This window comes from Polaribacter gangjinensis (assembly GCF_038024125.1).
Lineage (GTDB): Bacteria > Bacteroidota > Bacteroidia > Flavobacteriales > Flavobacteriaceae > Polaribacter > Polaribacter gangjinensis.
The window spans coordinates 2,883,186-2,937,607 of sequence record NZ_CP150662.1 but is presented as its reverse complement, the minus strand read 5'-3'; the positions used below and the strand labels follow the sequence as shown (position 1 = coordinate 2,937,607).

The window sequence follows — 54,422 nt, the reverse complement described above, 5'->3', positions numbered from 1 at the left end:
TAATAGTGTTAGTAAAATTTGGTTATTAATTCGAAAAAACGAACTTTTTTCTGTTTTTCATAAGCTTTACAAAAGTGTGAATAATTTTTATTATAAAAAAATGTATTTGGGGTTGATTATTATTTTTTTTTTATGTAAAATGGCACAAATTATATTGTTTAAACCTATTGAAAAAATCATTAACAAAAACCAGAGTTCGATACTCAGAAACCGATCAAATGGGCGTAGTTTATCACGGAAATTACGCACAGTTTTTTGAATTGGGTAGAACTGAATGGTTACGAAAACTTGGTGTTACTTACAAAGATATGGAAATCAGTGGGATAATGCTTCCTGTTATTTCTTTAAATTGTCGTTTTATCAAATCCGCAAAATATGACGATATTTTAACGATAGAAACGATTTTAATTAAAAAACCATTAGTGAAAATTGAGTTTGATTACACTATTACTAATCAAAATCAAGAATTAATTTGCACAGGTAATTCTGTTTTGGCATTTATGGATATGAAAACTAACAAACCAACAAAATGTCCTGAATACTTGTTAACAAGTTTAGGATTCTAATTTTTCGATAGTAATTGGATACATTTCACTGAAAATTTCAAATACTTTTAAAGTATCTTTTTTTCTGACTGAAATTATATATTCACAAGAAACTTCTAATTTTTGATGAGTCACATAAACATCAAATTGTTTTAAAATGCGTGAAACTTTGTTCATAACCTCATAAGTAAAGTAAATTCTGAATTGTTCATTAACCGTTTTTTCAACAATTTCGGAGGTTTCTAAAGTAAGTTGTGCTGAAGTTTTATAAGCACTCATCAAACCACCAACACCTAGTTTTGTACCACCAAAATAACGAACAGAAACTACTAAAATATTGGTAACATCAAAAGCTTGAATTTGCCCATAAATTGGCATTCCAGCTGAATTACTAGGTTCACCATCATCCGAAACTCGAAATCTTTTTTCCGGAAATCCTAGTTGATATGCAAAGCAAAAATGATTTGCTGTGTGGTGTTGCTTTTTTAAATTTTCAAGAATATTTTTCACATCTTCCTCTGAAGAAATGGGAAAAGCATACCCAAAAAACTTACTGCTTTTTTCTTTAAAAAGAGTTTCCTGAGATGGTTTTTCGATCGTTTTATATACGTCTTCTATCATGACATTGCAACCATTATTATTCCGAAAACAGCGAGAACAATTCCAATTTTATTTTTCAAAGAAAAATGTTCTTTAAATAAAATGACACCAAAAATTGTTGATAAAACCACAATAACTACATTATTGATGGTGAATAACATAGAACTTTCAAAACCTTTTGTTTGTAAAGATTTTATCAAAAAAATGATTGAAAAATAATTTGGAATTCCTAATAATATTCCTGCAATTAAATTTTTAATTCCGAATGAAGTTGGTTGTTTTAGCTGTTGTATCAACAAAAATAAAGATCCAACAATAGCCGCAATTCCAAACAAACTTCCTGAAAAAATGGACACATCGTCTTTTGGAACGAAATTTATTTCTAAATACTTCAGAAAAGTATCAATAGTTCCAGAACCAAGAAAAAGTAACACAGGAAAAAACAACGTACTTTTTTGTAAAGTTGATTTTTGTTCCCTAAAAGAAGTCAAATACACTGCAATTAAAGCGATGAATATCCCAATAATTTTTAAAAATGAAAAAGATTCATTGTATAAGAAAATTCCAAAAAAAACGGGAATTACAACCGACATTTTTCCAGCAACTGAAGCTACTGAAACACCATTTTTTTGAGATGTCATTGCCATCACAAAAAAAATTGCAATAAATAAAATTCCTAAAAAAATGGAACCTAAAAACCAAGGTTGTTTGGGAACTTCTAAAATGGAAAAATTACTTTCTGAAAACAGAAAACCAAGAATAAAAGCAATTACGTAATTGACAACAATCGCTTTTAAAACATCAATTTTATAAATCTCAAAAAACTTAAAAATGACAAATAATCCCGATGAAAATAGGATACTTAGCAATAAATAAATCAAAATAAATGGCTTTGTTTTTCAAACAATTCTGTAACATTTTCTGTTGTTGGATTCAAATTCCAAACATGAATTCCTAACATTTTTGCTGCATCAGTATTTTCTTTTAAATCATCCACAAACAAGGTTTCTTCAGGTTTTAGTTGATTTGAATCCAATACAAACTCGTAAATCTCTTTATCTGGTTTTCTTAAATTGATTTCGTGCGAAAGGTAAAATTGCTCAAAACAATTTTTAAAATCTGTAAAAAAAGGAATTCCAACTGAATTTTTCACGGATGTAATGTGCAAATCATTAGTATTACTCAATAAAAACAATCGATATTTTTCTGAAAAAGCAATTTCTTGTAAAAATCGCAATCGATTTTCTGGAAAATCCAATAAAACAGCATTCCAAGCAAATAACAAATCATTTTTAGAAATTGAAAAACTCGACGAAAAATAACTGATAAAATCAGCAGTTTCCATCAATCCTTTTTCATATTCTTGATACACTTGAATCATTTGAGGAGTAATTTTAGAGACTCCTAACTTTGTCATTTTTCTGTAAGTTGCTTCTTTATCTAAGTTGATAAAAATGTCTCCAAAATCGAAAATTATATTTTTAATCATTGGTATATATTTTCAAAGTATCATTTTTCACATCAATTGCTGATATCATTTTTCCATTTAAAATTGGCGCTTTTATACCATTTTCATAAGTAAAATCACTTTCAAAAACACGCGCTTCATCCCATAAATTTTCATCAATAAAAGTTTGAATTGTTTTTGTGCCTCCTTCAATAATTACAGATTGAATGTGGTGTTTTTGTAAAATAGCACAAATTTGAATAGCTATGTTTTGATCAAAATCTATTCCTTCAAAAAAAATGTTTCCTGATGAATTATAAACATTTTTAACATCAGTTATAAAAATTGTTTTGACAGATTTGTCATACACAGCAAGATTTTGAGGGATTTTTAAATCCTTGTCAAGTACAATTCTTACAGGATGATTTCCAAACCAATCTCGTAAATTCAATGTTGGATTATCATCTAAAACTGTTTTAGTACCTACTAAAATAGCCTGTTCTTGTGCTCGAAATTTATGAACCAATTGCCTAGAATATTGGTTAGAAATCCAAACTGGTTTTTGAAAATTTTTGATTTTTGGGGCAATAAAACCATTTTGAGTTTGTGCCCATTTTAAAATGATGTATGGACACTTTTTTTCTTGAACTGTAAAAAATCGTTTGTGATGTTCTCTGCATTCCTTTTCTAAAACACCAACAATAACTTCTATTCCTGCATTTTTTAGACGTTCAATTCCTTTTCCTGAAACCAAGCTATTAGAATCTATGCAGCCAATTACCACTTTTTTGAATTGATGTTTTACAATTAAATCTGCGCAAGGTGGCGTTTTTCCGAAATGAGAACAAGGTTCTAAAGTCACATAAATAGTTGCTTCTTTTAATACAGCAACATTTTTTACCGAATTTATAGCATTAACCTCAGCATGACTTTCGCCATAAACTGAAGTAAAACCTTCACCAATAATGATATCATTATGAACAATTACAGCACCAACAGCAGGATTTGGTCGGGAAATTCCGATGGCATTTTGAGCGATTTGCAAACAACGTTGCATGTAAAATTCGTGATTTTTCACTTACAATTTGATATTAATATCCTCAGTTTTATCGATAATAAATTCCTTTTTAAATCCTAAAAATGAATAATTTAACGTTCCTTTTAATTGTACTTTTACAGACTTATTGAGCAGTGAATTTAGCAAACTTCCCAAAATTCCGTTTTTATTTGTATCAAAAACACGTTTTGTAGGAATGGAAACTTTCAATGGAATTGCAAAATCGGTATTGGAAGGAATTTTAAAAATATCCGAAGAAACTTGCGCAACTTCTTCTCCATTTATAATTACTTTAATGTCATCTGTAAAAATTTTCCCACCAACATTATTCGGATTATTAAAATAAGCTTTTGCTCCCAAACGAATAGTATCAGAAGCAATAGTTACAATTTTAATATCATCAACCTTTAAAAAAACAGGTGCTTTTTTTACTGAACAACTAAAAAAAGCAATTAAAAAACCTAGTAAAATGAGTCCTTTTTTCATAAAAAAATATGAATTAAAATGGGTAAATTGCCCTCGCAAAAATACAGTATTAAATGTCAAATAACGAGTTTATTATTAGAGAAATACAGCAAAAAGACAATGCTGCACTTGCAAAAGTTGTTCGCAATGTAATTTTAGAAATGGGCGCTCCAACTGTTGGAACTGCTTATGAAGACAAAGCAACAGATCAACTTTTTGAAACCTATCAAAAAGAAAGAGCCATTTATTTTGTATTGGAACACGATCAAAAAGTTGTGGGTGGTGCAGGAATTGCACAACTAGATAATTTTGACGGAAATGTATGCGAATTGCAAAAAATGTATTTTTTACCTGAAGCAAGAGGCAAAGGTTTGGGTTCTAAAATGATTACTATTTGTTTAGAAAAAGCCAAAGAATTTGGATTTGAAAGTTGTTACTTAGAAACATTGCCCTATATGAAAGATGCAGTAAAATTGTACAAAAAAAATGGCTTCCAAAATCTAGATAAAGCTATGGGAAACACTTGTCATTACTCTTGTGATGTTTGGATGATTAAAGAATTATAAACGCAATCAAACCGAATTTTGATAACAGTAAAAGAATGTAAAAAAGTATTTTCTGAAGTCTTAAAAGATATTTTTCCTAGCACTGAAATTGATACTTTTTTCTTGTTTCTTGTAGAAGAATATTTGGGTTTTACAAGAGTTGATTTGGTTTTAAAATCTGATTTTATTATTGATGAAAACACCAAAAATCTTTTTAACAAAGCTCTTAAGAGATTAAAAAATCAAGAACCTATACAATATATTTTAGGAAAAACAGAATTCTTTGGATTGCCCTTTCTGGTTGATAAAAACACTTTGATTCCTAGACCAGAAACAGAAGAATTGGTTGCTTGGATTATTGATGAAGTTAAAATTCTAAATAAAAAATCATCGACTAAAATCACTCTTTTAGATATAGGAACTGGCTCAGGTTGTATTCCAATTTCGCTCGCAAAAAATATAAATTTCGCTACTATTTCTGGAATTGATATTTCAGAAAAAGCGTTGAAAGTTGCTCTTAAGAATGCTGAACTCAATCAAGTTTCAATTTCATTTTTTGAAATGGATATTTTAAAAATTGCTGATTTATGTTTTCTTTTTGAATATAATTCTAAATCAAATTTTGATATCATCGTTTCTAATCCTCCTTATGTAAGGGAATTAGAAAAAAAAGCCATGAATAAAAATGTTTTGGAAAATGAACCACATCAAGCGTTATTTGTATCTGACGAAAACCCATTGGTTTTTTATGAAAAAATTGCTGATTTAGCACTATTACATTTATCAAAAGATGGTGTATTATTTTTTGAAATCAACCAATATCTAGGAAATCAAACAGTTGACATTTTACTAAACAAAGGTTTTAAAAATGTTGAACTACGAAAAGATATTTTTGGAAATGATAGAATGATAAAAGCAACTTTTTGATATTTTTTTTAAAATAAAAAATTGTAGAAATAAAAAATGATTTTATATTTGCATTGCTTTACTGCGAGAGTAGCTCAGTTGGTAGAGCTTTAGCCTTCCAAGCTAAATGTCGCCGGTTCGAGCCCGGTCTCTCGCTCAATAACGTTGCAATTTTGCAACGTTTTTTTTTCTATAAACTTTTCAGTTTATTTCCAAAAATCAATAATAGAATAATTGGAATTGCTAATAAAAAAACAAAAATTGTATTCACTAAAAACAATTCAGGAACCAACAAAAGTGTAATTGCAAAACCACCAATTGTACCTCCTAAATGTGCAGCATGCCCAATATTTCCTAGCTGTCTTTTCATTCCATAAATTGAGTATAATAAGTACCCAACTCCAAAAACATATCCTGGCATTGGAATCGCAAAAAACAATAATAATTGCATATCTGGAAACAACAAAATAGAAGCATAAACAATACCCGAAACTGCTCCTGATGCGCCTATTGCACTGTAATAAGGTTCGCTTTTATGATAATATAATGTATACAAACTACCCGCAAGTAAGCTTCCAAAATAAATTATTAAGAAGTTTGGAGCGCCTAAAATTTTAGAAACAATATCCCCAAAAAGATACAAAGCATACATATTGAAACCCAAATGAACCCAATCTGCATGCAAAAATCCAGAGCTAATCATCCGAATTTTTTCACCACTTAAAATTTTATTTATTTGAAATTTATACATTTCAAAAAAATAATAATTGTCAAATCCTTTCATCGAGAACAATACATTTGCAATGATAATAAGGATAACTACTAAATTTTGATTTTCTAACATGTTACAAACTTACTAAAATTGCAAAGCTTCTAACGAGAAAATTTCATTTTAAATGTAGATATTTGCACCTTAATTAAAATTTATGCAACTCTTACTTTTCGGAATTGTTTATCCTTTTGCTTGGCTTTTTTCGAGATTGCCAATGAGAATTTTATATATGATTTCTGATGTATTATTTTTTCTGATATATCATGTTTTTGGCTACAGAAAAGAGGTCGTTTTAAAAAATATTTCTTATGCTTTTCCTAATAAAAGTCTTGAAGAAAAAAAACAATTATCCAAAGAATTTTTCAAGCATTTTACGGATATTTTGATGGAGAGTGTAAAGGGGTTTACAATGGGTAAAGATGAAATTTTAAAAAGATATAAATATAAAAATCCTGAACTGCTGAATTCGTTTGTTAAAGAAGGTAAAAGTATCGCTTTGGTTGGAGCACATTTAGCAAATTGGGAATGGTGTGTGAATTTACCTTTACTTACCAAAATTCCTGTTAATGGTTCTTATAACCAATTAAGAAATCCATATTTTGAAAAAGCATTGAAAAAATCAAGAGAACGTTTTGGTATTATTGGCATTAAAACATTTGAAACTGTAAAAGTTATGATGTCAAATTATCAAAATAACACTCAAGGAATCTATATTTTACTAAGTGATCAGTCTCCTTTGGTTGAAAAAACATTTTATTGGACAGAATTTTTCGGAGTTAAAGTTCCTGTACATACAGGATTAGAAATGTTGTCAAAAAAGTTTGATTTAGTAGTTATAAATCAACATACAAGAAAGATTAAAAGAGGTTATTATGAAACTGAATTTGAGTTAATTACTCAAGATCCAAAAAGTTTTGAAAACTACGAATTGACTGAAAAATACATACGAATTACTGAAAAAAATATCAAAAAGAATCCTGAAAATTATCTTTGGTCACACAACAGATTTAAACACAAAGACAGGTTTGATGAGTGGCTAAACAACTATTCTGCTAAGAAAACCAAGAAGTAACCAGTTCTTTTTCAATAGATTGAGTTTCTTTGTGCGAAAAATCATTTTTAGAACTGTCGTACACGTACTCTTTTGACCAACTCTCAATATGATCAGCCAATTCTTTTAAAGCATTGCAAATAAATTGAAGCTCATCATTGGTTATTGTTGGATGTAAAGACAAACGAACCCAGCCCGGTTTTTCGGTATTACAACCTTGCAAAATTTGATTTTTTATTTTGGTAGATGTTTCTTGATCAACATTTAATAAATAATGTCCATAAGTTCCTGCACAAGAACAACCACCTCTCGTTTGAATTCCAAAACGGTCATTTAATAATTTTACTACCAAATTGAAATGATATTTTTCAAAATAAAAAGAAAAAATACTCAGCCTTTTTTTCTGATTTGGAGCTAAAATCTGAACACCTTTCAAACTTTCAAGGGTTTGAAATAAAACCTTATTGATTTCATTTTCTCTTTCTTCAATATTTGAAACACCCATTTTTTCTTTCAATTGAATAGCAAAAGCAACTTTAATTGTTTGCAAAAAAGCGGGAGTTCCACCATCTTCTCTAGTTTCAACATCATCAAAATAATCGTGTTGACCCCAAGGATTTGTATAAGATACTGTTCCTCCTCCAGGATTATCAGGAACGATATTTTTGTATAATTTTTTATTAAAAATAAGTACGCCTGCACTTCCAGGACCACCTAAAAATTTATGTGGCGAAAAGAAAATCGCATCTAAATATTCTTCTTCAACTTCTGGATGCATATTGATATCAACATAGGGCGCACAACAAGCAAAATCGACAAAACACAAACCATTGTATTGATGAATCAATTTTGCGATTTTATGATAAGGAGTTTTAATTCCTGTTACATTTGAGCAAGACGTTATTGCAACAATTTTAATTTCTCTATGTTGATGCTTTTTGATACAATTTTCAAAATTTTCAATAGAAACCAAGCCATTTTCATCAGCAGGAACCACTTCAACATCCGCAATTGTTTCTAACCAAGAAGTTTGATTTGAATGATGTTCCATGTGCGAAATAAAGATGATGGGTTTTACTTCATCAGGAATGGTGGTATGATTTTTTAAACTTTCAGATACTTTAAGTCCTAAAATTCGCTGAAATTTATTTACAACTCCAGTCATTCCTGACTCAGCTGTGATTAAAACATCATTCTCATTGGCATTTACATGACGTTTGATTATTTTCCTTGCTTCGTGATAAGCAAGCGTCATGGCTGCACCTGTTGTAGAAGTTTCTGTGTGTGTATTTGCCACGAACGGACCTAATTCATTACAAATTTTTTCTTCAATTGGTCTGTACAAACGACCACTTGCAGTCCAATCAGCATATATCACTTTTTGCTCTCCATAAGGAGTTTTAAAAGTTTGATTGATGCCAATAATGTGCTCTCTAAATTGAGAAAAAAATTGTTCTAAATTCATAAAAAATTACTTGATAATTTCTTTGATTTCATTTATAAAACGAACTGCCAAATCATCTGCAGCTTTTTGAGAAGTTGCTTCTGTATAAATTCTGATGATAGGTTCTGTATTGGATTTTCTGAGGTGAATCCATTCATTTTCAAAGTCAATCTTAACGCCATCAATCGTGTTTACTTCTTCATTTCTGTAAGTTGAAGCCATGATATCCAGTATTTTATCAACATTTATCTCAGGTGTTAGTTCAATTTTATTTTTACTCATAAAATAACTTGGATACGAATCCCTCAATTGTTTACAAGATATTTTTTTATGTGCTAAATGTGATAAAAACAACGCAACTCCCACCAAAGAATCTCGTCCATAATGAGACGCAGGATAAATAATTCCGCCATTTCCTTCACCACCAATTACGGTATTAGTTTCCTTCATTTTTGCCACCACATTCACTTCACCAACAGCACTTGCAGTGTAAGTTCCTCCATGTTGATTTGTAATATCTCTCAAAGCTCTTGAAGAGGATAAATTAGACACTGTATTTCCACCTCCTAAACGTCCTAGAACATAATCAGCACAAGCAACCAATGTATATTCCTCACCAAACATAGAACCATCTTCGCAAATCAAAGCCAATCTATCTACATCTGGATCAACTACAATTCCTACATCTGCTTTTTCTTTAACAACTAGCTCAGAAATATCTCCTAAATGCTCTTTTAAAGGTTCTGGATTGTGTGGAAAATGACCATTTGGAGTGCAATATAATTCTATAGTTTCTACGTTTAATTCTTTTAACAATGCAGGAATAAAAATACCTCCTGTTGAATTTACAGCATCAACAACTACTTTAAAATTCGCTTTTCTGATAGCATCTGCATCAACCAATTTTAAATTCAACACTTCTTGAATATGTTTTTCTAAATATGAAGAATCTTTTGAATAAGTTCCTAAATTATCTACTTCTGCAAATTCGAAAGATTCGTTTTCTGCCAATTCTAGTATTCTTTCTCCAGCAATTGCATTCAAAAACTCCCCTTTTTCATTCAATAATTTTAAAGCATTCCATTGTTTTGGATTGTGAGAAGCCGTTAAAATAATACCACCATCCGCTTTTTCTAAAGGCACAGCAACCTCAACAGTTGGCGTTGTTGATAAGCCTAAATCAACCACATTAATTCCCAAACCTACCAACGTATTTGCTACTAAACTTGAAATCATTTTACCAGAAATTCGTGCATCTCTACCTAAAACAACCGTTAATTTATTTTTAGAAGGATTTCGTTCTTTTAAAAAAGCGCCATAAGCAGCTGCAAATTTTACAGCATCAATAGGTGTTAAATTATCTGAAGTTTTTCCACCAATTGTTCCTCTAATTCCTGAAATTGATTTGATTAATGTCATTGTTTAAATTTTGAAACAAAGATACTTTTTTTCAATAAGAAAAACTTTCAAAAGCAAAATTTGAAATGATTTTTTGAAAATTAAAATTATAAGAAATTAAAAAAGTAAAAATAAATTAACTGATGAATTTATGACTTCACAGGAACTCCATACAAATCGTAATCTCCTGCATCGTAAATCTCAACATCAATAAATTCACCGATTTTAATGTAATGTTTTGTAGCATCAACAATTACATCATTGTCAACATCTGGCGAATCAAATTCTGTTCTTCCGTAAAAATAAGCTCCGTCTTTTCTATCAAATAAACAGCGAAATGTTTTACCAATTTTTTCTTGATTCAACTCCCAAGAAATTTGCGATTGCACTTCCATGATTTCATTTACACGTCTGAATTTTACATCAGCAGGAACATCATCTTCTAAAACATATGCACCAGTATTTTCTTCATGCGAATATTCAAAAACGCCCAAACGTTCAAAACGCATTTCTTCAACCCAATTTTTTAATTCCTCAAATTGCGCTTCAGTTTCACCAGGATAACCTACAATTAACGTAGTTCTGATTGCCATTTCTGGAATTTCAGCTCTGAATTTTTTAATTAAATCTGTCGTTTTTTCGTGAGTTGTGCCACGTTTCATCGATTTTAAAATCTCAGAATTGATATGTTGTAAAGGAATGTCTAAATAATTACACACTTTTGGTTCGCGTTTCATAACCTCAATAACATCCATTGGAAATCCTGATGGAAAAGCATAATGCAAACGGATCCATTCAATTCCGTCAACTTTTACAAGTGCTTCTAACAAATCTGCCAAAGCTCTTTTTTTGTAGATATCTAAACCATAATAGGTTAAATCTTGCGCAATCAACATGATTTCTTTAATGCCTTTTTCAGCCAATTTTGTAGCCTCTGTAATGATATCTTCAATGGGTGTTGATTTGTGTTTTCCACGCATTAAAGGAATTGCACAAAAAGAACAAGGTCTGTCACAACCTTCTGCAATTTTTAAATAGGCATAATGTTTTGGTGTTGTTGTTAAACGCTCACCAATCAATTCGTGTTTGTAATCAGCTTCTAAAACTTTTAATAAATTCGGCAAATCGTGTGTACCAAAATATTGATCTACATTTGGAATTTCTTTTTCTAAATCCGGCTTATAACGCTCACTTAAACAACCTGTTACAAAAACCTTATCAATTTCACCAGCTTCTTTTCTTTGTGCGTAGTGCAAAATTGTATCAATACTTTCTTCTTTGGCTTTTCCAATAAAACCACAGGTATTGATAACTACAATATTTCCATCATCATATTCATCTTCATGAACTACATTTTTTCCATTGGCTTTTAATTGCCCCATTAACACTTCACTGTCGTAAATGTTTTTTGAGCAACCTAAAGTCACCACATTGATTTTATTTTTTTTGATGGTTTTTGTGCGCATTTTTTATTGGCTTTATGCTTTAAGCTATAAGCTTTAAGCAAATAACATAGTGTGATTTTTAAGGATGCAAAATTACATCATTTTATAAAAACAAAATGGTGCTATTGATAGTTTTTAGGCATTTTTCTTGCTTTGGTTAATTGCTCAAAAGCAAATCCGATTTTAAGTAAATTACTTTCAGAAAAAGGAAGCCCAACAAATGTTAAACTGATAGGTTCACCAGATTTTTTATATCCCATAGGAACTGTCAATGTTGGATGAAAAGAGACAGCAGCAATGCCTGAATGATAATTATTTATAGACAAAATAGCGTCTAGATTTTGTTCTTTCAATGCTTTTAAATAATTTTCTCCATCCAATTTTAGGTTTTGTTTTACAACCTCTAACTGAGCTAAAGTGGTAGTGTCTTTTACAATTCCTTCAAATAATTGTTGCCCATAAGGAGCTCTCAATAGACTGTCTTTTTTATTAAATTCAACTACACTTTTTACATTTTTGATAAATATTGATTTATCAGCATTATTAGCTAAATATTTGAGTAAATCGTGTTTCATATCAATATTTAACAGCGTAATAAATCCATTAAAAGAGGGTTGTTGAGGATTGAGTTCAACCAATTCTGCACCTGCTTTTTTTAGTTTTTCTATAGTTGCTGCATAAATTGAATCTGTTAAAAGTGATTGTAAAACACCCAATCTTTTTCCTTTTAAACTTCCTTTAAAAATTATATCAGTATTAAAATCATCTTTTTTAACTTCAAAAGAAGATTCATCTGCATTGTCTTTACCCAACATTGCTTGTGCTAAAATTGCATTATCAATCACATTTTTAGTCATTGGCCCTGGAGTATCTAACGTACTTGAAATTGGTACAATTCCTGTTCTGCTTAACATTCCAATTGTAGGTTTTAAACCTACAACTGAATTCATACTTGAAGGCGAAGTAATTGATCCTGAAGTTTCTGTACCAATTGCAGCAACTGCAAAATTGGCAGCAACTGTAACTCCACTTCCTGCTGAACTTCCTCCAGTTTCAAATTCGCCTCTTCCATATGGATTTAACGTTTGACCTCCAATGGCTGAGTATCCTAAAGGGCATCCTGAACAGAAAAAATAAGCCCATTCACTTAAATTGACTTTTCCTAAAATCAAGGCACCATTTTCTTTTAACTTTTCTACGATAAAAGCATCGTTTTTTGTAAAATTTCGTTGCAAAGCAACTGCACCTGCTGTGGTTGCCATATTAAAAGTATTGATATTATCCTTTAATAAAATGGGCATTCCATAAACTGAAAAATCAGAAATATTTTTAGAATTTTTATCTTTTTCTCTGGCTTGTTTTACAACTTCAGGATTCAAAGCAATGATACTATTTAATGATAGTGTTGAATCACTTTCAAATTTTCGAATTCTGTATAGGTAAAACAATGTTAATTTTTCATAGGTGAGTTTTCCTTCTTTGACATTTTTTTGTAACGTTGGAATATCTTGTTCTAAAATTAATGGTTTTAAATTTTGATATTCTTGTTCTGAAAAATACGCTAAATCATTTTCAAATGGTTTAAAAACAGCATTCATATCTAAATATTTAGATTGAAATAACTTGAATTTCATTCTTCCATTTGGATGATTTTGTTGTTTTTCTAAAGCAGCAGTTTCATCATACTTTTTAAAGAAAACAGGATTTTCTTTTTGCTGACAAGCTAAAAAAACAAAGAATGAACTGATTAAAATGGCTATTTTTTTCATAAAAATTGAACTATTATTTATTTTTTTATTTAAAGAATGAATCCACAAATTCCATTTTATTGAATACTTGCAAATCATCAATACCTTCTCCTACTCCAATATATTTTACGGGAATTTGAAATTGGTCAGAAATTCCAATAACTACTCCACCTTTTGCAGTTCCATCTAATTTGGTAACTGCCAAACATGAAACTTCAGTTGCTTTCGTAAATTGTTTTGCTTGTTCAAATGCATTTTGACCAGTAGAACCATCCAAAACTAATAACACATCATGAGGTGCATCTGCAACCACTTTTTGCATTACTCGTTTGATTTTAGTCAACTCATTCATCAAATTTACTTTGTTGTGCAATCTTCCAGCTGTATCAATAATCACTATATCAGCATTTTGAGAGACTGCTGATTTTAAGGTATCAAACGCAACAGATGCAGGATCTGAACCCATTTCTTGACGAACAATTGGCACACCAGTTCTGTCTGCCCAAATTTGCAATTGATCAATGGCTGCTGCTCTAAAAGTATCTGCTGCACCCAAAACAACCTTGAAACCTCGTTTTTGAAACTGTGCCGCTAATTTACCAATGGTAGTAGTTTTTCCAACACCATTTACACCAACAACCATGATTACATAAGGTTTTTTGTTGGCAGGAATTGTAAAATCAGTCTCATTGCCGCTATTTGTTTCTGATAATAATGCCGCAATTTCTTCTCTTAAAATTTTATTTAATTCGTTTGTGCTAACATATTTATCTTTTGCAACACGCTCTTCAATTCGTTCAATAATTTTTAATGTGGTATTTACGCCAACATCCGAAGCTACTAAAACTTCTTCTAAATTGTCTAAAACCTCATCATCAACTTTTGATTTTCCAACGACTGCTTTTGATAATTTATCAAAAAAATTCTCTTTCGTCTTCTCTAAACCTTTGTCTAAAGTTTCCTTTTTTTCTTTTGAAAATATATTTTTAAAAAAACTCATGATATTTTAAATACTGAATAACTAACTTTTTGAATAGGGTACTTTATTTTTTTAATAAAAATGGAATCATCTAATTGATTTTCAAACTCAAAAATCAACAATGAATCCTCAAAAATACGCAATTATAATCCATAAAAAAAGCTACTTTCTGAAATAGAAAGTAGCTTTATAATTTTATAAGAAAGTTTTTATTTTTTTGATAAAAACTTATCAACTTCAGAAGGATCCATTACTGCTTCAACAAAAGTGTAAGCTCCAGATTTTGGAGATTTAACCATTTTGATAGCTTTGCTTAATCTTTTAGATGCTGTTTGTAACGATGCAACGGTTTTTTTTGCCATTTTGTGTCTTTTTTAATCTATGTGCTCTATTCTGAGTTCTAGATGGTTTATTTACTTAATTTCTTTATGAACAGTCACTTTTTTCAAGATAGGGTTGAATTTTTTAATTTCCATTCTATCTGGAGTGTTCTTTTTGTTTTTAGTGGTAATGTATCTAGAAGTACCTGGTTGTCCAGAAGCTTTGTGCTCTGTACACTCTAAAATAACCTGAACTCTGTTTCCTTTTTTTGCCATCTCTATTCGAGTTTAAAAGTTTAAAAGTTTGAAAGTTTTAAGACTTGAAACTATAAACTGAAACTAATATTTATTTTGTTAAAAATCCGTTAGCTCTTGCGTCTTTAATAACTGCAGAAATACCTTTCTTGTTAATGTTTTTCAAAGCAGAAGCTGATATTTTTAAGGTAATCCATTTATCTTCTTCTGGAATGTAAAAACGCTTAGTCATTAAATTAGCGTCAAACTTTCTTTTTGTTTTATTCATTGCGTGAGAAACATTGTTCCCAACCATTGCTTTTTTTCCTGTTAATTCACAAACTCTAGACATCTTCTTGACAGTTTTATAGTATTATCTCTAAACGAGGTGCAAATTTACATATAAATCTAATTCTGAACAAAATATTTTTACGAAATTTTAAAATAATTCTTTCCTTAGTATTTCTAACGATTTACTGACTGTTCTATTGATAACTTTTTCTCTTGGTTGACCAAAATTAAATTCTTCGACAATTGTCTTTTCATCAGTAATTAAAGCAATATATACCAACCCAACACTTTTGTCATTGTGATCAGTTGTTGGACCTGCATTTCCTGTAACTGCGATTGCAAAATTGGTTTGCAGTTTTTCTTTTGCCGCTTTTGCCATTTCTAAAGCTACTTCTTTACTAACTACCGTGTTTTTTTTGATAGTTTCTGATGAAACTCCTAATAAATTAATTTTTGCTTCAGCTGTGTAGGTTACAAAACTTCCTTTAAAATAAGCTGATGCACCAGCTTCTGAAACAAAAGTTGCGGCAATTTTTCCACCAGTCAAACTTTCGGCCGTACATAATGTTTTTCCTTTTTGAGTTAAAATATCTCCAATCGTTTTTTCTAGAGAATGATCATCATCCAAACCTGTAATGATATCAGGAAGTAATTGATACAATTGTTTGATTTTTTCTTCTAACTCTTTTTCTAAAGCTTCTTTTTGATTTCCTTTTCCTGTCAATCGCAAACGAACTCTGCCAAAAGATGGTAAATACGCTAATTTAATATGAGAAGGTAAATTATTTTCAAAATCTTCAATAATTTCAGCAATGACACTTTCGCCTTGACCATAGGTCATGATGGTTTTATGGATGATAAAAGGCAGCTGGAATTGTTGTTGAATTCTTGGCAAGACTTCATTCGTCATCAATCCTTTCATTTCATAAGGCACTCCTGGTAAAGACACAAAAACAATATTGTTTTCAAAAAACCACATTCCTGGTGCTGTACCAAAATTATTTTTCAATAAAGTTGCTTTGGATGGCAATTGTGCTTGATATTTTTGAATTTCACGAAATGGATGATTGACTTTTGCAAACAAGGTTTTGATATGTTCAATTACTTCAGGATATTCAATAAGTTCTGTATCGTTGAAAAAAGCAGCAATCGTTTTTTTGGTGATATCATCTTTTGTAGGACCTAAACCACCTGTAATAATAACAATATCTGCTCTTTCTTGCGCTTCTTTAAGCGCATTTAATATATGTTGTTGATCATCTTGAATAGAAGTGATTTGATAAACAGAAACTCCTATTTTATTGAGTTCACTTCCTATCCATTGTGAATTGGTATCCACAATTTGACCAATCAAAATTTCATCACCAATTGTTATGATTTCTGCTTTCAATGTTTTAAGATTTAAAGGTTTCTGTTGTTTAAAAGTTCAATGCTTAAAATTATCTGAATTATTTTATTGATACATTGCTACATTGAACTTATTTCACCCTAATATTAAAAGCATCTCTTCCTTCCAAAACACCTTTTAAAACATCATTTTCTGAGACTTTCCCAACTCCTGCAGGAGTTCCTGTGAAAATAATATCTCCTTTTTTTAAGGTGAAATATTGCGAAACATACGCTATCAATTCATCAATTTTCCACAACATAGCGTTTGAATTGCCATCTTGAACTAACTCATCATTTTTGAATAATTGAAAGGAAATATTTTCCAAATCAAATTGTTCTTTTGGATAAAATTCACCAATAACAGCACTTCCATCAAATGCTTTTGCTTTTTCCCAAGGTAAACCTTTTTCTTTGCATTTTTCTTGAACATCTCTGGCTGTAAAATCGATTCCTAATCCAATTTCATCATAGTATTTATGCGAAAATTTGGCATCAATAAATTTTCCTACTTTATTAATTTTTACTAAAATCTCTACTTCATAATGCACATCATTGGAAAATGGCGGAATAAAAAATGGATTTTTATTTGGTAAAATAGCGGAATCAGGTTTTAAGAAAACCACAGGATTTTCTGGTTTTTCATTCGCTAATTCTTCAATATGTTTTGCGTAATTGCGCCCAATACAGATTATTTTCATTTACAGCCCATCCTAACCTTCCAAAAGGGAAGGAATTACAAACTGGGAAATTCGTAATTCTTAATTTACAATTCTTACTAAAATTATTCTCCTGTTTCAGGAAAAACAATCGCTCTATTTCCTGATACGATTATTTGATGATTTAAATGATTATTTACAGCTCTTGCTAACACCAATTTTTCGATATCTGCTCCAATTTTTTTCAACGTTGTTGGTGTACTTTCGTGTGTAACTGGTTTTACATCTTGCTCAATAATTGGCCCTTCATCCAAATCTTCTGTTGCATAATGCGCAGTTGCTCCAATCAATTTTACACCTCTCTCATACGCACGTAAATACGGATTTGCGCCCTGAAAAGCAGGTAAAAATGAGTGATGTATATTGATAATTTTCTCAGGATAAGCATTGATAAAATCAGCAGACAAAATTTGCATGTATCTTGCCAAAATAATCAAATCTATTTGATGTGAATCAAGCAATTCCATCAACTGTTTTTCTTGTTTAGATTTATCATTTGCAATTACTGGTATATAATAAAAAGGCACTTGAAACATATCAGCAATTGGTTTTAATTTTTCGTGATTACTGATAATCATTTTCACAGTACAATTCAAATTTCCTTCTTTATATCTCTCTAATAAATCATACAAATTATGACTTGTGTGCGAAACTAAAATAGCCACTTGTTGTTTTTTATCACTGTAATGCACAGACCATTTGAAATGCAAAGGAGTTGACAATTCTAAAAAACTGCTTTCCAATTCTTTTTTTGATAAAATTGTGCCATCTGCATTCAAACGAATTCTCATGAAATACGTATTTTCAATCGAATTTACATATTGCTGACAACTCAAAATATTAAAACCTTTTTCAAAAAAGAAATTGGTGATTTTTGCCACCAATCCTTTTTGGTCAGGACATTGTATTAAAAAAGTTACGATTTGTGATTTCATCTCTATAAATTGTAAATTAAGAATTGAGAATTAAATCAATTTCGAATTCTTAATTCATAATTAAAAATTCTAAAATTGATTTAGGGTATCCATTTTTTTGGAAAATTAGGCTTTCTTTTCTCTAAAAAAGCATCTCTTCCTTCTTTTGCTTCATCTGTCATGTAAGCCAAACGTGTTGCTTCGCCTGCAAAAACTTGCTGACCAACCATACCATCATCTGTCAAATTCATAGCAAATTTCAACATTTTAATGGATGTTGGACTTTTTGCTAAAATCTCTTGCGCCCATTCATAAGCCGTGTTTTCTAACTCCGCATGTGGAATTACAGCATTTACCATTCCCATTTCAAAAGCTTCTTGAGCAGAGTAATTTCTTCCTAAAAAGAAAATTTCACGAGCCTTTTTTTGACCCACCATTTTTGCCAAATATGCAGAACCATAACCACCATCAAATGAGGTTACATCAGCATCCGTTTGTTTAAAAATTGCATGTTCTTTGGATGCCAATGTTAAATCGCACACAACATGTAAACTGTGTCCACCTCCAACTGCCCAACCTGGAACGACCGCAATCACAGCTTTTGGCATGAAACGAATGAGTCTTTGAACTTCTAAAATATTCAATCTATGATATCCATCCTCACCAACATAACCTTGATGACCTCGTGCTTTTTGATCACCACCAGAACAAAATGAATACACTCCATCTTTTGAACTTGGTCCTTCAGCAGATAATAAAACAACTCCTATAGAAGTGTCTTCACCTGCATCGTAAAAAGCATCGTACAATTCCTTGGTGGTTTTTGGTCGAAAAGCATTCCTAACATCCGGTCTGTTAAAGGCGATTCTTGCTACTCCGTTGCATTTTTTATAGGTAATATCTTCGTATTCTTTCGCAGTTTTCCATTCAGGTTGTATCATAATTTTGTATTTTGTGCGTTCTTATTACAAAAAATCATTGCTTGCAAAAATAAACAATCTAGCTTATGAATCAGAAATCACTATCAGTATTATTTTTACTTTTCAGTTTTGTTGGATTTTCGCAACAAATTATTGAGAAGCAAATAGAATCTACTTTTTTAGAAACTACCAGAAATTTACGTATTTATATTCCTGAAGGATATGAAAAAGACAGTATCAAAAATTTTCCTTTAGCCATTGTTTTGGATGAGGAATCTATGTTTGATATCTACGTTGGAAATTCCGTTTTGTTTTCAAAAAACGATAAAGCTCCTAAACAAATTATTGTTGGAATTTCGATGGAAAAAACCAAAAATACTGACATTTCATTTGACAGAAACACTGGAAGATTAACAACAACTGCAACAAATTTTTATCAATTTATTCGTGATGAAGTTCTATTTTACATGGAAAGTACGTATAGAACTTCACCCTTTATAACATTGGTTGGTCAAGGTTACTCAGCCAATTTAATTACGCATTTTTTAGAGGAATCAAATCCTATTTTCAATGCGTTTATTTGCATCAATACTAATTTTTCTGATTTTATTGGAGCTCAATTACAATCTTATGATTGGACAAAAATTGCTAAAGAAGATACCGTTTTTTACTATTATTTGAATACTTCTAACACGCTTTCAAGCGCCAAACAAGCACAAATTGAACAAGTCCAAAAAGGATTATCATCCCTAGAAATTAAGAATTTTAAAGTGGTTGCTGATGCAATTACAACTTCGAACGCAATTGCTGCAATTGGCGAGGCAATTCCGAGAGCTTTGAGTAACATTTTTGAGATTTATGCTGCTATTTCTGAAGAAGAATTCAATAAAAATATCAAAGAATTATCACCTTTAGATGCCATTGCATATCTAGAAAACAAATATTTAGAAATCGAATTTTTGTTTGGAAGCAGTTTGGGAATCAGAGAACGAGATATTTATGCTATCGAAAAAATTATTATTGAAAAAGAAAATGGAGATCGATTGTTAGATTTTGGCAAAATGATCTTAAAACTCTATCCAAGTTCGCATTTAGGTGATTATTATATTGGTAGATATTATGAAACTGGAAAAAACATAAAAAGAGCCATAACACATTATAAAATTGGATATGGAAAAATGGATCCTTCTGACCCAAATGCAGATGCTTTTTATGAGAATATTTTAAGACTTGGAGGGAATTAAAAATTTTCAAAATTTAAAATTCAATATTAAAAGTTAGAAGAAATAATAAAAAATATTTCAGTTTTTTATCAATTTCACTCAATTTCCTTTGGAAATGGTTGGGGATAGGATTAAACCAACTCAATTCGGTCGTCTTTTAAGACAATCAATTTTTGTTTGTAAAGATTTCCAACGGCTTTTTTAAATGCCTTTTTACTCATGTTTAAATGAAATTTAATAGATTCAGGTGAACTTTTATCTGTCAATAACAAAAATCCTTCTTTACTATTTTTCAATTTTGTAAGGATTTTTTCCACATCCAAATCAATCACATTTCTAAATCCTTGTGGTCTTAGAGATACATCAATTTTTCCGTCTTCACGAATATTTTTGATATATCCTGTCACTTCCATTCCTTCTTCAATCGGAGCAAAAATTTCATTTCTATACAACAATCCTTCGAATTCTTCATCAATCAAAACAATGAAACCCAAAGCTGTTTCTGTTTCAATAATCAATTGTACTTGATCTCCTACTTGTAAATCCATTATTGTATAAATTTAAAATATTGACTTAAAATGTGACTGTTTTCGTTACTTGGGGTAAAAATTTCTAAAATTTTTGGTTTTTCAGACGAATTATAAAACGAAATTAATGATTCTTGTACAGTTTCTGTGGAAAAAGCTTTCAAATATTCGAATTCAAACATTTTAGCCAAATGCTCTGCAGTTAAACAATGAGGCGTTTCAAAATAATCCAACACATTAGTACTTTTTGGTCCTGGAATAATTTTAAAAATTCCTCCACCTGAATTATTAATCAAAATAATTCGGAAGTTTTTAGGAATATTCTTATTCCACAACCCATTGCTATCATAGAAAAAACTCAAATCACCTGTAATAAAAACAGTTCGTTTTTTACTCCCAAAAGCAGCTCCAATTGCAGTACTTGTACTACCATCAATACCACTTGTACCTCTATTACAAAACACATTTAAAGTGGATGAAATCGTAAACAATTGCGCATATCTAATAATGGCGCTATTGCTAATTTGCAATTGCGAATTTTCAGGAATACTCGCCAAAACTTGCTCAAAAACCTTAAAATCAGAATGAATTAAAGTTGATAAAAATTCAGTATGTTTTATCCTTTTTTCATCTCTAATTTTCAACCATTTTGATTGATAATCAGAAGTTGTATTTGAAACTAATGTGTTGAAATGTGCAAAAAAATCAGTAGGATTTATTTGAATAAATTCTGATAAACAGAAAAAAGTGTTAGTTGCCTTTTTCTCATCAATATTCCAATGATGATTGGGCGTGTATTTTCGTAAAAATGATTTTATTTTTTTGGAAACAATCATGCCTCCAAACGTAATCAAAACTTCAGGTCTTAATGATTCAAATTCTTCATCATTCAATGAAAAAATCAATTGATCAATAGAATTTATTGCTTTTTCGTGATGTAAATTGGAGGTAGTTTCTGTTAAAATCAACACACTTTCATCATCAGCATACAAATCCATCAAATGGTGTAATTTTTCATCAGGATAATTCACGCCAACCAAAATCATTTTCTTAGAGGCAGTATTCCAAATTTTCGCAAAATACTCATAATCAATATGATTATTATCTAAAGAACTCATTGAAATGTGTGGAAAATGAAACTTTTGTAATTCATCAGTAACTTCGTACAAAGGCTCATCAAAAGGAATATTTACATGAACAGGTCCTTTTTGGGAAATCGCTAATTGCAAAGCTTCTCCAAATAATTGAGCATTTTTGGTTTTAAAACGATCACTTTCTACCAAATTTGCCGAAAAAAGTACGTGATTTTCAAATACATTTTCTTGACGAATGGTTTGTCCATCTCCAATATCAATCAAATGTTTTGGTCTATCAGTAGATAAAACAATTAGTGGAATATTGCTGTAAAAAGCTTCAGCAATTGCTGGGTAATAATTCAATAATGCAGAGCCTGAAGTGCATAAAATAGCCACAGGTTTTTGCGTTTGTTGCGCAATTCCGAGTGCAAAAAATGCAGCACAGCGTTCATCAACCACGCTCAACGTTTTGATGGATGGATGATTTACAAAACCTATCGTTAAAGGCGCATTTCTTGAGCCCGGAGAAATCACAACTGTCTCAATACCAAACTGATGACAGCCAGAAATAATCAATTGCGCCAACTCTTTTTTTGGATACAAATTTTTAAATCTTTATAGATTTAAAAGTTTCGAATGTTCAGTTTTTATTTTTTAATGAATCACTAAATACTAAAAACTAAAAACTAAAAACTTTCTTAATTCCCTTTTTGATAATCTTTTAAAAATTGAGCCAACCCAATGTCTGTTAAAGGATGTTTCAACAAACCTTCAATAGCGCTCAAAGGACCTGTCATTACATCAGCACCAATTTTAGCACAATCAATAATATGCATTGTATGACGCACTGAAGCTGCTAAAATTTCAGTTTCAAATCCGTAGTTATCGTAAATTGTTCTGATTTCAGCAATCAGGTTTAAACCATCTGTAGAAATATCGTCCAAACGTCCAATAAAAGGAGAAACATAAGTTGCTCCAGCTTTTGCTGCTAATAAAGCTTGACCTGCAGAAAAAACCAGCGTAACATTGGTTCTAATTCCTTTAGATGAAAAATATTTACACGCTTTGATACCATCTTTAATCATAGGTAATTTTACTACAATTTGAGGATGCAATGCTGCCAAAACCTCTCCTTCTTTCACCATTCCATCAAAATCAGTTGCAATTACTTCTGCAGAAACATCGCCATCAACCAATTCACAAATTGCTTTGTAATGATTGATAATATTTGCTTCGCCAGTAATTCCTTCTTTTGCCATTAGTGATGGATTTGTGGTTACACCATCTAAAATTCCTAAAGCCTGAGCTTCTTTGATTTGCGCTAAATTTGCAGTATCTATAAAAAATTTCATCTTAATAAATTGAGTTGTTTGTAAAAGTGTTGCAAAGTTACAATTTTAGAGAGCAATCTTTAAGTTAAAATTATATTTTTTGTTGAATAATTAAAAAATAAAATTGATTGTAAGTTTATAATTTATAATGATTCATCAATAGTTTTTGATACACTTTATCAGGTAAAATACGTTTTAAAACAATGGAAAATTTTTCCATAAATTTCCCAACTTTATAATGAATTTTTGGATTTTTTGTATTGATGATTTCATGAATTTTAATTGCCATTTCTTCAGGATTCATGCCACTAGAAACATGCGAATTCATCAAATCTAAATTTTCTTGATACGATTTTTTGTAGGCAGAATTTTCAAAAACGGGAGTATGATATCTTCCTGCTGCAATATTGGTAGCAAAATCACCTGGAGCAACATTTACTACGTTAATTCCAAATTGTTGCACCTCCATATTGGTTGCTTCTGTAATCAATTCTAAAGCACCTTTTGTGGCAGAATACACACCTCTAAAAGGTAATCCCATATACCCTGCAATCGAAGTTATATTGATAATCAATCCTGATTTTTGTGCACGCATTGTGGGTAAAACTGATTTCATTAAGTCTAAAGCACCAAAAAAATTGGTATCAAAAACACGTCTCATTTCTTCAATAGGTGTATCTTCAATAGGACCTGTAATTCCCATTCCTGCATTGTTGATCAAAACATCAATTTTCCCTTCTTTTTTTATGATTTGTTGAATTGCATTATCAATAGTTTCTTTTTTCAACACATCCAAAGCAATCACTTGAAATGGTAAAAGCTCTTTTGTAGGATTTCTACTTGTACCATAAACAACATATCCTTTTTGTGACAAATAGTTAGCAATGGATTTTCCAATTCCTGAGGAAGCACCAGTGATTAATACAATTTTCTTAGTAGTGGATTGTTGGTTCAAAGTTTTGAATTTTAAGTTTTTATTTTTGATTGTACAAAAAAAAGAAAAAAATCTTTAAAGTAGTAAGTTTAAAAATTTTGTTCCTTGAAGTCCTTTCCTTTGGAAAGGATTTAGGATAGGAAAACAAAAAATGGCAAGCTATCTACATCACACTGCTACAACCTAATACCTTTGCTGTGTTCCCACCCTGGAGGATTCAAAGGGAGCTAGTTGTGTAGGACTTGCCGCTGCAAATTTACAATCTATTTTTATTTTACCAATTAAAAAAAGACTAATTTTTTTTGTAACAAATTCATTAAAAACAACACTAATTGAGTTAAAATTGAGTTTTAAATTCAATAACTCAGTTTTCAATAACTTGAAATCAATATATTTGTATCACTAACTAAATTTTTAAACAATGGAAAATCAAGCAAACAGTAAAAGTTTTATCATTAATAATGGAGTTATTCTTGGAGTTTTAGGAGTTTTAATAAGCGTTATTAATTATGCATTCGGAACTCACTTAGATCCACATTGGTCAAATTCTCTGGCTTCTGGAATATTTTTTATTGGATTGATTATTCTAGGAATAAATCAATTTAAAAAAGCAAATGGAGGTTTTTTATCTTGGGGACAAGGAGTTAAAATTGGGGTTGGAATTGCCATTTTAGCAGCTTTGATCAGTGTTATTTACAACTACATTTTTGTAACTTTTGTTGAGCCAGATTTTATGGCACAAGTAATGGAAGTTCAAAATCAAAAGTTTTTAGATCAAGGAATGTCTCAAGAACAAATTGAAGCTGCAAATGCCATGTCTGAGAAATTCAAATCGCCTTTAATTACCTCTGCTTTTGGAATCATTGCAAGCGCAATTGGTGGATTTATAGTTTCTGCAATTGCTGCTGCAGTCATGAAAAAATCAGAAGAAGAAACCTATTAGTTCAAGATTACAAATTCAAAGTTTTTAACCTTGAATTTTAAACTTTAAACCCGAAACCAAAAATAATGGATATTTCAGTGGTTATTCCACTTCTTAACGAAGAAGAATCTTTACAAGAATTACACGATTGGATTGCAAAAGTTATGCAATCCAATCGTTTTATATACGAAATTATTTTTATTGATGATGGAAGTACAGATACTTCTTGGCAAGTAATTGAACAGCTTTCTAAAGATAATTCATCAGTAAAAGGAATTCGTTTTCAAAAAAATTACGGAAAAAGTCAGGCTTTGGATGCTGGTTTTGAAAAAGCTCAAGGAAATGTAATCATTACTATGGATGCTGATTTACAAGATAATCCTGAGGAAATTCCTGAATTGTATGAATTGATTTTTACAGACAAATTCGACCTAATTTCTGGGTGGAAAAAAAAACGTTATGACAACGTTTATACCAAAAATATTCCTTCAAAAATATTCAATGCTATTGCTAGAAAGACTTCTGGTTTGCATTTACACGATTTTAATTGTGGCTTAAAAGCGTATAAAAAAGAGGTTGTAAAAGCCATCAAAGTGAGTGGTGAAATGCACAGATACATTCCTATTTTGGCAAAAAACGAAGGTTTTACCAAAATAGATGAAAAAGTGGTGCAACATCAAGCTCGAAAATATGGTGAAACTAAATTCGGAATGAATCGTTTCATCAATGGATATTTAGACTTGATAACGATTTCTTTTTTATCAAAATTCGGAAAAAGACCCATGCATTTTTTCGGACTATGGGGAACAATCGTTTTTATTTTTGGATTTTCTGCTGCCATTTACATCGGAATTTCTAAACTTTACAAAGTATATAATGGTATTAAAACCATCTTAGTCACTGACAATCCATGGTTTTACATTGCACTAACTTCCATGATTTTAGGGACTTTATTATTTTTAGCTGGGTTTATTGGAGAGTTGATTATCAAATCAAAAAATGATGAAAAACATTACAAAATAAAAGAACAACTTAATTTCTAAATTTTATCTTTGTAAAAAAAATACAATATGGATTCTATACTACAAAAAGCAACAGCATGGTTAACACCAACTTTTGATGTTGAAACTCAAACTGAAATTCAAAACTTAATTGATACCAATCCAACTGATTTAGCTGACAGATTTTACAAAGAAATGGAATTTGGTACAGGTGGAATGCGTGGAACTATGGGCGCAGGAACCAATAGAATCAATAAATATACGCTTGGAAGAGCGACTCAAGGTTTATCAAATTACCTCATCAAAAATGTAAAAAAACCACAATTAAAAGTAGCAATAGCTTACGATTGTAGACACAATAGTAAAAAGTTTGCGAAAATTGTAGCTGATGTATTGTCTGCAAATAATATCAAAGTATTTTTATTCGAAGATTTACGCCCAACTCCAGTGTTATCTTTTACAGTTCGTCATTTAAATTGTGATGCTGGAATCGTATTAACAGCTTCTCACAATCCACCAGAATACAATGGATATAAAGTATATTGGGCTGATGGTGGACAAATTGTACCTCCTCATGATTCAGGAATTATAAATGAAGTAAATGCACTAGATTTTTCGGAAATTAACTTTACTGCAAACGAAAACTTAATTGAATATATTGGAAAAAATGTTGATGATGTTTTCATTACTGAATCTGTAAAAAACGGAAGTTTATCTAACAATATTGATAGAAAAAATCTTAAAATTGTGTTCACTTCTATTCACGGAACATCCATAGTTTCTGTTCCTGATGCTCTGAAAAAAGCGGGTTATACAGATGTTCATATTGTGGAAGAACAACGAATTCCTGATGGAAATTTTCCAACAGTAAAATCGCCAAATCCTGAAGAGCCAGAAGCATTGTTGATGGCAACCAATTTAGCAAATAAAATTGGTGCTGATATTGTAATTGGTACAGATCCAGATTGTGACAGATTAGGTGTTGCAGTGCGTGATAGTGAAGGAAATATGAAATTGTTAAATGGCAATCAAACCATGGTTGTGATGACCAATTTCTTGCTAAAAAAATGGAAAGAAGAAGGCAGAATCAATGGAAAACAATTTGTTGGTTCAACAATTGTTTCTACTGAATTGGTAAATGAAGTTGCCGCAAAATTCGGAGTTGAAACCAAAGTTGGATTAACTGGATTTAAGTGGATTGCAAAAATGGTGGTTGATTTTCCAGAAATGCAATTTATTGGTGGTGGTGAGGAAAGTTTTGGATATATGGTTGGTGATTTTGTCCGTGATAAAGATGCTGTTACTGCAACATTATTGGCCTGTGAAGTTGCAGCTTATGCAAAACAAAACGGAAGTTCATTCTATGAAGAATTGCTCAATATTTATGTTGAAAATAATTTCTATAAAGAGCATTTAATTTCACTTACTAAAAAAGGAATGGAAGGTGCTGCAGAAATTCAAAAAATGTTGAGTGATATGCGTAACAATCCTTTATCGATGATTGATGGTGAAAAAGTAGCAACTTTGGCAGATTATGACAAAGCTATTTTGAAAGATATCAGAACAGGCTCAGCAACAAAAATTGACTTGCCAACATCAAATGTATTGATTTATCAAACTGAAAATGGTACTAGAATCGCAGCAAGACCAAGTGGAACTGAACCAAAAATCAAGTTTTATTTTAGCGTAAATGCACCTTTAGATTCAAAAGAAAATGCAAAAAGTGTTGAAGCAACATTGGATGCAAAAATTCAGCGAATTATTAAAGAGATGAATTTAGTTTAATGAAGCATTTTAAGGAGATTTTAAAATACGAAAAAAAGTATCGAAAGTTTACATTATTAAATATTGTATTCAATATTTTTTATGCGATTTTCAATGTCCTTTCTGTTTTAGCGTTTATTCCTGTATTGAGTATCCTTTTTGAGAAAAATGAAAAGGTAACTAAAATTCCTGTTTACGAAGGAATTACTCATATTGGCGAATACTTAAAAGATAGCTTTTATCACTATATTGCTCAAAAAATAATCAATGAAGGTGAAATACAAACATTGCTTTTTATTTGTTTGTTGACACTTTCATTGTTCTTTTTTAAGAATTTATTTCGGTATTTGGCATCTTATTCTATTACTTTTTTAAGAACAGGAGTTGTCAAAGATTTGAGAGATAAATTGTATCGCAAAATCATAGAATTACCCATTTCTTATTTTACTGAAAAACGAAAAGGTGATATCATTGCACGAATGACTGCTGATGTTCAAGAAGTAGAAGTTTCTATTTTAACATCCATAGAAACCATTGTAAGAGAACCACTTACAGTAATTATTGCAATTGGAATCATGCTATTTATGAGTGTAAAATTGACGCTATTTGTATTCATTTTACTTCCTGTTTCTGGATTCATTATTTCGTCCATCAGTAAAAAGCTAAAAGCAAATTCAGTAAAAGCTCAACAAGAAACAGGTACTTTTTTATCTTTTATTGAAGAAACATTGACAGGTTTACGAATTATCAAAGGTTTCAATGCAGAAAATGTGATTGAAAAGAAATTCAATCAATCAACTCAAAATTTTAAATCCTTGATGACCAGCGTTTTTCATAGACAAACATTGGCATCACCAATGAGTGAATTTTTAGGATCAGCAACCATAATTGCGATTCTTTGGGTTGGAGGAACAGAAGTATTATCGAAAACAAGTTCATTGCAATCAGAAGAGTTTTTTGGATATATTGTGTTGTTTTACACGGTTTTAAATCCGATAAAACTCATCACAACTTCGTATTATAACATTCAAAAAGGCGAAGCTTCTGCAGAACGAATATTGCAAGTTTTGCAAACTGAAAATAGTATAAAAGATATTCCAAATGCAACAGTAAAAAATGATTTTACAGAAGAAATTTGCTTTCAAAATATTTCTTTTAAATACAAAAAAGAGTACGTTTTACAAGACTTTTCATTGACTATCAAAAAAGGTGAAACTGTTGCTTTGGTTGGCCAATCAGGAAGTGGAAAATCGACATTAGCGAACCTAATTACGCGTTTTTATGATGTAGATAAAGGTGCCGTTTTGATTGATGGAATTAATATTAAAAACATGACTGTTAAATCTTTACGAGGATTGATGGGTATTGTTTCACAAGAATCTATTTTGTTTAATGATACCATTGCAAACAATATCAAATTGGGCGCACAAGAAGCTTCTGATGAGGCTATTTTGGAAGCGTCAAAAATTGCAAATGCCTTAGAATTTATCCAAAATTTACCTCAAAAATTTGACACCAATATTGGTGATAGTGGCAATACACTTTCTGGCGGACAAAAACAACGTTTGTCAATAGCAAGAGCTGTTTTGAAAAATCCACCCATCATGATTTTAGATGAGGCAACCTCAGCTTTAGATACGGAATCTGAGCAATTAGTGCAACAAGCTCTTGAAAAAATGATGCAAAATAGAACTTCTTTGGTCATTGCACACAGGTTATCAACCATTCAAAAAGCAGATTTGATTGTGGTAATGAAAAAAGGAAAAATCGTAGAACAAGGAAAACACGATGAATTATTAGCTAAAAAAGGCGAATATTTCAAATTGGTTACGATGCAAAGTTTACACTAATTGCAATCCTAAAGACTTCCCTTTTTGAATCATAAATTGATATGAAGCTTCATGTTCATTCGGAATTTCACCTTCTAAAATGGCTTCTTTGATGGCTTCCTTAATGATCCCAATTTCTTTACAAGGTTGCAAATTAAAAGCGTTCATAATTTCTTCACCAGAAATTGGCGGTTGAAAATTACGAACTTGATCTCGCTCTTCTACTTCTTTAATTTTGGTTCTTACCAACTCAAAATTTTTATGGTATTTTTTGAATTTATTTGGATTTTTAGTAGTAATATCTGCTTCACAAAGCGTCATTAAAGCATTTATATCTTCACCAGCATCAAAAATCAAACGTCTTACAGCAGAATCAGTAACTTCTGATGCTAAAACAATTGGTCTTGAGCTTAATAACACCATTTTTTGAACAAATTTCAATTTGTTATTCAAAGGCATTTTCAAACGAGAAAACAATTTATACACCATTTTTGATCCGACAAATTCATGTCCATGAAACGTCCAACCAACTTTTTTACTAAACTTTTTAGTGGGTGCTTTTCCAATATCATGCAATAAAGCTGACCAACGTAACCAAACGTCATCCGTATATAAAGCAATATTATCAACCACTTCCAAAGTGTGATAAAAATTATCTTTATGTTTCTGACCTTCAACCTCCTCTACTCCTTTTAACGCAATTAATTCTGGTAAAATTTGAGACAATAAGTTGGTTTGTTCTAACAATAAAAATCCAATAGATGGTTTTTTAGATGCCAAAATTTTATGCAATTCATCCACAATTCGCTCACGCGTAATGATTTCTAAACGAGGTGCATTTTTGGTAATTGCTGCTAACGAATCAGCTTCAATGGTAAAATTTAATTGAGTTGCAAAACGAATGGCACGCATCATGCGTAAAGGATCATCAGAATAGGTAATATCAGGATTTAAAGGTGTTTTAATAATTTGATTTTCCAAATCTTTTATTCCTTGAAATGGATCTAATAAATCTCCAAAATCATCTTCATTCAAACTTAAAGCTAAGGCATTTATGGTAAAATCGCGTCTGTTTTGGTCATCTTCTAACGTTCCTTCAAAAACTTCAGGATTTCTACTATCTTCAGAATATGATTCTTTTCTTGCGCCCACAAATTCAATTTCCATATCTTGAAAACGCAACATGGCTGTTCCATACGTTTTAAAAACTTGAACTTTTGGTCTGTTTGTTAACAATTTAGAAACTTGTTTTGCGAGTTCAATTCCACTTCCAACAACGACAATATCAATATCTTTTGCAGTACCTCTTTGCAAAAAATAATCACGTACAAAACCACCAATCACATAACTTTTTACGTTTAGATTTTTGGAAGCTTTAGCAATAATGGTGAAAATTTCGTTTGAAATCGCTTCTTGATAATTCATACTTTCTATAAGAATTCGCAAATTTATTGTTTTATGTTCTTTTAAACCTTAAATCTTTTGATAAAATTGCGATTACATTTGTATTTTTGCTCAAATGCTTTTTTATGATTTACGAATGATTGTAGTTAGAATTCTTGGCGGACTTGGAAATCAGCTATTTCAGTATGCATATGCAAAATCTTTAGCCTCAAAAGGATATCAAGTAAAAATTGATATTTCTAGTTTTAAAAATTACAAATTGCATGGAGGTTATCAATTACATGAGTTTAAAATTGATCTTCCTGAAGCATCTAAATGGGAATCATTCATTGCAAAATATGGATTTAGAATTCCGATGAAAGAAAAATCACTCTTATTTCAAAAACGTTTTTTAAAGCCTAAAAAAAATGCCTACATCAAAGGATATTTTCAAACAGAAAAATATTTTAAGGATATTAGAGGCATTTTGCTAAAGCAAATCATAGTAAAAAAGCAACTTTCTAGTTCAACCATTAAATATTTAGAGAAAATCACCATCAAAAAAAATACTTGTGCTATTCATATCAGAAGAGGAGATTATATTTTGGATGAAAAAGCGAACAAAGTTCATGGAGTTTGTGGCCTAAATTATTATAAAGAAGCCATAAAATTGATGCGAGAAAAATGTGGTGAAATTTCCTTTTTTGTATTTTCTGATGATATTTCTTGGGTTAAAAAAAACCTCAAAATTAAAAATGCCGTCTATATTGACCATAACGTAATTCCGCATGAAGACATGCATTTAATGAGTTTATGCAATCACAACATTACTGCAAATAGTAGTTTTTCTTGGTGGGCAGCTTGGCTAAATCAACATAAAAACAAAATCGTAATTGCTCCAAAAAATTGGTTTGTGAGCAAAGAAAATGAAGTTGCTTGTAAAGATTGGATTTTGTTATGAAATCGCTATTAACAAAGAGTTTGTGTAATCAAACAACTATGAGTAAAAAGGCGATGGAATTTGTGACTGCTGAAAATTTAACTTTACACATATGAAAACCTATAAAGTTTACTATATCAATTTAGATAAAAGTACGGAAAGACGTGATTTTATGGAAAAACAATTTCAAAAATTAGATATTCCAATCACAAGATTTTCAGCAGTTTATGGAAAAGAATTAGAAAAAGATTTCCTTAAAAAAGAAAAGAAAAAGCATCAAATTTTAGCGCATTTTCCATTTCCAAATGATGGAGAAATTGGTATTTGCCATACTCATTTTAAGCTTTGGAAATTGATAGCAAATCAACCAGAAGATTTTTCAATTGTTTTGGAAGATGACGCACTTCTTCACGAAGATTTTTTTAATGATTTACCACAACTTTTAGCGCAAATTACCACCAATGATTTTTTAGATATTTCAGGGAAAAAAGGTTTTTTTGAATTGGAAAAAAATGAACTCATCAAAAAATATTTGATGCCTCCAGTATTGATGATTGGACAAATTATTGGAAAAAATGCGGCTGCAAATCTGTCTAAAAATTTAAGTAATTATTATGCTCCTATTGATGTGATGAAACAAGATGTTTACAAACACAAAGTTCCCTTATTTTCGACAGTAAAAAAGTATGTAAAAACAAATGATGCTAATGTTGGAGGAACCACAATTCAACAAAAAAACCTACCAAAATTCACTAAAATTATTAGAGAAATCCTACGTCCTTTTTGGCAAATATTAGCTTTATTTACTTACAAATTGCAACGTTGTGTGAGGAATTACTTGTTTTATAAAAATCAAAAAGTTATTTAACTCCTCTATTTAATAACCACAATTTTATGTACCTTACATAAACTCCATAAGCTTGAGCTTTTGCAAAAGCAAATCCAGGAAAACCGTCTAAAAAACCCAATCTGATAAAATAATGTATCACAAATCTTGCAGGAGGTTTTATTAAAATTTGATATAAATTTACTTTTTTCCCTTTTTCAAAATATTCTTTTCCCCTTAATTCTCCATAATGATTCATTTTTGAAATATAATGATCAAAATTTCTGTAAGAATAATGTTCGATTTTATGTTTAAAAAAACCTAATTTACCATTCGCAACAATAGTTTCGTGAACAAAACCTTTGTATTTACAATGTTCTTTTAAAAATAAACGAACTACTTTATCTCTTTGACAGCCTCCGTAATTGATATTTTTTCCAGCAAAATAAAAAGATCTTCTTACATAAAATCCTACAAAATCCTGGGGATTTTGGACCGCTTCTAGAATTTCTTTTTCAACTTGAGGAGTTACGCGTTCGTCAGCATCTAAAATATAAATCCAAGGATTGGAAGCTTGAGAGATTGCATAGTTTTTTTGAGAAGAAAAATCATCAAACTCACGTTTGATGATTTTTACATCATAAGTTGCTGCAATTTCGAGTGTTTTGTCTGTACTGAAAGAATCTATTACGATAATTTCATCTGCAAAACTCACAGATTTAATAGCCTCAGCAATATGAATTTCTTCATTAAGCGTAGGAATAATTGCAGTAATTTTAGTCATTATTTTTATTAAACAGCCACATCATACTCGCGTAAAGCGTCATTTAATGAGGTTTTTTGATTGGTACTTTCTTTTCTTTTTCCAATGATTAAAGCGCAAGGAACTTGATATTCACCTGCTGCGAATTTTTTAGTATAACTTCCAGGAATTACCACTGATCTTGCTGGAACAACTCCTTTCATTTCAATAGGAGAATCACCAGTAACATCTATAATTTTAGTACTCATTGTCAACACTACATTAGCGCCTAAAACAGCTTCTTTTCCTACTCTTACACCTTCAACAACAATACATCTTGAGCCAATAAAAGCGCCATCTTCAATGATAACTGGAGCAGCTTGCAAAGGTTCTAAAACACCGCCAATTCCAACTCCACCAGACAAATGTACATTTTTGCCAATTTGCGCACAAGAACCAACAGTTGCCCATGTATCAACCATAGTTCCTTCATCAACATAAGCTCCTATATTAACGTAACTTGGCATTAATATTGTGCCAGAAGAGATAAAAGCACCATGTCTTGCCACTGCATTTGGAACTACTCTAATACCTCTTTCTGCAAAATTTCTTTTCAACGGAATTTTATCATGATATTCAAAAATTCCAGCTTCTAAAGTTTCCATTTTTTGAATAGGGAAATACAAAACTACTGCTTTTTTAACCCATTCATTTACTTGCCAACCTTCAGCAATTGGTTCTGCAACTCTCAATTCTCCTTTATCCAACAAATCAATTACTTTTCGAATTGTATCAATCGTTTTTTGTTCTTTTAATAACTCACGATTTTCCCAAGCAGCTTCAATAGTTTCTCTAATATCTTTCATTGTGTTTAATATTTTTGCAAATATAAATTGAATCTTAAAAATGAAAAGCGAATATACACTTTTTAAACAGATTCAAAGCGCTTGTTTAATTTCGTATTTTTGCAAAAAATAAAATAATTTGGGACGTATTTTAGCGATTGATTTTGGACAAAAAAGAACAGGAATTGCAGTAACAGACGAATTGCAAATCATTGCATCTGGTTTGACAACTGTTGCTACAGAAAGCTTAATTCCGTTTTTAAAAGACTATTGTTCTGAAGAAAAAGTCGAATTATTTATTGTTGGAAAACCAAAACAACTCAACAATACTGACAGTGAAAGTGAGGTTTTCATCAAACCATTTTTAGAGAAATTATCCAAAGAAATTCCAACAATTCCAGTAAAAAGAATTGATGAGCGCTTTACATCAAAAATTGCAGTACAAACCATGATTGCTGGTGGATTAAAGAAAAAACAACGCAGTAATAAAGCCTTGGTTGATGAAATTAGTGCAACTATTATTTTACAATCCTACTTATATAGTTCCTAAAAAGCGTTTTAAATTGGTATTTCAAAATTCTAATTGTATTTTTGTCACGTAAAAAAAGAAAAATGATATTACCAATAGTTGCTTACGGAGATCCTGTTTTAAGAAAAAAAAGCGAGGAAATCAGTAAAGAGTATCCAAATTTACAAGAGTTGATTGCCAATATGAAAGAAACCATGTACAATGCATCTGGAGTTGGTTTGGCAGCACCTCAAATTGGAAAAGCGATTCGTTTATTTGTAATTGACGCATCGCCTTTTGCAGATGATGAAGATCTGAACAAAGAAGAAAATGAGGTTCTAAAAAACTTTAACCGCGTTTTTATCAATCCAAAAATAATTAAAGAAGAAGGTGAAGAATGGTCTTTTAATGAAGGTTGTTTGAGTATTCCTGACATTCGTGAAGATGTTTGGCGTCAACCAACAATTACCATTGAATATCAAGATGAACAATTTGAAAAACATACTGAGACACTTTCTGGTTTAGCAGCTCGAATTTTTCAACACGAATATGATCATATTGAAGGTGTTTTATTTACTGACAGAATTTCATCTCTTAAGAAAAGATTACTAAAAAAGAAACTAGAAAATATCTCAAAAGGAAAAATAAAAGCAGATTACAGAATGCGTTTTCCTAACTAAATACCTCATACTTTTTAATAAAAAAAATCAAAATATACCTACATGGAATTTAATAAAATCATTGCTGTAACTGGCAAACCTGGATTGTTTCAAGTAATTTCTCAATCAAAAAATGCTATTATTGTAGAATCATTAATGGATAAAAAACGATTGGCAATCAATGCTACTCAAAATGTAAGTTTACTTGAAAATATTGCCATTTATACTTATGAAGAAGACATGCCTCTACAAAATGTTTTCAATGCAATGTTCGAAAAAACGGAAGGAAAAGAAGCAATTTCTCATAAAGAAAATGACAAAAAATTAATCGCTTTTTTCGAAGAAGTTTTGCCAAATTATGACGCTGAAAGAGTGTATGTTTCTAACATCAAAAAAGTAATTCAGTGGTTTAACATTTTAGTAAGTGCTGGAATGGTTTTTAAATCAGTTGAAGAAAAAAAGGAAGAAGCTTAATTTAGTTTTTGGTTTTTAGTTTACCTAAAACTTTAAACTGGTAAAATCCAAATATGAACTCAAGAAAATCACAATTAGAGGCCATCAATAGATTGTTAGATATTATGGACGATTTGCGTGAAAAATGTCCTTGGGATCAAAAACAAACTTTAGAAAGTTTGCGTCATTTAACCATTGAAGAAACCTACGAATTGGCTGATGCAATTCTTGAAAATGATTTGCAAGAAATCAAAAAAGAATTGGGTGATGTGTTACTTCATATTGTTTTTTATGCCAAAATTGGAAGTGAAAAACAAGCTTTTGATATGGCAGATATTGCCAACTCAATTTCCGATAAATTAATTTCAAGACATCCTCATATTTATGGTGACGTAAAAGTTGAAAATGCTGAAGATGTAAAACGTAATTGGGAACAACTAAAATTAAAAGAAGGAAAAAAATCGGTTTTAGAAGGTGTCCCAAAAAGTTTGCCTGCTTTGATAAAAGCCAATAGAATTCAAGATAAAGTTGCTGGAGTTGGTTTTGATTGGGAAAAACCCGAACAGGTTTGGGAAAAAGTACAAGAAGAATTGGCTGAGTTGAATGAAGAAATTAAAAAGGGAAATAAAAACAATATCGAAAAAGAGTTTGGGGATGTGTTATTTTCGATGATTAATTATGCACGTTTTATTGGCATAAATCCTGAAAATGCGTTGGAAAAAACGAATAAAAAATTCATCAATCGTTTTCAGTTTTTAGAAGAAACTGCTTCAAAAGAAAACAAAAAACTTTCTGAAATGTCATTGGCTGAAATGGACATCATTTGGGAAAAATCGAAAGAATTTTTTAGATAGAAAACTACAATTTTAGTCTTTTTATGAAAAAAGGAACGAAATTTTTTTTACTGATATTTTTTGTGATTATCACAATAATTTATGTAAAATTAATGGTTGATTTATTTCAAAGACAATTTTTAAATTCATAAAAAAACCTCTGAAATTTAGAGGTTTTTTTATTTTATTTTAATTTCTTAGCATTTGTTACTTTCTGCTTTGTCAAAGCAATGTCAATAACTTGCTTCATATCAGTTACATAATAAAAGGTTAAGCCTTTTAAATAAGTGTCTTTGATTTCTAAAATGTCTTTTTTATTGTCTTCACACAAAATAATTTCTTTGATGTTCGCTCTTTTGGCAGCTAATATTTTTTCTTTGATTCCGCCTACAGGCAACACTTTACCTCGCAATGTAATTTCTCCAGTCATGGCCAATTTACTTTTTACTTTTCTCTGTGTAAAAGAAGAAACCAAGGATGTCAACATAGTTATACCTGCACTTGGACCATCTTTTGGAGTAGCGCCTTCTGGTACGTGAATATGCACATCATATTTGCTGATGATTTCTTGATCAATTCCAAAATCTTCCGCTTTTGATTTGATGTATTGCAAGGCTATAGTTGCAGACTCTTTCATTACATTTCCCAAATTTCCTGTAATTGAAAGCACTCCTTTTCCTTTGGATAAAATGGACTCTATAAACAAAATATCTCCTCCAACACTTGTCCAAGCCAAACCTGTAACTACACCAGCAACATCATTAGTTTCGTATTTATCTCTATTTCTTGGAGCTCCTAAAATTTCTTCAACTTTTTCTGAAGATAAAACCACATCATACTCTTCCTCTAAAGCGACTGATTTTGCAGCAAAACGAACTACTTTCGCAATGTGTTTTTCCAAACCACGAACTCCAGATTCGCGAGTGTAACCTTCTACAATTTGTTCGATTTGTTGTTTCCCTAACTTTAAATCTTTGGCAGATAAACCATGTTCTTTGAGCTGTTTTGGCAATAAATGCTTTTTGGCAATTTCAACTTTTTCTTCAATTGTATATCCAGTAACATTGATAATTTCCATTCTATCGCGTAAAGCCCAAGGAATTTGGCTTAAATTATTGGCAGTTGCAATGAATAATACTTTAGATAAATCGTAACCAACTTCTAAATAATTGTCATAAAATGAGGTGTTTTGTTCAGGATCCAATACTTCTAACATTGCAGATGATGGATCTCCTTGATGACTTTGTCCTAATTTATCAATTTCATCCAACACAAAAACAGGATTTGACGTTCCTGCTTTTTTCAAATTTTGGATTAAACGTCCAGGCATTGCTCCAATATAGGTTTTTCTGTGACCACGAATTTCTGCCTCATCTCGCAAACCTCCTAAAGACATTCGAACGTATTTCCGTCCTAAAGATTCTGCTATTGATTTTCCTAAAGAAGTTTTTCCAACTCCAGGAGGACCATATAAACATAAAATAGGCGATTTCATATCACCTTTTAGTTTTAAAACGGCCAAATGTTCAATGATTCTTTCTTTGACTTTTTCCAATCCAAAATGATCTCTATCTAAAATTTTGGTGGCTCTTTTCAAATCAAATTTATCTTCAGAAAACTCTCCCCAAGGCAATTCTAACAACAATTCTAAATAACTTCTTTGCAAACCATATTCTGCAGCTTGCGGATTCATTCTTTTTAAACGATTCAGTTCTTTACTAAAAGTATCGCCAACTTCTTTACTCCATTTTTTGGTTTTGGCTTGTTGTTGCATTTCTTCCAATTCTTGATCGTAAGAAACGCCACCCAACTCTTCTTGAATGGTTTTTAACTGTTGATGTAAGTAGTATTCACGTTGTTGTTGATCTAAATCTTCGCGCGTTTTAGATTGAATATCATTTTTCAACTTTAACTTTTGTAACTCTTTATTTAAATTTTTAAGAGTTAATAAAGCGCGCTCTTTCAGGTTGTCTTTCTCTAAAATAACTTGTTTTTGCATCACACTTAAATCCATGTTTGATGCAATAAAATTGACTAAAAAAGAATTTGAATGAATATTTTTAATTGCAAAAGAAGCTTCAGATGGCAACATCGGATTTTCTTTAATAATCTCTAAAGCTAATTCTTTGATAGATTCAATAATTGCCTCAAATTCTTTTACATTATCAATTACTCTTTCTTCAACAGCCTCTTTTACAATAGCTTTCAAATAAGGTTTTTCTTCAATAATCTGATCAATTTCAAAACGCTTTTTTCCTTGAATGATGATAGTTGTATTTCCATCAGGCATTTTTAAAACACGTAATATTTGCGCCACAACTCCTGTTGTGTGAATATCTTTCAACGTTGGCTCTTCAATATCTTCATTTCGCTGTGCAACAACTCCAATAATTTTATTGCCATTGTTCGCGTCTTTTATCAGTTGAATGGATTTGTCTCTTCCTGCAGTAATTGGAATTACAACTCCAGGAAATAATACTGTATTTCTAAGCGGAAGAATAGAAAGAATTTCTGGTACACTTTCGTTATTTATAATTTCTTCGTCTTCTGGAGTCATTAGCGGAATCAATTCTGAATCTTCATTCATGATGTTTTGAAACGACAAACTGTCTAATTTTATAATTTTTGTTTTGCTCATTGGTTATTTTTCTGTCATTCTGACATTGAATTTTGATTTAAGAAATCTATCAATATCATTCATATAAATATAAAATAATCATTATCAATATTTTACATACGATAGTACAATTATTTTTTTTAATAAGTTCAATTGTTATGCCAAATAAAATCTTAAAAGTTTTAAAATTTAGTACATTTAATTTTCAAAAAAGTGTCACAAGTTTTAAAATTAGTTGTCTCTAGATTAGAAACGTTTTATTGGAAGCTAACCATCCACATATCAAAGACCTGATTGAGCGCTGTAAAAAGTCGGATCATAATGCTCAATTGCAACTGTACAAAGCCTATTATAAGGCAATGTATAACGCTGCAATTCGAATTTTAAATGATTGTTTTGAAGCTGAAGATGTTATGCAAGAAGCGTTTTTAACTGCTTTTACAAAACTAGACTCTTACAAAGGTGAAGTGGCATTTGGAGCATGGTTAAAGAGAATTGTAATTAATAAAAGTATCAATCAATTGAGAAAAAACAATCGATATGAATTGACAAAAATGGAAATTGTTAGAGAGAATGAAATTGAGGAAGAAGGTATAGAAACCACTAAACTTGATCCAAAAATGGTTTTGAATGCAATACAAAATTTAAAAGAAAATTACAGAGTAATTTTAACCTTACACTTGATTGAAGGATTTGATTATGAAGAAATTCAACAAATTTTAAATTACACTAATGAAAATGTAAGAACAACCATTTTAAGAGCAAAAAACAAATTAAAGCAAGCATTACTTGCACAAATGATATGACTATTATGAAAAATAATTTCGAAAACTTTTTTTCTGAATCAGATTTCGATTTTCAAGAGCCTGAAAATGGACACTTTGAGCGTTTTGAAAACAAACTAAAAGCTACAAAAAAAAGTGATAAAATTTCTTGGAAATGGCTCTCTGTAGCAGCTTCAATCTTATTGATTGTTGGTTTTTGGTTTGGAAGAATGCAACAAAAAGCAACTATTGATTTGGCTGATATTTCGCCAAAATTAGAAGAGGTTCAGGGATATTTTGTCACTACAATTCATCAAAAAATAACAGTTTTAGAAAAAAGTAAAACCCCAGAAAATGAGTTGATTATCAAACAAACTTTATCTCAATTGGAGGATTTAGAGAAAGAATATCAGCAATTGCTAAAAGAATTAAACAAACAAGGTAACCAAGAAAAAATCATCAATTTTATGATAGAAAACTATCAATTACGATTAGAAATTCTAGAAAATATGCTGAAAAAAATCAATCAAATTAAAAAATTTAAAAATGAAATTTATGTATAAAATCACTCTTTTATTACTACTAATTCCATCAATACTTTTCGCAACTATTGATGAATTAAGACACGAAAAAACTAAAAAAATCAACAAAGAATTTAGTGTTTCTAAAAATGCAAACTTGCAACTTCTTAATAAGTATGGAAACGTTAGCATTACTTCTTGGAACGAAAATAAAATCGCTATTGAAGTTGTGATCACTGTAAAAGGCAATGATTTAGATCGCGTTGAAAATAGAATTGCTAATATCCTAGTTGAATTTAAAGCAAGTTCTGACAAAGTTTTTGCTAAAACAATTATAGAAAGTGGAGAAAAAAATTGGAATTGGTGGAAAAAAAGTGACAATTTGAACTATAAAATTGATTATTTCGTTAAAATGCCCAAAACCAATTCTCTTGATTTGAAAAACGAATATGGAAGTATTTTTTTAGACACCTTGTCAGGAAACACCAATATACAATGCGATTATGGAAAAATTATTTTGGGTGAATTGTTAGGAGAAAACAATACTATAAATTTAGATTATTGCTCATCATCTAGTATTTCATTTATCAAAAACGGAATTTTAAATTTAGATTATTCAAAATTAACAATAGAAAAGTCAGAAAAAATAAAATCAAGTTCAGATTATACAACTCTAGAAATCAACAAATTACAAGAAATTAATTTCAATGCAGGTTATGGTTCTTTAAAAATTGAAGAAGCTGAATCGATTGTTGGAAGATCAGATTATACTGGTTTACGCTTTGGTTCAGTTAGTAAAAAACTTCAAATTGACACAGATTATGGCTCAATTTTTGTTAAAGATTTAAAGAAAAATTTTGAATCTGTAATGATTAATGCAGAGTTTACTACTATAAAATTAGCTGTTGATCCTAATGCAGACTTTGATATAAATCTCGATTTAGAATATACTGGATTTAAAGATAACAATGATAAAATTTCATTTCAAACACGAATTGAAAAATCAACTAAAAAATATTATGAAGGAAAATTTGGAAACGGAAGTTCAAATTCAAAATTGATTGTTAAATCTCAATATGGTAGTATAACAATCAACGAAAATTAAAATATCAATCAATAAAACTAAAATTATGAATCAAAAATTGAAATTATCACTTGTACTTTTTCTAATCACCTTCGCAATTAATTCTCAAAATTGGGGAAATGGAGAAAGAGTGAAAGGAAATGGAAAAATTGTAACGGAAACAAGAACAACTTCTGAATATGATGAGGTTAGCGTTGGTGGCTCATTTGATGTTGTTTTGGTTAAAGGCAAAGAAGGAATCATCAAAATTGAAGGCGAAGAAAATATAATTCCTTATATTGAAATTGAAGTTTCTAGAGGAAATTTACAGATAAAATACAAAAAAAACACCAATATCAATACCACAAAAAAATTGACAATTACAGTTCCAATAGCAAGTATTGATAAAGTTTCTTTAGGTGGATCAGGAAATATTACAAATGTAGGAGTAATTAAAACCGATGAATTTTCGGCTTCTTTAGGCGGGTCAGGAAATATCAAATTACAAATTGATACGAACGCATTGAGCGTAAATATTGGCGGATCAGGAAATATTGAAATTTCTGGAAAAACTACTGAGTTTAATTGTTCTGTTGCTGGTTCTGGAAATGTGAGTGCTTATAATCTAAATTCTGAAATTACAACTGCAACAATTGCTGGTTCAGGAAGTGTAAAAACAACTGTCAATAAAAAGATCAAAGCAAAAGTGGTGGGTTCTGGAAATATATATTATAAAGGAAATCCAGCTGAAAAAGATGTAAAATCTGTTGGTTCTGGAGAAATCATCAATCAGAATTAACTTTTCCTCCAATTAAAAAAAGCCCTGAAAAATAATTTTTAGGGCTTTTTTTTATAAGTTGAAATTAAAAATTTCGATATTGTTTCGTAATTTCAAAAACATATTCTAGGATACGTTCATCTTGTTCATTAAACTCAATATTTCTGCGACTCATCACTACTTTTGCAACTTCAAAAACCTTGTCAGTTTTATATTCTGTAAAACCTGAAGCTCCTCCCCAACTAAAAGAGGGTACAAAATTTCTTGGAAATCCACTGCCAAAAATATTCGCGCTCACACCCACAACTGTTCCTGTATTAAACATAGTATTGATACCACATTTAGAGTGATCGCCCATCATTAAACCACAAAATTGCAAACCAGTTTTTACGAATCTTTTAGTTTCATAATCCCATAATTTTACTTCAGCATAATTGTTTTTTAAGTTTGAATTGTTGGTATCTGCACCTAAATTACACCATTCACCCAAAACCGAATTTCCTAAAAACCCATCATGACCTTTGTTAGAATATCCCATTAAAACGGAATTATTTACCTCTCCACCAACTTTACAATGTGGCCCTAAAGTAGTGGCACCATAAATTTTTGCACCCATTTTTAACGCAGAATGTTCGCACATTGCAAGCGGCCCTCTAACAACACAACCTTCCATAATTTCGGCATCTTTACCAATATAAATGGGACCTGAAGAGGCATTTAAAAATGCAAATGTTATTTTTGCACCCTCTTCAATAAATATTTTTTCAGGATTGATTGCCTGAACTGTTTTCGGAATTGGCTGCGAAGTTCTGTCTTTCGTCAACAAATCAAAATCTTGTTGAATTGCCTTGTCGTTTAATGAAAAAATATCCCATGTATTTTTTATTCGGAGTAAATCATCTTCAAATTCAATTTGTGTGTAAATATCAAAATCAACTTCTTCTTGCGAATCAGAAGTATAAAATGCGATTACATCATCACCTTTAAAAATAGCTTCATTTTTTGAAAGATTCTTTATTTTTTTTACCAGCTTTTTTGAAGGACAAAATGATGCATTGATTAAAACATTCTCTTCCATTTCAACCATCGGATATTTTTCTTCTAAATAATCTTCAGTAATTGTGGATGTTGAAAGCCCTAAATAATGCTCCCATTTTTCGCGAATTGTTAAAATTCCTATTCTTAAATCGGCAACAGGTTTTGTAAATGTAAAAGGTAATAACGAGTTTCTAACATCGCTATCAAATAAGATATAGTTCATGTTGGTTTGCATTGATATTCTACAAATTTAATTGAATTTAGGGTTAAAAAAAATCATTATTGTTTTTTTACTAAAAGAAAGTTTTTTAAAAGTTTCTCATAATCAAGTAAATTAGATTTGTATTTTTGACTCATGAAAAAATTTTTATCAATTTTGGTTTCAGTAATTGTTATTGTTGCTGTTATCTATTTCAGTTTTATTTATTTTGCCACTTTTAGTGAAGGAGTTCGCTCTGGCGAATTGATCAAAATAAGTAAAAAAGGCATTTTATTTAAAACTTGGGAAGGAGAAATTAGTCAAGGAATTTCGGGCGCTCAAATATTTTCATTTTCTGTAGAAAAAAACAATAAACAGGTTATTGAAGACCTTAAAAACTACCAAGGTCATTATGTAAAAGTTGATTATGTAGAACGCTACAAAACCCTTTTTTGGTTGGGAGATACTAAATATTTTATCACCAAAGTTACCCAAGAAGACTCTCCTCATTTTAGAACTAAAAACAATAAATAATGAGTAATTTTAAATATGTGAAAGATTCACAAGTAGTCATTACTCAATTGATGTTGCCATCTCACTCTAATTTTAGCGGAAAAATTCATGGTGGTTTTATTTTAAATTTGATGGATCAAATTGCCTTTGCATGTGCTTCAAAACATTCAGGACAATATTGTGTTACAGCTTCTGTTAATAAAGTTGATTTTGTAAATCCGATTGAAGTTGGAGAATTAGTAACCTTAAAAGCCTCTGTAAATTTTACAGGACGAACTTCTATGGTTATTGGTTTGCGTGTAGATTCTGAAAACATCAGAACTGGAGAAACAAAACACTGCAATTCTTCCTATTTTACAATGGTTGCCAAAGATGAAGATGGAAATAGTACTCCTGTTCCAGGATTGATTTTAACTTCAAAAGCTGAAATAAGACGCTTTGCAAGAAGCATTATCAGACAACAAGAATCCAAAAATAGAACCTCAAGATTTGATAAAAATACTTTTAAAATTGATGATTATTTATCTTATTTTGAAGAAAGTAACTCGAAAATTGAACTAAATTTATAGAAATTTTATCCCAAATAATTTCCAAAAAAATGCGCATAGACATCATTTCAGCAGCTCCAAATTTGTTAGAAAGTCCTTTCAATCATTCTATTATAAAAAGAGCGCAACAAAGTGGCATTGCCAAAATTGTGATTCACGATTTGCGAGAATATGGTTTGGGAAAATACAAGCAAATTGATGATACACAATTTGGAGGTGGTGCTGGAATGGTTTTAATGATGGAACCAATTGTAAACTGCATTAAAAAATTACAATCAGAAAGAAGTTATGACGAACTTATTTACATGACTCCAGATGCAAAAGTATTGAATCAATCAACCGCAAATTCACTGTCAATAAAAGAAAATTTATTGATTTTAACAGGACATTATAAAGGTGTAGATCAGCGAATTAGAGACAAATACATCACCAAAGAAATTTCTATTGGAGATTATGTAATTACAGGTGGTGAATTGGCTGCAGCTGTTTTGGTTGATGCTGTTATACGTTTAATTCCTGGTGCTATTGGCGATGAACAATCTGCTTTAACAGACTCTTTTCAAGACAATTTATTGTCACCACCAATTTATACAAGGCCTGCAGAATTTGAAGGAATGAAAGTTCCCGAAATTTTATTGTCTGGAAATTTTCCAAAAATTGATGATTGGCGCATGGAAAAAGCCTTTGAAAGAACAAAATCAATAAGACCAGATTTGCTCAAAGATGAATAATTTTAAATCTTTTATTAAAAATAATGCGCTGATTTCTTGGGTGATAGGATTTCAATTTTTTCGATTTTTGATACTTCCTTTTATGGGATTAATGCCTCAAGATGCCTATTATTTTTTGTATGGTCAAAACTTATCACTTTCCTATTTTGATCATCCTGGAATGATTGGTTATTTATTAAGATTGTTTTCAGAAATTTTTGGAAAATCGGTTTTTGTCATCAAATTGACAGATTTTACAATTACAACTTTTACAATACTCGCTTTTTGTAAATTAGCTTCCTATTTTTTATCGAAAAGTAAAACTGAAAGAGCCTTAATTTTAATCACTTCTACCCTATTTATCTCAATTTTATCATTCAATTCAACTCCAGATGTTCCATTATTATTATTCTGGACGTTAAGTTTGATTTGTCTTTACAAAGCCATTTTTGAAGAAAATAAAAAATATTGGATTTTTGCAGGAATTGCAATGGGTTTGGCTTTTAACAGCAAATACACAGCCCTTTTATTGCAATTCGGATTGATTGCATTTTTAGTTTTTTCAAATGAGTATCGAAAATTATTAAAATCACCTTGGCTTTGGTTATCAATCTTGATATCAATTTTGGTAATGTTTCCTGTTTATTGGTGGAATTATCAGCATGATTTTGCTTCATTCAACTTTCAATCCTCAGAAAGAACAAGTTCAATCTCTGAATTTAATTTTTCAGCAACCTATTTTTTTGGAGCAATTGCGCATCAATTATTGCTTTTATTGCCAGTTTTATTTTTAGTGATGATAACAATCACTTTCAAATTTATCAAAAGAGCAATTGTGAAATGGAAACTACCAAATGCAAAAACATTGTTTTTACTGGCTTTTTTCATTCCAACTTTTGTGGGATTTTTCTCAATTACACCCATTTATTGGGTAAAACTCAACTGGATGATGCCATCGTACATCAGTGGAATCATATTGGCTGGAATGTTTATCAACCAGAAATTAATCAAAACGCAATTGATATTTTCTGTAATATTTCATTTATTGGTTTTGATTCAAGTTTTATTTTATGTTGCACCCATAAAAAGTGACGATACTTGGATTGGTTGGAAAGAATTGTCTTTAGAAATAGAAAAATTGCAAAAAAAACATCCAAATACTTTTGTGTTTTCTGATGATAATTACAAAACAAGTGCTTGTTTAAACTTTTACATGAATCAGAAAGTGTATGCTCAAAATGTCATTGGATTACCCGCTTTGCATTTTGATTATTTAGGAGATGATTTATCAAATCTAGATGCAAAAAACGCACTTTTTATAGATTCAGATAAGCGTTTTACCAATGTTTCAAAGAATGGAGAAATCCATCCAGAATTAAAAAATTACTTTGAAAAAGTAACTGAACTTGAACCAATTATCATCAAAATAAACGAAAAAGAAGTTCGTAAATTTTGGGTTTTCTATTGCGAAAATTATCAATCAAAAAATCAGTAAAATTTATTTTTAGAAGCTAAAAAATATTAGTAGATTTGCACTCGCTAATTTAACCTCTGACGAGAATCGTGAATGTTGTTTTAGAAAATCATAAAATTTAAGATATGGAATCTTTAATAAAATTTGTTCAAGACGAATTTGTAACAAAAAAAGAATTTGCAGATTTTGCTGCTGGTGATACAATCACTGTTTATTACGAAATTAAAGAGGGTGCAAAAACACGTACTCAGTTTTTTAGAGGTGTTGTAATCCAAAAAAGAGGTTCAGGAGCTTCTGAAACTTTTACAATCAGAAAAATGTCTGGAACTGTTGGTGTTGAAAGAATTTTCCCAGTAAACTTACCATCAATTCAAAAAATTGAAGTAAACAAAAAAGGTAAAGTTCGTAGAGCACGTATTTTCTACTTCAGAGATCTTACTGGTAAAAAAGCTAGAATTACTGAGAAAAGAAGATAAGTATTCTTCAAATAAAATTTTAAAAAGCGTTGTAAATTTTACAACGCTTTTTTTATGAACAATTGTTCATAACTATGGTTAATATTGTGTTGATTTTTAATTGATTAAAAAATTTGTAAAATTTAAAATCAATCATATTTTTACAACATCATTTACAAAGTAATTTTGATTTTTTCATTTGAACAAATTCAAATTCACGTAAATTATAAAGTAACGTTCTTTATATAGTTGTTAGAAACTTTTTAAAATTATATAACTAATTTTAGTGCAATGAAAGTTTGTTTTTAAAAAAGCAAGCGATTAAAAGTCAGTTTATTGTGTAATTATAAAACATAATTTTAAAAATAGGAAAAACAACAACCTGAAACATCAAAACAAAAAATTTCTCTTTGGAAAAAGAAAAATGAAAAACGATGTTTCAAAACAGAAATAGTAACTTATAATTTCTTTTAAAAAAAGAAATATGAAAGGTAACTTTCATTTGCAAGGTAGTAATACAAAGCAGTATAAAAAACTATTTCAAGAAGCCATATCATTATTAGTAGTGATATGGCTTTTATTTTTTAAACAATTTTAATAAAGTTGTTTTTTTTGAATTATTCCCATCTTTTTTGAAAAATTTGTAAGAATTTTACAATAATAATCTCATTGTAAATTCTTAAATTTGCACCGCTAAAATCGTTAGCAAAATCAATCTTTTTAATATCGAATAATACACTTTTATAAACCAATCCACAATGGCTAAAATTATTTACACCAAAACCGATGAAGCACCAGCTTTGGCAACTCGTTCATTTTTACCAATTGTACAAGCATTTACAAAATCCTCGGGAATTGAAATTGAAACAAAAGATATTTCATTGGCTGGTAGAATTTTAGCAAATTTTGCTGATTATTTGACAGAAGAGCAAAAAGTAGAAGATGCATTGTCTATTTTAGGAGATTTAGCTACAAAACCCGAGGCAAATATTATAAAATTACCAAATATTAGCGCTTCTGTACCACAACTTAAAGAAGCCATTAGTGAATTACAAAAATTAGGATATGCATTGCCAAATTATCCTGATGAAATTAAAACTGACGAAGATAAAGCGGTTTTAGCTCTCTATAATAAAGTAAAAGGATCAGCAGTAAATCCTGTTTTGCGTGAAGGAAATTCTGACAGAAGAGCTCCTAAAGCAATTAAAAATTATGCGCGAAAAAATCCACATTCAATGGGAGCTTGGACTTCTGATTCAAAAACCCAAGTTGCAACCATGAGTAAAGGTGATTTTTTCAATAATGAAAAATCAGTTACTGTTGAGAATCCTACAACCATCAAAATAATTCAGATTGCAAATGATGGTACAAAAACTCCATTAAGAAAAGAACTTTCTCTACTAAAAGGAGAAATTATTGATGCAACTGTGATGAGCAAAAAAGCCTTGCTCGAATTCTTAGAGAGTGAAATTTCAGATGCAAAAAAACAAGGTCTATTATTGTCTTTCCACATGAAAGCAACCATGATGAAAGTTTCTGATCCTATTATTTTTGGACATATTGTAAAAACATATTTCAAAGAATTATTTGAAAAACACGGACAAACTTTTGATAAAATTGGCGTTAACGCCAACAATGGTTTTGGTCAATTATTAGCAAACCTTGATCAACTTTCAGCAACTGAAAAATCAACAATTTTAGCGGATATTGAAACTATTTTCAATCAAAATGCTGCAGTTGCTATGGTAAATTCTGATAAAGGAATTACCAATTTACATGTTCCTTCGGATGTAATTATTGATGCTTCAATGCCTGCAATGATTCGTACTTCTGGAAAAATGTATAATAAAGAAGGAAAATTACAAGATACCAAAGCCATAATTCCTGATAGTTCTTATGCAGGAATTTATACAGCAACTATTGATTTTTGCAAGAAAAATGGGGCTTTTAATCCATCTACAATGGGAACAGTTCCTAATGTTGGTTTGATGGCACAACAAGCTGAAGAATATGGTTCTCATGACAAAACTTTCGAAATTTCAGCAGATGGAAAAGTGCAGGTTTTAGATGAAAACAACACGCTGTTAATAGAACACACTGTTGAAAAAGGTGACATTTGGAGAATGTGTCAAACCAAAGATTTACCAATTCAAGATTGGGTAAAATTAGCGGTAACAAGAGCTAAATTGTCTGAAACTCCAGCTGTTTTTTGGTTGGATAAAAATAGAGCTCATGATGCAGAAATCATTAAAAAAGTTGAAAAATATTTACAAAACCATGATACTACAGGTTTAGATATCAGAATCTTATCTCCTTTTGAAGCCACTAATTTTACTTTAGAAAGATTGGTAAAAGGTTTAGATACAATCTCTGTTTCTGGAAATGTATTGCGTGATTATTTGACAGATTTATTCCCAATTTTAGAAGTTGGAACTTCTGCAAAAATGCTTTCTATTGTTCCATTGATGAATGGTGGTGGCTTATTTGAAACTGGTGCAGGTGGTTCAGCTCCAAAACACGTTGAGCAATTTTTAGAAGAAAATCATTTACGTTGGGATTCTTTGGGTGAATTTTTAGCATTAGCTGTTTCTTTTGAGCATTTGAGCCTTACAAATAACAATCCAAAAGCAATGATTTTAGCAGAAACTTTGGATCAAGCTACAGATGTATTTTTGGATAATGATAAATCTCCTTCAAGAGAAGTTGGTGAATTAGACATCAGAGGTTCTCATTTTTATTTAGCTTTGTATTGGGCAGAAGCTTTGGCAAAACAAACGAAAGATGCTGAATTACAAGCAGAATTTGCGCCAATTGCAAAAAAAATGCGAGAGAATGAAATGCAAATTGTTGCTGAATTAAATACCATTCAAGGAAAACCTGTAAATATTGGTGGTTATTACAAACCTGCAGACGAATTGGCTGATAAAGCTATGAGACCAAGCAATACTTTTAATAGCATTTTGAAATAAAATATTTGAATAAAAAGTAATCAAAAAGCCTCCCATGAATGGAGGCTTTTTGGTTTATAAATGTATAAAGCAAGAATAAATTGTTTAAAAATCAATTATTTATAGTTAAACATAATGAAATTAATTTTTTAAATTTATTATCTCTAGTTAAAATTTTAAACCTTTATTTATTCGTATAAATGAATAATTTTAACGTATTCTTATCATTTTTAAATCATACTTTTGTTGAGTCAATAAATCAATTCAATAAACAAAAAATGCTACATTTTAAAAAGATATTGTTCGTTCTTTTTATTTCATCAACAATCATTTTTAGTCAAGAAAAAATCACTTTAAGTGGAACAGTTTACGACAACTCAAACAATGAAACCTTAATTGGTGTATCTGTTTTTATCCCTGAGTTAAATGCTGGAACTTCTACAAATGAGTATGGTTTTTATTCAATAACAATTCAAAAAGGGACTTATAAAATTCAGGTTAGTTATGTGGGTTATACAACAATTGTTGAAACCATTAATTTATCAGAAAAACTCACAAAAGACTTTAAACTTAAGGAAGCTGCTGAGAGTTTAGATGAAATAATTATTGAAGCAGACATTGAAAAACTGAATGTTAGAACGTCACAAATGAGTGTTAATAAACTCACCTCAGCAACCATCAAACAAATACCTGTTGTACTTGGCGAATCAGATATTATCAAATCTTTAATTCTATTGCCAGGAGTTACAAGTGCAGGTGAAGGCGCTTCTGGATTTAATGTAAGAGGTGGAGCTGCTGACCAAAATTTGATACTTTTAGACGAAGCAATTGTTTTTAACTCATCGCATTTATTTGGGTTTTTCTCGGTTTTTAATCCAGATGTTATTAAAGATGTAAAATTATATAAAGGTGGAATTCCTGCTCGTTTTGGCGGAAGATTATCCTCAGTTTTAGATATTTATCAAAAAGAAGGCAATAGCAAAGATTTTAATTTAACAGGTGGTATTGGATTGGTTTCTAGCAGATTATTAGCTGAAGGCCCTATTGAAAAAGAAAAAAGTTCGTTTTTAATTGGTGGAAGAGCTTCTTATGCACATCTTTTTTTACCCTTATTTGACAATGACAACAAAGCGTATTTTTACGATGTAAATTCTAAAATAAATTATCGATTCAATGATCGTAACAACTTGTTTTTATCTACTTATTTTGGAAAAGATATTTTTGGAGTAAGTGATAATTTTGTAAATAAATATGGAAACAATGTTGTGAATGTAAGATGGAATCACCTGTTTTCTGATAAAATTTTCTCTAATTTATCCTTAATTTACTCTGATTATTTCTACGGATTAATTCTTGATTTTGTGGGTTTTGAATGGGATTCTGGCATCACAAATTTTAACTTAAAGTACGATTTTAAACATTACATCAATGAAAACATCAAGTTAAGTTACGGAATCAATAATATTTATATCAAATTCAATCCAGGTGAAATTATTCCAAACAGAGATTCATCAGGCATACTTCCAGAAAAATTAACAGATAAATATGCCAATGAATTTGCTGCGTATTTAGATGCAGAACATCAAATCAATAAAAAATTAACTTTACAGTATGGCGCTCGTTTTAGTAATTTTTTACGTTTGGGACAAGATGAATTGAATGTGTATGCAAACAATCAACCTGTAATTTATAACGAACAATTTAAAAAATATGAATCTGCTGTAGCAACTGGCGTTGAAAATTTTAAAAGAAGTGATGTAATAAGTAGCTTCATCAATTTTGAACCTCGATTTTCATTGTCTTACGTTTTGAATGATAATGAATCTATCAAAGCAAGTTACAACAGAATGGCTCAATATTTACATTTACTCTCCAACACAGCATCTCCTACTCCATTAGATGTTTGGGCACCAAGTGGAAGATATATCAAACCTCAATTGTTAGATCAATTTGCTATTGGATATTTCAAAACCATCAAAAATGGAGCGTATTCATTAGAAACTGAAGTTTTTTACAAAGACATTCAAAACAGAATTGATTACATTAATGGAGCCAATTTAATTGCCAACAACGAAATTGAAACCGTAATCTTAAACGGACAAGCAAGAGCTTATGGTTTAGAGGTTTTATTGAAAAAAAATGAAGGTGATTTAAAAGGTTGGTTAGCTTACACATTGTCTCGTTCTGAACAACAAACTCCAGGAAGAAATGCAAATGAACCCGGAATTAATCAAGGAAATTGGTACAGTACACCTTTTGATAAAACGCACGATATCTCTGTCAATGGAAGTTATGAATTGAATAAAAAATGGAAATTCAATGCGAATTTCTTATTTCAAACAGGACAACCAACGAATTATCCTGTAGGACAATACGAAGTGCAAGGTTTAAATGTGCCTATTTTCGATGATAACAGAAGAAATGCTGATAGATTGCCTGCATATCACAGATTGGATGTTTCAGCAACGTTGACTCCTACAACCAATAACAATCGAAAATGGCAAGCAGAATGGGTGTTTGGTTTGTATAATGTCTATGGACGAATGAATGCTGCTTCTATTAATTTTAGGCAAAATAGAGAAACTTTTAGAAATGAAGCAATACAAACATCCATCTTTGGTTTAGTTCCTTCAGTTACTTACAATTTTAAATTTTAACATGATGAAAAAGAGCTATATACTTCCAATTTTATTGATTTTATTTTTTACAAATTGCGAAAAAGTAGTTGAGATTGATGTTCCATCAACGACACCAAAACTAATCATTGATGCCGTTTTTGAAGTCTATTTTACAGAAACTCCAATTCGTGCAAATACCATTGTAAAACTAAGTAAATCAGCGGATTATTTTGATGAAACCATTCCGCCAGTAACCAATGCAACCGTTTTTTTAACAAATTTAGCTGATAATTCGATTATTAATTTTTCGGATGCAAATGCTGATGGAAATTACGAACCAACAATTTCGTTTATTCCTGCCGAAAATGTAACCTATGAATTAACAATAATTCACGAAAATAATACCTATAAAGGTACAGCAACCAGAATAAAATCAACACCTTTAACAAGTGTAATTCAAGGAGATGAAACCCTATTTGCAGGAACAGAAACTGAAGTTAAAGTAACATTTACAGATGATGCAACTCAAGAAAATTACTATTTATTTGATTTTTCAAAACAATTATTTTTAACTATTGAAGATCGATTTTTTAATGGCTCTGATTATAACTTCTCTTATTTTTATGATGAAGAAGACATTACTTTACCTACAACTGTAAATGTAAAAATGTCAGGAATTTCAAAAGAATTTTATACCTATTACAGAGTTTTAATTGATCAAAGTGGACAAAATGCAGGTGGTCCTTTCGAAACAATTCCTTCATCTTTATTAGGAAATATGATCAATATCACTGATGAATCTAAATTTCCTTTAGGATATTTTCACATTTCTGAAACAGATAGTAAACCTTTAAATTTGGTTGAAAAGAACTAAAAAAAATTAGTCGCATCAATTCATAAAAAATGTATTTTTGAGGAATGACATTCATCAAAATTACAGAGCAGGATTCTAACTACAATCATCTAGAAAAGATGACTGTACATGAATTGTTGACAAATATCAATAATGAAGATCAAACTGTTGCTTTTGCGGTTCAAAAATCAATTCCTCAAATCGAAAAATTAGTTCTTCAAACTGTTGAAAAATTAAAAAACGGAGGAAGAATTTTTTATTTAGGTGCAGGAACTTCAGGCAGATTAGGCATTTTAGATGCATCAGAATGTCCTCCAACATTTGGAGTTCCACATGAATTG

55 protein-coding genes, 1 tRNA gene and 1 other RNA gene (1 of these 57 only partly in view) are annotated in these 54,422 nt (G+C 30.5%); 29 read left to right on the top strand and 28 right to left on the bottom strand.

The genetic code is table 11. From position 1 onward, the window contains the following. Nucleotides 1-167 precede the first annotated feature (167 nt). On the top strand, nt 168-566 hold the full coding sequence (locus tag WHA43_RS12945; RefSeq protein ID WP_105045143.1) for an acyl-CoA thioesterase: 399 nt from the start codon (nt 168-170) through the stop codon (nt 564-566). Here the strand turns inward: WHA43_RS12945 and WHA43_RS12940 are convergent. Genes WHA43_RS12940 through WHA43_RS12920 form a run of 5 tightly spaced genes read right to left on the bottom strand, consistent with a single transcriptional unit; the run spans nt 555 to nt 4,135 of the window. After that, nucleotides 555-1,166 carry an IMPACT family protein gene (locus tag WHA43_RS12940; protein WP_105045142.1) on the bottom strand — a complete coding sequence of 204 codons (612 nt, stop codon included), beginning with the start codon at nt 1,164-1,166 and terminating at the stop codon, nt 555-557. The genes WHA43_RS12945 and WHA43_RS12940 overlap by 12 nt on opposite strands. After that, entirely contained in the window at nt 1,163-2,026 is an 864-nt protein-coding gene (locus WHA43_RS12935) for a DMT family transporter (RefSeq protein WP_105045141.1), read from the bottom strand. The genes WHA43_RS12940 and WHA43_RS12935 overlap by 4 nt, the downstream gene beginning before the upstream one ends. Continuing rightward, nucleotides 2,023-2,634 (bottom strand): HAD-IA family hydrolase, encoded by a 612-nt coding sequence (locus WHA43_RS12930; RefSeq protein ID WP_105045140.1) that lies wholly within the window; start codon nt 2,632-2,634, stop codon nt 2,023-2,025. The genes WHA43_RS12935 and WHA43_RS12930 overlap by 4 nt, the downstream gene beginning before the upstream one ends. Continuing rightward, nucleotides 2,627-3,670: a bifunctional diaminohydroxyphosphoribosylaminopyrimidine deaminase/5-amino-6-(5-phosphoribosylamino)uracil reductase RibD gene (ribD, locus tag WHA43_RS12925; RefSeq protein ID WP_105045139.1), complete on the bottom strand. Its 1,044-nt coding sequence runs from the start codon at nt 3,668-3,670 to the stop codon at nt 2,627-2,629. The genes WHA43_RS12930 and ribD overlap by 8 nt, the downstream gene beginning before the upstream one ends. Then, nucleotides 3,671-4,135: a hypothetical protein gene (locus WHA43_RS12920; protein WP_105045138.1), complete on the bottom strand. Its 465-nt coding sequence runs from the start codon at nt 4,133-4,135 to the stop codon at nt 3,671-3,673. A 53-nt stretch (nt 4,136-4,188) separates the two neighbouring features. On the opposite strand from WHA43_RS12920, the gene WHA43_RS12915 reads away from it, so the two are divergent. The 3 genes from WHA43_RS12915 to WHA43_RS12905 all read left to right on the top strand — a co-directional run bounded on the left by WHA43_RS12915 (nt 4,189) and on the right by WHA43_RS12905 (nt 5,722). Next, on the top strand, nt 4,189-4,680 hold the full coding sequence (locus WHA43_RS12915; protein ID WP_105045137.1) for a GNAT family N-acetyltransferase: 492 nt from the start codon (nt 4,189-4,191) through the stop codon (nt 4,678-4,680). Nucleotides 4,681-4,698: 18 nt separating this feature from the next. Continuing rightward, nucleotides 4,699-5,586: a peptide chain release factor N(5)-glutamine methyltransferase gene (gene prmC, locus WHA43_RS12910; protein WP_262903971.1), complete on the top strand. Its 888-nt coding sequence runs from the start codon at nt 4,699-4,701 to the stop codon at nt 5,584-5,586. 63 nt (nt 5,587-5,649) lie between these two features. Next, a tRNA-Gly gene (locus WHA43_RS12905) sits at nt 5,650-5,722 on the top strand. 33 nt (nt 5,723-5,755) lie between these two features. Here WHA43_RS12905 and WHA43_RS12900 read toward each other — a convergent pair. After that, nucleotides 5,756-6,409, bottom strand: coding sequence for a rhomboid family intramembrane serine protease (locus WHA43_RS12900; protein ID WP_105045136.1), 654 nt, complete (start codon nt 6,407-6,409; stop codon nt 5,756-5,758). A gap of 82 nt (nt 6,410-6,491) precedes the next feature. On the opposite strand from WHA43_RS12900, the gene WHA43_RS12895 reads away from it, so the two are divergent. Next, nucleotides 6,492-7,409 (top strand): lysophospholipid acyltransferase family protein, encoded by a 918-nt coding sequence (locus tag WHA43_RS12895; protein ID WP_105045135.1) that lies wholly within the window; start codon nt 6,492-6,494, stop codon nt 7,407-7,409. On the opposite strand, the gene WHA43_RS12890 is transcribed toward WHA43_RS12895, so the two are convergent. The 12 genes from WHA43_RS12890 to WHA43_RS12835 all read right to left on the bottom strand — a co-directional run bounded on the left by WHA43_RS12890 (nt 7,390) and on the right by WHA43_RS12835 (nt 19,207). After that, on the bottom strand, nt 7,390-8,853 hold the full coding sequence (locus WHA43_RS12890) for an aminotransferase class V-fold PLP-dependent enzyme (protein WP_105045134.1): 1,464 nt from the start codon (nt 8,851-8,853) through the stop codon (nt 7,390-7,392). The two genes, WHA43_RS12895 and WHA43_RS12890, sit on opposite strands and share 20 nt — an antisense overlap. A 6-nt stretch (nt 8,854-8,859) precedes the next feature. Then, the gene (gene glmM / locus WHA43_RS12885) at nt 8,860-10,251 is read right to left on the bottom strand and encodes a phosphoglucosamine mutase (RefSeq protein ID WP_105045133.1); all 1,392 of its coding nucleotides are present in this window, start codon (nt 10,249-10,251) and stop codon (nt 8,860-8,862) included. A 128-nt stretch (nt 10,252-10,379) separates the two neighbouring features. Then, the gene (gene rimO / locus WHA43_RS12880; RefSeq protein ID WP_105045132.1) at nt 10,380-11,696 is read right to left on the bottom strand and encodes a 30S ribosomal protein S12 methylthiotransferase RimO; all 1,317 of its coding nucleotides are present in this window, start codon (nt 11,694-11,696) and stop codon (nt 10,380-10,382) included. Between the two features lie 101 nt (nt 11,697-11,797). After that, on the bottom strand, nt 11,798-13,444 hold the full coding sequence (locus tag WHA43_RS12875; protein WP_105047221.1) for an amidase family protein: 1,647 nt from the start codon (nt 13,442-13,444) through the stop codon (nt 11,798-11,800). Between the two features lie 25 nt (nt 13,445-13,469). Next, nucleotides 13,470-14,423, bottom strand: coding sequence for a signal recognition particle-docking protein FtsY (gene ftsY, locus WHA43_RS12870; protein WP_105045131.1), 954 nt, complete (start codon nt 14,421-14,423; stop codon nt 13,470-13,472). Nucleotides 14,424-14,611: 188 nt separating this feature from the next. Next, complete coding sequence (locus WHA43_RS12865; RefSeq protein ID WP_105045130.1) at nt 14,612-14,764, bottom strand: DUF4295 family protein; 153 nt, start codon at nt 14,762-14,764, stop codon at nt 14,612-14,614. A gap of 51 nt (nt 14,765-14,815) precedes the next feature. Further along, complete coding sequence (rpmG, locus tag WHA43_RS12860) at nt 14,816-14,998, bottom strand: 50S ribosomal protein L33 (RefSeq protein WP_105045129.1); 183 nt, start codon at nt 14,996-14,998, stop codon at nt 14,816-14,818. A gap of 70 nt (nt 14,999-15,068) precedes the next feature. Continuing rightward, on the bottom strand, nt 15,069-15,308 hold the full coding sequence (gene rpmB / locus WHA43_RS12855; RefSeq protein ID WP_105045128.1) for a 50S ribosomal protein L28: 240 nt from the start codon (nt 15,306-15,308) through the stop codon (nt 15,069-15,071). 87 nt (nt 15,309-15,395) lie between these two features. After that, entirely contained in the window at nt 15,396-16,637 is a 1,242-nt protein-coding gene (locus WHA43_RS12850; RefSeq protein ID WP_105045127.1) for a competence/damage-inducible protein A, read from the bottom strand. 88 nt (nt 16,638-16,725) lie between these two features. After that, nucleotides 16,726-17,334, bottom strand: coding sequence for a fumarylacetoacetate hydrolase family protein (locus WHA43_RS12845; RefSeq protein WP_105045126.1), 609 nt, complete (start codon nt 17,332-17,334; stop codon nt 16,726-16,728). A gap of 83 nt (nt 17,335-17,417) precedes the next feature. Beyond that, the gene (gene purU, locus WHA43_RS12840; RefSeq protein WP_105045125.1) at nt 17,418-18,287 is read right to left on the bottom strand and encodes a formyltetrahydrofolate deformylase; all 870 of its coding nucleotides are present in this window, start codon (nt 18,285-18,287) and stop codon (nt 17,418-17,420) included. Nucleotides 18,288-18,367: 80 nt separating this feature from the next. After that, a complete protein-coding gene (locus WHA43_RS12835) occupies nt 18,368-19,207 on the bottom strand; it encodes a 1,4-dihydroxy-2-naphthoyl-CoA synthase (protein WP_105045124.1) in 840 nt (279 codons plus the stop codon). Between the two features lie 65 nt (nt 19,208-19,272). Between WHA43_RS12835 and WHA43_RS12830 the strand changes: the two genes are divergently transcribed. Further along, nucleotides 19,273-20,430, top strand: coding sequence for an alpha/beta hydrolase-fold protein (locus WHA43_RS12830; RefSeq protein ID WP_105045123.1), 1,158 nt, complete (start codon nt 19,273-19,275; stop codon nt 20,428-20,430). A gap of 110 nt (nt 20,431-20,540) precedes the next feature. Here WHA43_RS12830 and WHA43_RS12825 read toward each other — a convergent pair whose 3' ends face one another. The 5 genes from WHA43_RS12825 to ffs form a co-directional block, all read right to left on the bottom strand. Next, complete coding sequence (locus WHA43_RS12825; protein ID WP_105045122.1) at nt 20,541-20,957, bottom strand: DNA-binding protein; 417 nt, start codon at nt 20,955-20,957, stop codon at nt 20,541-20,543. Next, on the bottom strand, nt 20,957-22,615 hold the full coding sequence (gene menD, locus WHA43_RS12820; RefSeq protein WP_105045121.1) for a 2-succinyl-5-enolpyruvyl-6-hydroxy-3-cyclohexene-1-carboxylic-acid synthase: 1,659 nt from the start codon (nt 22,613-22,615) through the stop codon (nt 20,957-20,959). Before menD ends, WHA43_RS12825 begins: the two co-directional genes overlap by 1 nt. 95 nt (nt 22,616-22,710) lie before the next feature. Continuing rightward, nucleotides 22,711-23,364, bottom strand: coding sequence for a fructose-6-phosphate aldolase (fsa, locus tag WHA43_RS12815; RefSeq protein WP_105045120.1), 654 nt, complete (start codon nt 23,362-23,364; stop codon nt 22,711-22,713). 115 nt (nt 23,365-23,479) lie between these two features. After that, a complete protein-coding gene (locus tag WHA43_RS12810) occupies nt 23,480-24,298 on the bottom strand; it encodes an SDR family oxidoreductase (protein ID WP_105045119.1) in 819 nt (272 codons plus the stop codon). A 128-nt stretch (nt 24,299-24,426) separates the two neighbouring features. After that, nucleotides 24,427-24,525, bottom strand: an RNA gene (gene ffs, locus WHA43_RS12805) — signal recognition particle sRNA small type. A 173-nt stretch (nt 24,526-24,698) separates the two neighbouring features. Between ffs and WHA43_RS12800 the strand changes: the two genes are divergently transcribed. The 4 genes from WHA43_RS12800 (at nt 24,699) to WHA43_RS12785 (ending at nt 29,814) form a co-directional block, all read left to right on the top strand. Next, nucleotides 24,699-25,220, top strand: a complete 522-nt coding sequence (locus WHA43_RS12800; protein WP_105045118.1) for a DUF4199 domain-containing protein — start codon at nt 24,699-24,701, stop codon at nt 25,218-25,220. A gap of 65 nt (nt 25,221-25,285) precedes the next feature. Continuing rightward, complete coding sequence (locus tag WHA43_RS12795) at nt 25,286-26,242, top strand: glycosyltransferase family 2 protein (RefSeq protein ID WP_105045117.1); 957 nt, start codon at nt 25,286-25,288, stop codon at nt 26,240-26,242. Nucleotides 26,243-26,269: 27 nt separating this feature from the next. Then, nucleotides 26,270-27,985 carry a phospho-sugar mutase gene (locus WHA43_RS12790; RefSeq protein WP_105045116.1) on the top strand — a complete coding sequence of 572 codons (1,716 nt, stop codon included), beginning with the start codon at nt 26,270-26,272 and terminating at the stop codon, nt 27,983-27,985. Continuing rightward, complete coding sequence (locus WHA43_RS12785) at nt 27,985-29,814, top strand: ABC transporter ATP-binding protein (RefSeq protein ID WP_105045115.1); 1,830 nt, start codon at nt 27,985-27,987, stop codon at nt 29,812-29,814. Before WHA43_RS12790 ends, WHA43_RS12785 begins: the two co-directional genes overlap by 1 nt. On the opposite strand, the gene WHA43_RS12780 is transcribed toward WHA43_RS12785, so the two are convergent. Beyond that, nucleotides 29,806-31,218: a CCA tRNA nucleotidyltransferase gene (locus WHA43_RS12780; protein ID WP_105045114.1), complete on the bottom strand. Its 1,413-nt coding sequence runs from the start codon at nt 31,216-31,218 to the stop codon at nt 29,806-29,808. The genes WHA43_RS12785 and WHA43_RS12780 overlap by 9 nt on opposite strands. A 115-nt stretch (nt 31,219-31,333) precedes the next feature. On the opposite strand from WHA43_RS12780, the gene WHA43_RS12775 reads away from it, so the two are divergent. Beyond that, nucleotides 31,334-32,137: an alpha-1,2-fucosyltransferase gene (locus tag WHA43_RS12775; RefSeq protein ID WP_105045113.1), complete on the top strand. Its 804-nt coding sequence runs from the start codon at nt 31,334-31,336 to the stop codon at nt 32,135-32,137. Between the two features lie 91 nt (nt 32,138-32,228). Next, entirely contained in the window at nt 32,229-32,984 is a 756-nt protein-coding gene (locus tag WHA43_RS12770; RefSeq protein WP_105045112.1) for a glycosyltransferase family 25 protein, read from the top strand. Here WHA43_RS12770 and WHA43_RS12765 read toward each other — a convergent pair. Beyond that, on the bottom strand, nt 32,977-33,726 hold the full coding sequence (locus WHA43_RS12765; RefSeq protein WP_105045111.1) for a glycosyltransferase family 2 protein: 750 nt from the start codon (nt 33,724-33,726) through the stop codon (nt 32,977-32,979). The two genes, WHA43_RS12770 and WHA43_RS12765, sit on opposite strands and share 8 nt — an antisense overlap. 8 nt (nt 33,727-33,734) lie before the next feature. Next, nucleotides 33,735-34,550 (bottom strand): 2,3,4,5-tetrahydropyridine-2,6-dicarboxylate N-succinyltransferase, encoded by an 816-nt coding sequence (locus WHA43_RS12760; protein ID WP_105045110.1) that lies wholly within the window; start codon nt 34,548-34,550, stop codon nt 33,735-33,737. A 118-nt stretch (nt 34,551-34,668) separates the two neighbouring features. Between WHA43_RS12760 and ruvX the strand changes: the two genes are divergently transcribed. The 4 genes from ruvX (at nt 34,669) to mazG (ending at nt 37,003) form a co-directional block, all read left to right on the top strand. After that, a complete protein-coding gene (gene ruvX, locus WHA43_RS12755; RefSeq protein ID WP_105045109.1) occupies nt 34,669-35,079 on the top strand; it encodes a Holliday junction resolvase RuvX in 411 nt (136 codons plus the stop codon). Nucleotides 35,080-35,141: 62 nt separating this feature from the next. Further along, nucleotides 35,142-35,717 carry a peptide deformylase gene (gene def, locus WHA43_RS12750; protein WP_105045108.1) on the top strand — a complete coding sequence of 192 codons (576 nt, stop codon included), beginning with the start codon at nt 35,142-35,144 and terminating at the stop codon, nt 35,715-35,717. A gap of 42 nt (nt 35,718-35,759) precedes the next feature. Further along, nucleotides 35,760-36,170 (top strand): DUF5606 domain-containing protein, encoded by a 411-nt coding sequence (locus WHA43_RS12745; RefSeq protein WP_105045107.1) that lies wholly within the window; start codon nt 35,760-35,762, stop codon nt 36,168-36,170. A gap of 53 nt (nt 36,171-36,223) precedes the next feature. Further along, nucleotides 36,224-37,003, top strand: coding sequence for a nucleoside triphosphate pyrophosphohydrolase (gene mazG / locus WHA43_RS12740; RefSeq protein WP_105045106.1), 780 nt, complete (start codon nt 36,224-36,226; stop codon nt 37,001-37,003). Nucleotides 37,004-37,166: 163 nt separating this feature from the next. Here the strand turns inward: mazG and lon are convergent, their stop codons facing one another. Continuing rightward, nucleotides 37,167-39,620, bottom strand: a complete 2,454-nt coding sequence (lon, locus tag WHA43_RS12735) for an endopeptidase La (protein WP_105045105.1) — start codon at nt 39,618-39,620, stop codon at nt 37,167-37,169. 239 nt (nt 39,621-39,859) lie between these two features. Here lon and WHA43_RS12730 point away from each other — a divergent pair, with 239 nt between their 5' ends. The 4 genes from WHA43_RS12730 to WHA43_RS12715 are packed head-to-tail and all read left to right on the top strand — an operon-like array spanning nt 39,860 to nt 42,746. Next, nucleotides 39,860-40,405 carry an RNA polymerase sigma factor gene (locus tag WHA43_RS12730; RefSeq protein WP_226742829.1) on the top strand — a complete coding sequence of 182 codons (546 nt, stop codon included), beginning with the start codon at nt 39,860-39,862 and terminating at the stop codon, nt 40,403-40,405. Between the two features lie 5 nt (nt 40,406-40,410). After that, nucleotides 40,411-40,926 (top strand): hypothetical protein, encoded by a 516-nt coding sequence (locus WHA43_RS12725; protein ID WP_105047219.1) that lies wholly within the window; start codon nt 40,411-40,413, stop codon nt 40,924-40,926. Next, complete coding sequence (locus WHA43_RS12720) at nt 40,919-41,989, top strand: hypothetical protein (protein WP_146104873.1); 1,071 nt, start codon at nt 40,919-40,921, stop codon at nt 41,987-41,989. The genes WHA43_RS12725 and WHA43_RS12720 overlap by 8 nt, the downstream gene beginning before the upstream one ends. Nucleotides 41,990-42,014: 25 nt before the next feature. Next, entirely contained in the window at nt 42,015-42,746 is a 732-nt protein-coding gene (locus WHA43_RS12715; protein WP_105045103.1) for a head GIN domain-containing protein, read from the top strand. Nucleotides 42,747-42,810: 64 nt separating this feature from the next. On the opposite strand, the gene WHA43_RS12710 is transcribed toward WHA43_RS12715, so the two are convergent. After that, nucleotides 42,811-43,986 (bottom strand): GlmU family protein, encoded by a 1,176-nt coding sequence (locus WHA43_RS12710; protein WP_105047218.1) that lies wholly within the window; start codon nt 43,984-43,986, stop codon nt 42,811-42,813. Nucleotides 43,987-44,118: 132 nt separating this feature from the next. On the opposite strand from WHA43_RS12710, the gene WHA43_RS12705 reads away from it, so the two are divergent. The 9 genes from WHA43_RS12705 to murQ all read left to right on the top strand — a co-directional run. Continuing rightward, nucleotides 44,119-44,496 carry a 6-phosphogluconate dehydrogenase gene (locus WHA43_RS12705; RefSeq protein ID WP_105045102.1) on the top strand — a complete coding sequence of 126 codons (378 nt, stop codon included), beginning with the start codon at nt 44,119-44,121 and terminating at the stop codon, nt 44,494-44,496. Further along, nucleotides 44,496-45,044 carry an acyl-CoA thioesterase gene (locus WHA43_RS12700; protein WP_211290285.1) on the top strand — a complete coding sequence of 183 codons (549 nt, stop codon included), beginning with the start codon at nt 44,496-44,498 and terminating at the stop codon, nt 45,042-45,044. The genes WHA43_RS12705 and WHA43_RS12700 overlap by 1 nt, the downstream gene beginning before the upstream one ends. Nucleotides 45,045-45,073: 29 nt before the next feature. Then, a complete protein-coding gene (trmD, locus tag WHA43_RS12695) occupies nt 45,074-45,754 on the top strand; it encodes a tRNA (guanosine(37)-N1)-methyltransferase TrmD (RefSeq protein WP_105045100.1) in 681 nt (226 codons plus the stop codon). Further along, nucleotides 45,747-47,228, top strand: a complete 1,482-nt coding sequence (locus WHA43_RS12690) for a glycosyltransferase family 39 protein (RefSeq protein WP_105045099.1) — start codon at nt 45,747-45,749, stop codon at nt 47,226-47,228. The genes trmD and WHA43_RS12690 overlap by 8 nt, the downstream gene beginning before the upstream one ends. A gap of 104 nt (nt 47,229-47,332) precedes the next feature. Next, nucleotides 47,333-47,683, top strand: coding sequence for a 50S ribosomal protein L19 (rplS, locus tag WHA43_RS12685; RefSeq protein ID WP_105045098.1), 351 nt, complete (start codon nt 47,333-47,335; stop codon nt 47,681-47,683). A 737-nt stretch (nt 47,684-48,420) separates the two neighbouring features. After that, on the top strand, nt 48,421-50,631 hold the full coding sequence (locus WHA43_RS12680) for an NADP-dependent isocitrate dehydrogenase (protein ID WP_105045097.1): 2,211 nt from the start codon (nt 48,421-48,423) through the stop codon (nt 50,629-50,631). Nucleotides 50,632-50,888: 257 nt separating this feature from the next. Further along, nucleotides 50,889-53,267: a TonB-dependent receptor gene (locus WHA43_RS12675; protein WP_105047217.1), complete on the top strand. Its 2,379-nt coding sequence runs from the start codon at nt 50,889-50,891 to the stop codon at nt 53,265-53,267. A gap of 1 nt (nt 53,268) precedes the next feature. Further along, nucleotides 53,269-54,102: a DUF4249 family protein gene (locus WHA43_RS12670; RefSeq protein WP_226742830.1), complete on the top strand. Its 834-nt coding sequence runs from the start codon at nt 53,269-53,271 to the stop codon at nt 54,100-54,102. Nucleotides 54,103-54,146: 44 nt separating this feature from the next. Beyond that, a protein-coding gene (gene murQ, locus WHA43_RS12665; protein WP_105045096.1) for an N-acetylmuramic acid 6-phosphate etherase crosses the window boundary here: on the top strand, nt 54,147-54,422 show its 5' end (the start). Its footprint extends 537 nt past the window's final position; the window shows 276 of its 813 coding nt (coding positions 1-276); the start codon lies at nt 54,147-54,149; the stop codon falls past the right edge of the window.

Bases quoted from the DNA above. Each gene is read 5' to 3' on its own strand.
- WHA43_RS12940 (WP_105045142.1), bottom strand. From the start codon at position 1,166: ATGATAGAAGACGTATATAAAACGATCGAAAAACCATCTCAGGAAACT.
- WHA43_RS12930 (WP_105045140.1), bottom strand. From the start codon at position 2,634: ATGATTAAAAATATAATTTTCGATTTTGGAGACATTTTTATCAACTTA.
- WHA43_RS12920 (WP_105045138.1), bottom strand. From the start codon at position 4,135: ATGAAAAAAGGACTCATTTTACTAGGTTTTTTAATTGCTTTTTTTAGT.
- WHA43_RS12915 (WP_105045137.1), top strand. From the start codon at position 4,189: ATGTCAAATAACGAGTTTATTATTAGAGAAATACAGCAAAAAGACAAT.
- WHA43_RS12900 (WP_105045136.1), bottom strand. From the start codon at position 6,409: ATGTTAGAAAATCAAAATTTAGTAGTTATCCTTATTATCATTGCAAAT.
- WHA43_RS12895 (WP_105045135.1), top strand. From the start codon at position 6,492: ATGCAACTCTTACTTTTCGGAATTGTTTATCCTTTTGCTTGGCTTTTT.
- WHA43_RS12890 (WP_105045134.1), bottom strand. From the start codon at position 8,853: ATGAATTTAGAACAATTTTTTTCTCAATTTAGAGAGCACATTATTGGC.
- glmM (WP_105045133.1), bottom strand. From the start codon at position 10,251: ATGACATTAATCAAATCAATTTCAGGAATTAGAGGAACAATTGGTGGA.
- rimO (WP_105045132.1), bottom strand. From the start codon at position 11,696: ATGCGCACAAAAACCATCAAAAAAAATAAAATCAATGTGGTGACTTTA.
- WHA43_RS12875 (WP_105047221.1), bottom strand. From the start codon at position 13,444: ATGAAAAAAATAGCCATTTTAATCAGTTCATTCTTTGTTTTTTTAGCT.
- ftsY (WP_105045131.1), bottom strand. From the start codon at position 14,423: ATGAGTTTTTTTAAAAATATATTTTCAAAAGAAAAAAAGGAAACTTTA.
- WHA43_RS12865 (WP_105045130.1), bottom strand. From the start codon at position 14,764: ATGGCAAAAAAAACCGTTGCATCGTTACAAACAGCATCTAAAAGATTA.
- rpmG (WP_105045129.1), bottom strand. From the start codon at position 14,998: ATGGCAAAAAAAGGAAACAGAGTTCAGGTTATTTTAGAGTGTACAGAG.
- rpmB (WP_105045128.1), bottom strand. From the start codon at position 15,308: ATGTCTAGAGTTTGTGAATTAACAGGAAAAAAAGCAATGGTTGGGAAC.
- WHA43_RS12845 (WP_105045126.1), bottom strand. From the start codon at position 17,334: ATGAAAATAATCTGTATTGGGCGCAATTACGCAAAACATATTGAAGAA.
- purU (WP_105045125.1), bottom strand. From the start codon at position 18,287: ATGAAATCACAAATCGTAACTTTTTTAATACAATGTCCTGACCAAAAA.
- WHA43_RS12835 (WP_105045124.1), bottom strand. From the start codon at position 19,207: ATGATACAACCTGAATGGAAAACTGCGAAAGAATACGAAGATATTACC.
- WHA43_RS12830 (WP_105045123.1), top strand. From the start codon at position 19,273: ATGAATCAGAAATCACTATCAGTATTATTTTTACTTTTCAGTTTTGTT.
- WHA43_RS12825 (WP_105045122.1), bottom strand. From the start codon at position 20,957: ATGGATTTACAAGTAGGAGATCAAGTACAATTGATTATTGAAACAGAA.
- fsa (WP_105045120.1), bottom strand. From the start codon at position 23,364: ATGAAATTTTTTATAGATACTGCAAATTTAGCGCAAATCAAAGAAGCT.
- WHA43_RS12800 (WP_105045118.1), top strand. From the start codon at position 24,699: ATGGAAAATCAAGCAAACAGTAAAAGTTTTATCATTAATAATGGAGTT.
- WHA43_RS12795 (WP_105045117.1), top strand. From the start codon at position 25,286: ATGGATATTTCAGTGGTTATTCCACTTCTTAACGAAGAAGAATCTTTA.
- WHA43_RS12790 (WP_105045116.1), top strand. From the start codon at position 26,270: ATGGATTCTATACTACAAAAAGCAACAGCATGGTTAACACCAACTTTT.
- WHA43_RS12785 (WP_105045115.1), top strand. From the start codon at position 27,985: ATGAAGCATTTTAAGGAGATTTTAAAATACGAAAAAAAGTATCGAAAG.
- WHA43_RS12780 (WP_105045114.1), bottom strand. From the start codon at position 31,218: ATGAATTATCAAGAAGCGATTTCAAACGAAATTTTCACCATTATTGCT.
- WHA43_RS12775 (WP_105045113.1), top strand. From the start codon at position 31,334: ATGATTGTAGTTAGAATTCTTGGCGGACTTGGAAATCAGCTATTTCAG.
- WHA43_RS12770 (WP_105045112.1), top strand. From the start codon at position 32,229: ATGAAAACCTATAAAGTTTACTATATCAATTTAGATAAAAGTACGGAA.
- WHA43_RS12765 (WP_105045111.1), bottom strand. From the start codon at position 33,726: ATGACTAAAATTACTGCAATTATTCCTACGCTTAATGAAGAAATTCAT.
- WHA43_RS12760 (WP_105045110.1), bottom strand. From the start codon at position 34,550: ATGAAAGATATTAGAGAAACTATTGAAGCTGCTTGGGAAAATCGTGAG.
- def (WP_105045108.1), top strand. From the start codon at position 35,142: ATGATATTACCAATAGTTGCTTACGGAGATCCTGTTTTAAGAAAAAAA.
- WHA43_RS12745 (WP_105045107.1), top strand. From the start codon at position 35,760: ATGGAATTTAATAAAATCATTGCTGTAACTGGCAAACCTGGATTGTTT.
- mazG (WP_105045106.1), top strand. From the start codon at position 36,224: ATGAACTCAAGAAAATCACAATTAGAGGCCATCAATAGATTGTTAGAT.
- lon (WP_105045105.1), bottom strand. From the start codon at position 39,620: ATGAGCAAAACAAAAATTATAAAATTAGACAGTTTGTCGTTTCAAAAC.
- WHA43_RS12725 (WP_105047219.1), top strand. From the start codon at position 40,411: ATGAAAAATAATTTCGAAAACTTTTTTTCTGAATCAGATTTCGATTTT.
- WHA43_RS12720 (WP_146104873.1), top strand. From the start codon at position 40,919: ATGTATAAAATCACTCTTTTATTACTACTAATTCCATCAATACTTTTC.
- WHA43_RS12715 (WP_105045103.1), top strand. From the start codon at position 42,015: ATGAATCAAAAATTGAAATTATCACTTGTACTTTTTCTAATCACCTTC.
- WHA43_RS12710 (WP_105047218.1), bottom strand. From the start codon at position 43,986: ATGAACTATATCTTATTTGATAGCGATGTTAGAAACTCGTTATTACCT.
- WHA43_RS12705 (WP_105045102.1), top strand. From the start codon at position 44,119: ATGAAAAAATTTTTATCAATTTTGGTTTCAGTAATTGTTATTGTTGCT.
- WHA43_RS12700 (WP_211290285.1), top strand. From the start codon at position 44,496: ATGAGTAATTTTAAATATGTGAAAGATTCACAAGTAGTCATTACTCAA.
- trmD (WP_105045100.1), top strand. From the start codon at position 45,074: ATGCGCATAGACATCATTTCAGCAGCTCCAAATTTGTTAGAAAGTCCT.
- WHA43_RS12690 (WP_105045099.1), top strand. From the start codon at position 45,747: ATGAATAATTTTAAATCTTTTATTAAAAATAATGCGCTGATTTCTTGG.
- rplS (WP_105045098.1), top strand. From the start codon at position 47,333: ATGGAATCTTTAATAAAATTTGTTCAAGACGAATTTGTAACAAAAAAA.
- WHA43_RS12680 (WP_105045097.1), top strand. From the start codon at position 48,421: ATGGCTAAAATTATTTACACCAAAACCGATGAAGCACCAGCTTTGGCA.
- WHA43_RS12675 (WP_105047217.1), top strand. From the start codon at position 50,889: ATGCTACATTTTAAAAAGATATTGTTCGTTCTTTTTATTTCATCAACA.
- WHA43_RS12670 (WP_226742830.1), top strand. From the start codon at position 53,269: ATGATGAAAAAGAGCTATATACTTCCAATTTTATTGATTTTATTTTTT.